This window comes from Adlercreutzia sp. CNCM I-6216 (assembly GCF_977113345.1).
On the sequence record NZ_CDSBIE010000011.1, the window covers coordinates 1 to 57671 of the forward strand.

Annotated in this window: 51 protein-coding genes and 1 riboswitch (1 of these 52 running past the window's edge); of the genes, 45 read left to right on the top strand and 6 right to left on the bottom strand. The window is 65.1% G+C overall.

Annotated features, from left to right (window positions below; translation table 11 throughout):
• Positions 1–319 precede the first annotated feature (319 nt).
• A complete protein-coding gene (gene tgt, locus ACYVRU_RS09615; RefSeq protein ID WP_173113590.1) occupies positions 320–1465 on the bottom strand; it encodes a tRNA guanosine(34) transglycosylase Tgt in 1146 nt (381 codons plus the stop codon).
• A 292-nt stretch (positions 1466–1757) separates the two neighbouring features.
• On the opposite strand from tgt, the gene queA reads away from it, so the two are divergent.
• From queA to ACYVRU_RS09635, 4 genes are all read left to right on the top strand, one after another.
• Positions 1758–2855, top strand: coding sequence for a tRNA preQ1(34) S-adenosylmethionine ribosyltransferase-isomerase QueA (gene queA / locus ACYVRU_RS09620; protein WP_173113587.1), 1098 nt, complete (start codon positions 1758–1760; stop codon positions 2853–2855).
• 476 nt (positions 2856–3331) lie between these two features.
• Positions 3332–4426: a hypothetical protein gene (locus ACYVRU_RS09625; protein ID WP_451918062.1), complete on the top strand. Its 1095-nt coding sequence runs from the start codon at positions 3332–3334 to the stop codon at positions 4424–4426.
• 373 nt (positions 4427–4799) lie between these two features.
• Entirely contained in the window at positions 4800–6440 is a 1641-nt protein-coding gene (locus ACYVRU_RS09630) for an FAD-binding protein (RefSeq protein WP_417003681.1), read from the top strand.
• Positions 6441–6625: 185 nt separating this feature from the next.
• Positions 6626–8050: a helix-turn-helix domain-containing protein gene (locus tag ACYVRU_RS09635; RefSeq protein WP_302683359.1), complete on the top strand. Its 1425-nt coding sequence runs from the start codon at positions 6626–6628 to the stop codon at positions 8048–8050.
• A 91-nt stretch (positions 8051–8141) separates the two neighbouring features.
• Here the strand turns inward: ACYVRU_RS09635 and ACYVRU_RS09640 are convergent, their stop codons facing one another.
• On the bottom strand, positions 8142–8462 hold the full coding sequence (locus ACYVRU_RS09640; protein WP_173113575.1) for a hypothetical protein: 321 nt from the start codon (positions 8460–8462) through the stop codon (positions 8142–8144).
• 283 nt (positions 8463–8745) lie between these two features.
• Here ACYVRU_RS09640 and secD point away from each other — a divergent pair, with 283 nt between their 5' ends.
• The 34 genes from secD to ACYVRU_RS09810 all read left to right on the top strand — a co-directional run bounded on the left by secD (position 8746) and on the right by ACYVRU_RS09810 (position 43158).
• On the top strand, positions 8746–11442 hold the full coding sequence (gene secD, locus ACYVRU_RS09645) for a protein translocase subunit SecD (protein ID WP_417179859.1): 2697 nt from the start codon (positions 8746–8748) through the stop codon (positions 11440–11442).
• 162 nt (positions 11443–11604) lie between these two features.
• Entirely contained in the window at positions 11605–11928 is a 324-nt protein-coding gene (locus ACYVRU_RS09650) for a DUF1292 domain-containing protein (protein WP_114539800.1), read from the top strand.
• 22 nt (positions 11929–11950) lie between these two features.
• On the top strand, positions 11951–12175 hold the full coding sequence (locus ACYVRU_RS09655; protein WP_022739570.1) for a response regulator transcription factor: 225 nt from the start codon (positions 11951–11953) through the stop codon (positions 12173–12175).
• Positions 12176–12251: 76 nt separating this feature from the next.
• The gene (locus tag ACYVRU_RS09660; RefSeq protein WP_302683357.1) at positions 12252–13085 is read left to right on the top strand and encodes a hypothetical protein; all 834 of its coding nucleotides are present in this window, start codon (positions 12252–12254) and stop codon (positions 13083–13085) included.
• A 4-nt stretch (positions 13086–13089) separates the two neighbouring features.
• Entirely contained in the window at positions 13090–14190 is a 1101-nt protein-coding gene (locus tag ACYVRU_RS09665) for a hypothetical protein (RefSeq protein ID WP_302683356.1), read from the top strand.
• 186 nt (positions 14191–14376) lie between these two features.
• The gene (nirJ2, locus tag ACYVRU_RS09670) at positions 14377–15390 is read left to right on the top strand and encodes a putative heme d1 biosynthesis radical SAM protein NirJ2 (protein ID WP_302683355.1); all 1014 of its coding nucleotides are present in this window, start codon (positions 14377–14379) and stop codon (positions 15388–15390) included.
• A gap of 169 nt (positions 15391–15559) precedes the next feature.
• Entirely contained in the window at positions 15560–16576 is a 1017-nt protein-coding gene (locus ACYVRU_RS09675) for an ABC transporter substrate-binding protein (protein ID WP_231699488.1), read from the top strand.
• Between the two features lie 21 nt (positions 16577–16597).
• Positions 16598–17596, top strand: a complete 999-nt coding sequence (locus ACYVRU_RS09680) for a FecCD family ABC transporter permease (RefSeq protein WP_114539795.1) — start codon at positions 16598–16600, stop codon at positions 17594–17596.
• Positions 17589–18485, top strand: coding sequence for an ABC transporter ATP-binding protein (locus ACYVRU_RS09685; protein ID WP_231699487.1), 897 nt, complete (start codon positions 17589–17591; stop codon positions 18483–18485). Before ACYVRU_RS09680 ends, ACYVRU_RS09685 begins: the two co-directional genes overlap by 8 nt.
• Positions 18486–18658: 173 nt before the next feature.
• Positions 18659–18810, top strand: a riboswitch (FMN riboswitch).
• A gap of 156 nt (positions 18811–18966) precedes the next feature.
• The gene (locus tag ACYVRU_RS09690) at positions 18967–19608 is read left to right on the top strand and encodes an ECF transporter S component (protein WP_407925152.1); all 642 of its coding nucleotides are present in this window, start codon (positions 18967–18969) and stop codon (positions 19606–19608) included.
• Complete coding sequence (locus tag ACYVRU_RS09695) at positions 19608–20444, top strand: energy-coupling factor transporter ATPase (RefSeq protein ID WP_173113560.1); 837 nt, start codon at positions 19608–19610, stop codon at positions 20442–20444. Before ACYVRU_RS09690 ends, ACYVRU_RS09695 begins: the two co-directional genes overlap by 1 nt.
• Positions 20420–21418 carry an energy-coupling factor transporter ATPase gene (locus tag ACYVRU_RS09700; protein WP_173113558.1) on the top strand — a complete coding sequence of 333 codons (999 nt, stop codon included), beginning with the start codon at positions 20420–20422 and terminating at the stop codon, positions 21416–21418. Before ACYVRU_RS09695 ends, ACYVRU_RS09700 begins: the two co-directional genes overlap by 25 nt.
• Positions 21411–22220 (top strand): energy-coupling factor transporter transmembrane component T family protein, encoded by an 810-nt coding sequence (locus tag ACYVRU_RS09705; RefSeq protein WP_302683354.1) that lies wholly within the window; start codon positions 21411–21413, stop codon positions 22218–22220. The genes ACYVRU_RS09700 and ACYVRU_RS09705 overlap by 8 nt, the downstream gene beginning before the upstream one ends.
• 171 nt (positions 22221–22391) lie before the next feature.
• Positions 22392–22817, top strand: coding sequence for a pyridoxamine 5'-phosphate oxidase family protein (locus ACYVRU_RS09710; protein ID WP_302683353.1), 426 nt, complete (start codon positions 22392–22394; stop codon positions 22815–22817).
• Positions 22818–22892: 75 nt separating this feature from the next.
• Entirely contained in the window at positions 22893–24323 is a 1431-nt protein-coding gene (locus ACYVRU_RS09715) for an alanine/glycine:cation symporter family protein (RefSeq protein WP_461186064.1), read from the top strand.
• 252 nt (positions 24324–24575) lie between these two features.
• Positions 24576–26006, top strand: a complete 1431-nt coding sequence (locus tag ACYVRU_RS09720; RefSeq protein WP_461186065.1) for an alanine/glycine:cation symporter family protein — start codon at positions 24576–24578, stop codon at positions 26004–26006.
• 207 nt (positions 26007–26213) lie between these two features.
• Positions 26214–27554: an aminoacetone oxidase family FAD-binding enzyme gene (locus tag ACYVRU_RS09725; RefSeq protein ID WP_461186066.1), complete on the top strand. Its 1341-nt coding sequence runs from the start codon at positions 26214–26216 to the stop codon at positions 27552–27554.
• Positions 27551–29374: an NAD(P)/FAD-dependent oxidoreductase gene (locus ACYVRU_RS09730; RefSeq protein WP_461186067.1), complete on the top strand. Its 1824-nt coding sequence runs from the start codon at positions 27551–27553 to the stop codon at positions 29372–29374. The genes ACYVRU_RS09725 and ACYVRU_RS09730 overlap by 4 nt, the downstream gene beginning before the upstream one ends.
• The gene (locus tag ACYVRU_RS09735; protein WP_461186068.1) at positions 29371–30090 is read left to right on the top strand and encodes an L-threonylcarbamoyladenylate synthase; all 720 of its coding nucleotides are present in this window, start codon (positions 29371–29373) and stop codon (positions 30088–30090) included. Before ACYVRU_RS09730 ends, ACYVRU_RS09735 begins: the two co-directional genes overlap by 4 nt.
• Positions 30087–31127 carry an alpha/beta fold hydrolase gene (locus ACYVRU_RS09740; protein ID WP_461186069.1) on the top strand — a complete coding sequence of 347 codons (1041 nt, stop codon included), beginning with the start codon at positions 30087–30089 and terminating at the stop codon, positions 31125–31127. The genes ACYVRU_RS09735 and ACYVRU_RS09740 overlap by 4 nt, the downstream gene beginning before the upstream one ends.
• A complete protein-coding gene (glpK, locus tag ACYVRU_RS09745; RefSeq protein WP_461186070.1) occupies positions 31124–32614 on the top strand; it encodes a glycerol kinase GlpK in 1491 nt (496 codons plus the stop codon). Before ACYVRU_RS09740 ends, glpK begins: the two co-directional genes overlap by 4 nt.
• Positions 32615–32727: 113 nt before the next feature.
• Entirely contained in the window at positions 32728–33162 is a 435-nt protein-coding gene (rpiB, locus tag ACYVRU_RS09750; protein ID WP_461186071.1) for a ribose 5-phosphate isomerase B, read from the top strand.
• Between the two features lie 15 nt (positions 33163–33177).
• The gene (glyA, locus tag ACYVRU_RS09755) at positions 33178–34434 is read left to right on the top strand and encodes a serine hydroxymethyltransferase (RefSeq protein WP_461186072.1); all 1257 of its coding nucleotides are present in this window, start codon (positions 33178–33180) and stop codon (positions 34432–34434) included.
• A 156-nt stretch (positions 34435–34590) separates the two neighbouring features.
• A complete protein-coding gene (gene upp / locus ACYVRU_RS09760; protein WP_114540222.1) occupies positions 34591–35232 on the top strand; it encodes a uracil phosphoribosyltransferase in 642 nt (213 codons plus the stop codon).
• A gap of 170 nt (positions 35233–35402) precedes the next feature.
• Positions 35403–35861 (top strand): deoxycytidylate deaminase, encoded by a 459-nt coding sequence (locus ACYVRU_RS09765; RefSeq protein ID WP_022739595.1) that lies wholly within the window; start codon positions 35403–35405, stop codon positions 35859–35861.
• Positions 35862–36087: 226 nt separating this feature from the next.
• Positions 36088–36372, top strand: a complete 285-nt coding sequence (locus ACYVRU_RS09770) for a hypothetical protein (protein WP_173113510.1) — start codon at positions 36088–36090, stop codon at positions 36370–36372.
• A gap of 13 nt (positions 36373–36385) precedes the next feature.
• Positions 36386–37159 (top strand): F0F1 ATP synthase subunit A, encoded by a 774-nt coding sequence (gene atpB / locus ACYVRU_RS09775; RefSeq protein WP_114540220.1) that lies wholly within the window; start codon positions 36386–36388, stop codon positions 37157–37159.
• A gap of 155 nt (positions 37160–37314) precedes the next feature.
• Positions 37315–37533 carry an ATP synthase F0 subunit C gene (atpE, locus tag ACYVRU_RS09780; protein ID WP_022739598.1) on the top strand — a complete coding sequence of 73 codons (219 nt, stop codon included), beginning with the start codon at positions 37315–37317 and terminating at the stop codon, positions 37531–37533.
• Between the two features lie 55 nt (positions 37534–37588).
• The gene (gene atpF / locus ACYVRU_RS09785; RefSeq protein ID WP_022739599.1) at positions 37589–38200 is read left to right on the top strand and encodes a F0F1 ATP synthase subunit B; all 612 of its coding nucleotides are present in this window, start codon (positions 37589–37591) and stop codon (positions 38198–38200) included.
• Positions 38190–38768 (top strand): ATP synthase F1 subunit delta, encoded by a 579-nt coding sequence (gene atpH, locus ACYVRU_RS09790; RefSeq protein WP_173113506.1) that lies wholly within the window; start codon positions 38190–38192, stop codon positions 38766–38768. The genes atpF and atpH overlap by 11 nt, the downstream gene beginning before the upstream one ends.
• The gene (gene atpA / locus ACYVRU_RS09795; RefSeq protein WP_157012802.1) at positions 38762–40333 is read left to right on the top strand and encodes a F0F1 ATP synthase subunit alpha; all 1572 of its coding nucleotides are present in this window, start codon (positions 38762–38764) and stop codon (positions 40331–40333) included. Before atpH ends, atpA begins: the two co-directional genes overlap by 7 nt.
• A 12-nt stretch (positions 40334–40345) precedes the next feature.
• The gene (gene atpG, locus ACYVRU_RS09800; RefSeq protein WP_173113504.1) at positions 40346–41275 is read left to right on the top strand and encodes an ATP synthase F1 subunit gamma; all 930 of its coding nucleotides are present in this window, start codon (positions 40346–40348) and stop codon (positions 41273–41275) included.
• Positions 41276–42721: a F0F1 ATP synthase subunit beta gene (gene atpD, locus ACYVRU_RS09805; protein WP_114540216.1), complete on the top strand. Its 1446-nt coding sequence runs from the start codon at positions 41276–41278 to the stop codon at positions 42719–42721. It begins immediately after the preceding gene.
• Positions 42721–43158 (top strand): F0F1 ATP synthase subunit epsilon, encoded by a 438-nt coding sequence (locus tag ACYVRU_RS09810; RefSeq protein ID WP_016308487.1) that lies wholly within the window; start codon positions 42721–42723, stop codon positions 43156–43158. The genes atpD and ACYVRU_RS09810 overlap by 1 nt, the downstream gene beginning before the upstream one ends.
• Positions 43159–43389: 231 nt before the next feature.
• Here ACYVRU_RS09810 and ACYVRU_RS09815 read toward each other — a convergent pair whose 3' ends face one another.
• A complete protein-coding gene (locus ACYVRU_RS09815) occupies positions 43390–45060 on the bottom strand; it encodes an FAD-dependent oxidoreductase (protein WP_418380100.1) in 1671 nt (556 codons plus the stop codon).
• Positions 45061–45305: 245 nt separating this feature from the next.
• Between ACYVRU_RS09815 and ACYVRU_RS09820 the strand changes: the two genes are divergently transcribed.
• Positions 45306–46709: a helix-turn-helix transcriptional regulator gene (locus tag ACYVRU_RS09820; RefSeq protein WP_418380101.1), complete on the top strand. Its 1404-nt coding sequence runs from the start codon at positions 45306–45308 to the stop codon at positions 46707–46709.
• A 413-nt stretch (positions 46710–47122) separates the two neighbouring features.
• Here ACYVRU_RS09820 and ACYVRU_RS09825 read toward each other — a convergent pair whose 3' ends face one another.
• From ACYVRU_RS09825 to ACYVRU_RS09835, 3 genes are read right to left on the bottom strand one after another with little or no spacing between them, the layout of a single operon-like run.
• Positions 47123–47332 (bottom strand): DUF3791 domain-containing protein, encoded by a 210-nt coding sequence (locus ACYVRU_RS09825; protein WP_136434487.1) that lies wholly within the window; start codon positions 47330–47332, stop codon positions 47123–47125.
• Positions 47325–47579: a hypothetical protein gene (locus tag ACYVRU_RS09830; protein WP_418380102.1), complete on the bottom strand. Its 255-nt coding sequence runs from the start codon at positions 47577–47579 to the stop codon at positions 47325–47327. Before ACYVRU_RS09830 ends, ACYVRU_RS09825 begins: the two co-directional genes overlap by 8 nt.
• A complete protein-coding gene (locus ACYVRU_RS09835; RefSeq protein WP_461186073.1) occupies positions 47572–48054 on the bottom strand; it encodes a DUF3990 domain-containing protein in 483 nt (160 codons plus the stop codon). Before ACYVRU_RS09835 ends, ACYVRU_RS09830 begins: the two co-directional genes overlap by 8 nt.
• Positions 48055–48425: 371 nt before the next feature.
• On the opposite strand from ACYVRU_RS09835, the gene dnaE reads away from it, so the two are divergent.
• The 6 genes from dnaE to ACYVRU_RS09865 all read left to right on the top strand — a co-directional run.
• A complete protein-coding gene (gene dnaE / locus ACYVRU_RS09840; RefSeq protein ID WP_461186074.1) occupies positions 48426–51884 on the top strand; it encodes a DNA polymerase III subunit alpha in 3459 nt (1152 codons plus the stop codon).
• Positions 51885–52062: 178 nt separating this feature from the next.
• Positions 52063–52893, top strand: coding sequence for a tRNA pseudouridine(38-40) synthase TruA (gene truA, locus ACYVRU_RS09845; protein WP_461186075.1), 831 nt, complete (start codon positions 52063–52065; stop codon positions 52891–52893).
• 59 nt (positions 52894–52952) lie between these two features.
• On the top strand, positions 52953–54074 hold the full coding sequence (locus ACYVRU_RS09850; RefSeq protein WP_114540210.1) for an aldo/keto reductase: 1122 nt from the start codon (positions 52953–52955) through the stop codon (positions 54072–54074).
• A 184-nt stretch (positions 54075–54258) separates the two neighbouring features.
• Positions 54259–55641: a sodium-dependent transporter gene (locus ACYVRU_RS09855; RefSeq protein WP_114540209.1), complete on the top strand. Its 1383-nt coding sequence runs from the start codon at positions 54259–54261 to the stop codon at positions 55639–55641.
• 112 nt (positions 55642–55753) lie between these two features.
• Positions 55754–56827, top strand: a complete 1074-nt coding sequence (ychF, locus tag ACYVRU_RS09860; protein WP_418379539.1) for a redox-regulated ATPase YchF — start codon at positions 55754–55756, stop codon at positions 56825–56827.
• Between the two features lie 86 nt (positions 56828–56913).
• Positions 56914–57671, top strand: partial view of an MFS transporter gene (locus tag ACYVRU_RS09865; protein WP_461186076.1) — the 5' portion only. The gene runs 382 nt beyond the window's last position; the window shows 758 of its 1140 coding nt (coding positions 1–758); it begins with the start codon at positions 56914–56916; its stop codon lies off the right edge, out of view.

Consider the following 57671-nt stretch of genomic DNA (forward strand, 5'->3'; position numbering starts at 1 on the left):
GTTGAATCCATCAATCTCGACAATTGAAGATTCTAGGCGATGGCCGTTCTTCGCGCATTGGGAGAAACGACGCTTACACCAACGTTGGGGACACGATCCTTCTTTGGACGGCAGTCGCGTTGGTAACTTTGCTCCACAGTGTAATCGCACGTCACGAAGCTGTCAGCGCACGGGCCTACTCGTTTACGTTTCGTAGCCACTTGTCAACAAGTTGTAATCTGAATTTTGACGAATCGTCACCACTGCTGCTCCCGGATATGGTATTGACGATGGTCAATAACGTTTGCCGAAGTCAGATGCAGAAAACTTGCGTCGCTTCCTAGTAGTCCGCCGCGGCGTCGCTTTCCATCCACTGCTCGAAGAACTCCTCGTAGGCGTCGGCGAGCACGGCTTCCCGCGCGCGGCGCATGAGATCCAGCAGGAAGTGTAGGTTGTGCACCGACAGCAGGATGGCGCCGAGCATCTCGTTCTGCTTCACGAGGTGCCGGATGTAGGCGCGCGTGTGGTTGCGACAGGTGGGGCAGTCGCAGGCCGGATCGAGCGGCGCGAAGTCGCGGGCGTACTTGGCGTTGCGCATATTCATGCGGCCGGCGCTGGAAAACGCGGTGCCCATGCGGGCCGTGCGGGTGGGCAGCACGCAGTCGAACATGTCGACGCCCTCGCGCACCGCGCGCACGAGCGTGGTGGGGTTGCCCACGCCCATAAGGTAGCGCGGCCGGTCGTCCGGACAGGCCCGGGCCACTTCGCCGAGCGTCTCGAACATGACCTCGTGATCCTCGCCCACGGAATAGCCGCCGATGCCGTAGCCGCCGAAGCGCCGGCCGCCCCCGGCGAGCGACTCCTCTTCGATCTCGCGCAGCCGCCGCACGCTTTCCAAGCGCAAATCCAGGTGCATGCCGCCCTGCACGATGCCGAAGAGCGTCTGGTCGGAGCGCGTATGCGCCGCCAGGCAGCGACGCGCCCAGGCGCTGGAGTAGTCCACGGCGCGCGCCACGAACTCGCGGGTGGCGGGGTAAGGGGCGCACTGGTCCAGCTGCATGGCGATGTCGGCGCCGATGAGCTCCTGGATGCGCATGTTCTCCTCGGGCGTCCAGTGGATCTTGCTGCCGTCGTAGATGGACTGGAACGTGACCCCGTCGTCGGAGAGCTTCACGGTGTCGGCGAGGCTGAACACTTGGAAGCCGCCGGAGTCGGTGAGCATGGGGCCGTCGTAGTTCATGAAGCGGTGGATGCCCCCGGCCTCGGCCACCAGCTCCGCGCCGGGGCGCATGGCCAAGTGGTAGGTGTTCGCGAGCACCACCTGGCTGCCGAGCTCGCGCAGCTGGTCGGTGGTGATCCCCTTCACCGTGGCGGAGGTGCCCACGGGCATGAACATGGGCGTGTGGAAGTCGCCGTGGGCAGTGGTGTAGGTGAGCGCGCGGGCGTGCCCGCTGGTAGCGTCGCATGTGCAATCGAATAGTGCCAAAATCGTTCCTTCTATCCGTGAAATACCGGTAGAGCCGGAGGCCGAGGGGGTGCTCACAGACCTCTGATCGCCCCCCGGAGAACGCGATCGTCAAGAATCAGCTTCCACTTCAGCAGCAGCGATGCCGGGATGGTACCCGCCTATGTGCGTCATCTTCGCTGATTCTTTTATCGCGTTCGGAGGGGGATAAAGCGATCAGCGGGCTGCGAGCACCCCCTCGGCCTCCGGCCCCCGCGAGTTGAGTTGGGTCATGGTAGTATAGCGCCTGCATACATTCAAAGGAGCGCTTTTCATGAGAACCGATGATTTCGACTACAACTTGCCCGAAGAGCTTATCGCTCAGGAGCCGGCGGCCGTGCGCGACGAGTGCCGACTGCTCGTGATGGATCGCGAAAGCGGGGAAGTGGAAGATCGCATCTTTAAGGACATCATCGAGTACCTGCGGCCGGGCGACCTGCTCGTGGCCAACGAGACGCGGGTCATGCCGGCGCGCCTGCTCGGCGCCAAGCGGGGCACGGGCGGGGCGGCCGAGGTATTTTTGCTGCGCGAATGCGGCGGCTCGGAGCCGCGCACGAACCGCGTGGCCTTCTGGGAGGTGCTCGTGCGGCCGGGTAAGCGCCTGAAGCCGGGTGCCGGGGCCGTGGTGGATTTCTCGAACGCTGCAGGCGAGGTGGTGCTTTCCGCCGAGATCATCGACTGGGCCCGCGACGGCCAGCGCGGCGAGCGCGTGGCGCGGCTTTCCACGCCCCTGCCGTCGCTGGACGAGGCCCTGCATGCCGTGGGGCATACGCCGCTGCCGCCCTACATCCGCGACTACGCCGGCGACGAGGAGCTGTACCAGACGGTGTACTCGCGCCGGGAAAGCTCGGCGGCCGCTCCCACGGCCGGGCTGCACTTCACGCCCGAGCTCATCGAGCGTTTGCGCGCGCGCGGCATCGGTTGGGCCACAGTGGAGCTGGAAGTGGGTCTGGACACCTTCCGCGTGGTGGACGAGGACGACCCGGAGAAGCACCACATCCACACCGAGTTCTACACGGTGACCCAGGCCACCGTGGACGCCGTGAACGCGACCCATGCCGCAGGCGGCCGCGTTATCGCCGTGGGCACCACGAGCGTCCGCAGCTTGGAAAGCGCCTGGGATCCCGAGGCCGACGACGGCCGGGGCGCTCTTGTCGCCCGCGATCGCGAGGCCACGAGCCTCTATATCTTGCCGGGCTATGAGTTCCACGTGGTCGATGCCCTCATCACCAACTTCCATGTGCCGCGTTCCACGCTCATGATGCTCGTCTCCGCCTTCAGCACCCGCGAGAACATCCTAGCCGCCTACCAGCACGCCATCGACGAGCGCTACCGCCTCCTCTCCTTCGGCGACGCCATGTTCTTGCATTAAACGCGTTTGCAGCTCGCCTATTCATGTCGAGCGGTTCCCTGTTTCCCTCTGTCTGGCTTGCAAAATGCGGTTTTAGAGACGGCCGTCCTTCGGCGAGGCGACCGCCCTCCTTCGGCGATGTCGCGTTGTGTGCAAACCCGCGGGTCCCTTCCCCCACCACGCGGGGCATCTCGACCTCTTGCTTGCGTTGGCGCGCAAAACTGCGGGCGCTGCTTGCTGAAATGGCTTGAAAATCACGAAACATCGGCGTCGGAGGCGAAAAACGCGTTTCGTTGTAATACGCCACCTGGGAAAACTCTGCGAATCGAGACATCACCGTTCTTTTTGGGGCGCCAACTGCCGATCTTTCGTGTTTTTCAAGCCATTTCAGGCGATTGAAGCGCTGATTTTCTTCTGCATTCCGATCTTTCGTCATTTTCAAGCCATCATGCCAGCTTTGCGCGGAGAAGGTGGCGTATGGGCGACGCGGGGGCTCTGTGCCGGCAGTAGGACGCTCTGCTCGGCAAAAGATGATGCATTTACTTTCAGCAGAGGATATTTCATGTATCGCGTTATTCCGAGAACACGTGGCGAGCAGAGGTCTTAGAATGCCGCGAATGCGGTTGATCCTCTTTGGCATATCGGCTTTCTCCTACTGGCTTTGCGCGCCGTCGGCGCCTGACGCCTCGTGCAAGGTGTCGGCGAAGATCCTGAAGAATTGCGAGCCTGTTCTTGAGGCGCTGCGTCATTTGGGGAGGCTCTTTCCGTTTTTGCCCCGGCCGTATCATGTCTCTACGACGTCTCATGCTAAAAGGCCATTGTCGGAAGCGATCTGCCATCTTGTGGTTCGCATGCCGAAGGGAAAGGATTTCTGCCGCGTGGAAAGCGGCGTGTTCGTCTCCTGTCCCGAGCTCTGCTTCGTGCAGCTTGCGCAGTCGCTTCCTTTTCACGAGCTCGTTCGCGCGGGCAATGTGCTTTGCGGGCGCTTCTACCTCGACGCTGGGAAGGGTGGCGAGCTTGGGCGACGCGAGCCTCTTACCTCGAAGAGGCGCATCGAGGCCTTTATCCGCGCCAACCCTGGAATTAAAGGCGTGAAGGAGGCTCGCCGGGCGCTCCCGTGGGTTACGGAAGGTGCGGCCTCTCCTCCAGAGGCGTTTCTCGCTATGGTGTTCGGGCTGCCTTACCGCTATGGCGGCTTTCAGCTCTCAGACCTTGCGGTAAACCGGCGGTTGCGGCCGAGCCACAAGGCTCAGCAGATAGCACGCCGCACCACGCTCGTCCCTGATATCCTCTTTGCTGATGCTCGCCTTGCGATCGAGTACGACTCAACGGCCGAGCACACCAGCTCTTCGCAGCTGACGAGAGACGCCCAGAAGCGCCTGGCGCTTGAGACGGACGGCTACAAGGTCGTCACCGTGACGGCGGGGCAGATTGGCAGCTCGGGCGAGATGCGGCGCATCGCCGAGCAGTGCTATCGCCGGCGGGGCAAAAGATTTCGCCCCCAAAGCAAGGAATTCGCGAATCAGCAAGCTCTCCTGTTCCGCATGGGTTGGTCGTTGGAGGATTACTGTCTCAAAGAGCAGCCTCGCTAGGTGCTTTTCAAGAAAATAGTTTTCCCAGTTCAGAGTAAAGGATTAGGGAAAAGATTACGAGAATAATCTTTTTCTCGCTCGCTTTCCGATGCGCGATGGCGCGGCGGCGTCCATAGTGGGGATCGTCACGGGGCGCCGAGCCCGCACACCAGTTGAAGGTTGTCGCGGGGTGCCGTACTCGGGCGGCAGCTGGAAGGCTGCCCGAGTGCGAGAGCGGCGGTGAAGGCCGCGGTCGTGGTTCCCCGGACGGCATCTGTCAAGGAGGGCGCGCGGCGCCCGACAAAGCGCAGGGCGCGAAGGAGTGCCCGGCGCAAGGAGAGGCACGAGGGCGCATGAGAGGCGTCCCGCGCAACGGAAAGAGAGGGAGTTCACCATGACCACCACCGTTACTCGTCGCGATCTGTTCAAGTTCGGCGGCCTGGCCGCGCTCGGCGTGGCCGGCGCCAGCACGCTCGCCGGCTGCGGCCAGCCCAAGACCGTCGCCGAGGCCGCCGCCGAGAAGGGCCTGGCCGACACGGGCGCCGCTGCCGGCCCCGCGTTCCTCGCGCCCCAGGAGCCCATCACCGATTTCGCCGAGACCCACGAGTACGACGTCGTCGTGGTCGGCGCCGGCGAGTCGGGCCTGTCCGCCGTGCATACCGCGCTCGAGGCCGGGGCGCGCGTGGCCTGCGTGCAGAACATCAACGCCGCCCAGACCACCGGCAACATGGCCGCCTCCATCGACCTCACCCAGACCGACGAGGCCGCCGTCCAGGCCTGCGTGAGCTTCATCAACTGGAAGAGCGACTACCGCTCCAACCGCGACCTCGTGAACATCTGGGCCCACAATTCCCAGGAGGCGCTGGCCTGGTGGGCCGAGGAGGCGGCGAAGGGCGGCGTGGAAAGCAAGCCCCACGACGCGGTGCTCTCCTACAACGGCTACGACATCCACCTGCACGCCAACACCTACTTCCACGTGGAGGGCAACCACAACGCCGCCGCCACGGTGATCGCCGAGAACCTGGCCGCCGCCGGCGCCGAGTTCTTCTACAACATGCCCTGCAAGCAGCTGGCCACTGACGAGTCCGGCGCGGTCACGGGCGCCATCTGCGAGGATGCCGACGGGGCGCACCACCTGTTCACGGCGACCAAGGGCGTTATTCTGGCCTGCGGCGACTACTCCTCCAACCAGGAGATGCTCGACTACTACGCGCCGGACACTAAGGGCTTCTCGCTGTTCACCGATTTCCGCGACGGCAGCGCTCTGGTGGCCGGCATGAACGCCGGGGCCATCATGACGCCGCACACCCACACCAAGATGATCCACGGCGAGCCGGCGGCCGTGCGCCTGGAGATGCCCTTCCTCTTCGTCGACCAGGAGGGCAACCGCTTCATGGACGAGACCTGCTGCCGCATGGGCTACATGAACAACTTCGTCCGCCCGTACCTGGCGAAGGCCGGCTTCGCGGACTCCACGGCGGCGAAGTTCTTCAGTCTGGTGCCCGCGAACTGGGAGAGTTTCTACGAGGAGTGGAAGGCCGCCAGCCCCTACGACATCTCCCAGTACAACGGCGACAACAAGGTGAACCCCGAGAAGTGGATCACCGCAGACACCATCGAGGGTTTGGCCGAGGCCATGAACGCCTACGCCGCCGAGAACGATTGGAAGCTCACGAACATCGACGCCGCCGCGCTGGCCGACACCGTGGCCCGCTACAACGAGCTGTGCGCCGCCGGCCGCGACGAGGACTTCGGCAAGGCCGCCAAGTACCTCGTGCCCATCGAGGGCGGCCCCTACTACGCCATCCCCCGCGGCTCCAACAAGCTGCCGGCCATCCTGGGCGGCCTCGTGGTCGATAGCAACCACCAGTGCCTGAACGGGGAGTTCGAGCCCATCAGCGGCCTGTACGCCGTGGGCAACGCCTCGGGCCAGTTCTTCGGCGGCGTGGACTACCCCATGGACATCGAGGGGCTCTCCATCGGCCGCGCCATCACCTCGGGCTACTACACCGGTCGCTTGGTGGCGAGCCTGTAGGCCACCTGCCGTTTCGCCCTCCCGTGCCCGGCCGGCGCTCCCTCCCCGTCGGCTGGGCCTTCTGCGTGCGGCCCTTGGCGGCTCTTGCGGCCCCTTGCGGTCTTTGCGGCCCCGATGCCGCAAAGGCCTCGGGAAAGCGCCGACCCGGCCGCCGGCCGGCCCTGTCACCTGCTATAATGGCCGCCATGGGGAACCTGTTGAAGGACATACGGAAGGGGAGGGAAGACCGCTCCCTGTACCTGCGGGGCATTCTGCCCTACCTGTTCGCGCTCGGCTGCGCCCGCGCTTGGGTGACGCTGGCCGTGGCGGCGCCGGCCCTCGCGCTGCCGGCCGCCTTCGATCTGCACGACGTCTTCGACTACGCCTTCTGCCTGGTCTCCATCGCGGCGGCGCTTGCCGCGCGCCGCCTTCTGCCCCTGAACGCCACGGGGCGGATGCGCGCGGCGTCGGCGGCGCTGATGGTCGCGGCGTCGCTGTGCCTCATCGCGGTCGGCACCGGCCTGGTCGCAGGGCCGGCGGACGTCGTCCTCGTGGCCGCGGGCGCGGCGGCGGGAGGCGCGGGCTTCGGCCTCTTCCTGCTTCTGTGGGCCGAAGTCTTAAGCTGCATCTCGCTCATCCGCATTTTCCTGTACACGACGGCCTCCCAGCTGGTGGCCGTCGTCTGCGTGTTCTTCTGCGACGGCCTGGACGATTTGCGCGTGGCCTGCGCTTTGGTGATCTTGCCGCCGGTGGCGCTGCTCTGCCTGCGCCGTGCCTTCTCGGCGCTGCCCGTCGCCGATCGCCCCTCGCCGGTCATTCCGAAGTTCACCTACCCGTGGAAGATCTTCGTGCTTCTGGCCCTGTACTCCTTCGCCTACGGGCTGCGCCAGCACCAGCTGGCGGCCGGCGCCGGTATGCACTCATCGGTCTCGACGGCCATCGTCATGGCGGTGCTGTTCGCAAGCGCCTACTTCTTCTCGAACCGCTTCAACATCGGCACGCTGTACCGCTCGCCGCTCGTGCTTATCGTGTGCGGCTTTCTGCTCGTGCCCGTCGAGGGCGTCTTCGGCACGGCGGTGTCCAGCTACCTCATCTCCATGAGCTACTCGCTCGTGGGCATCATCGTGGCGCTGCTTCTGTACGACATCGCCAAGCGCCTCGGGGTCACGGTCGTCATCTTCGCCGCCATCAAAGGTGCCGAGCAGGTGTTCGTCATCTGGGGCAAGGGGGTCGCCGAGGCCATGGCCGCCGCGGGCATGAACGCCGGCGCCCAGGACGCGGTCATCGCGGTTGCGGTGGTGGCCATGATGCTGGCGGCCACGCTCATCCTGCTGTCCGAGAAGGAGCTGGCGAGCCGCTGGGGCGTGCGCATCCTGGACGCGGGCGGTCTCGTGGAGAAGACCCCGGAAGAGTTGCGGCGCGACGAGCGGGCGGCTGAGCTGGCCGAGCACGCCCGCCTCACCCCGCGGGAGACCGAGATCCTGGTGCTGGTGGCCCAGGGCAAGAACGGCCCGGCCATCATGCAGGAGCTGTTCATCGCCGAGGGCACCCTCAAGGCCCACATGAGCCACATCTACGAGAAGTGCGGCGTCGCGAACCGCCGCGAGCTCGTGGCGCTGTTGGGTGCGTGATAGGGCGTCATCGCCGCAACCTGCCGGCCCTCGGATGGCTTGGAAATCACGAAACATCGGGTTTAGGGGCAAAAGCGCATGTGCTCAGCCTTCAAATGGCTTGGAAATCACGAAACATCGGCGCTAAAAGCGAAAAAGGCGTTTCGTTGTAATACGTCACCTGGGGAAACTTCAGAAAAATGAAGGAAATAGCCTGCCGAGAGGCGCCAATCGCCGATGTTTCGTGATTTCCAAGCCATTTTGGACGATCGTAGGGTTCGTTTCCCTCTGTATTCCGATGTTTCGTGATTTCCAAGCCAATTTCCAAGCCAGATTGATAGCTTGCGGCCTTGAGGCGAAGGCGGGTGTATTCGTTTGGCGCGCTCGTCGCCGGGTGGAGGGGTCTTCTGGCGTTGGAGCACGCTCGTTTCACGGGTTCGCCGCCGAGCGGAGGAGCGTTGTCACGTTGGGGCGCGCCCCTGAGGCTCCCGAGGCGCTCCCGATTATGCCGCATTAGTTGTCGTGATGTCAGAATTGGGCTTTGACCTTCGGTTCATTTATGGCACAATAGGCAAGTTAACGCAAAAGCGCCGCTTCGGGGGAGGCTGGGGCGCTTATCGCGCGAGAAGAACCACCGCGCGAGAAAAGAACGGAAGCGCGCTAAGAGAACCAGGGCGCGCAGGAGAACGGAACGCGAAAGAAGAAGGTCGCATCCCATGGCATTGGAACGCAACGTCAAGAAGAAGCCGGCCCGTACGGCGGATCGCCGCAACGTGTGGCTGCTCATCCTCACCACCCTGCTCATCGTCGTGTCGGTGGTGCTGTTCACTCCGCCCAACGAGAAGATCAACCAGGGCCTGGACATCCAGGGCGGTCTGTCGGTGGTGCTCACGGCGAAGTCCACGGACGGTGCGCCGGTCACCCCCGAGGACATGGAGAAGTCTCGCGCCATCATCGAGAGCCGCGTGAACGCGCTGGGCGCCTCGGAGGCCACGGTGCAGGAACAGGGGAACGACCAGATTCTCGTGCAGATCCCCGGCCTGGCCGACACGGAAGAGGCGCTCGCCACCATCGGGCGCACCGGCTCGCTGGAGTTCGCCCGCCTGGATTCGTTCACCGATGAGGACGTGAAGAACGCCATCGATTCCGGCCAGACCTCCGGCGAGGGCACGGTGACCGACGAGTTCGGCAATGCCTTCCCCTCGGGCCAGGTTGAGCACATGGCCGTGGAGCCGGGCACCTACACGCCCATCGTCACCGGCGCCGACATCACCAACGTCACCATCGGCCGCGAGAGCGAGGGCAGCACCTACTACAGCGTGAACATCACGTTGAACTCCCAGGGCGCCAAGGCCTTCGCCGACGCCTCGCGCGATTTGGTGGCCGACCACGGCAAGATTGTCATCATCTTGGACGGCGAGGTGCAGTCCGCCCCGGCCGTGCAGTCCGAAATCCCCAACGGCGAGGTGTCCATCACCGGCCAGTACTCTTTGGAAGACGCCAAGGCGCTGCAGACCATCCTGGAGTCCGGCTCGCTGCCGGTGTCCTTCGAGTACGCCCAGTCCCAGGTCGTCGGCCCCACCCTCGGCCAGGACGCGCTCGTCTCCGGCGTCGTGGTGGCGCTGATCGGCCTTGCGGTCGTCATGCTGTACCTGCTGTTCTTCTACAAGGGCCTCGGTATCATCACCGCCGCGGCCATGGCCGTGTTCGCCGTGCTCTACCTCGGCATCCTGGCGGCCCTTTCCGCCTTCCACCTGTTCAGTCTGTCGCTGGCGGGCATCGCCGGCATCGTGCTGACCATCGGTATGGCTGCCGACTCCTCCATCCTCACGGTGGAGCGCTTCCGCGAGGAGATCCGCATGGGCCGCTCCGTGAAGGCGGCCTCCATCACCGGCGTGAAGCACGCCATCTTCACCTCCATCGACGCCGACCTCGTGACCATGGTCTCGGCGCTGTGCCTGTTCTTCCTCGCCGCCGCCTCCGTCAAGGGCTTCGGTATGACGCTGGCCTTGGGCATCATCTGCGACATCGCCATGATGCTCATCTTCAAGGCGCCGCTTATCCGCCTGCTCGCGCCGAAGGTCATTGCGAAGCACCCCGGCTTCTGGGGCATTAAGGACTCCATCGACGCGTCGAAGGGTTACGCCGAGCTGGCCGCCGCCGAGGGCGTGCCCGAGGCCGAGGCCGAGACGGCGGCCCAGATGAACGCCGCCGAGACCCGCGTCGTCGCCGAGGGCGAGGGCGAAGAGGGCTCGGTCGCCGTCACCGCCGTGCGCAAGATCAAGGGACGCTTCATCAAGCACGACATCAACTTCCTCGGCTACCGCAAAGTGTTCCTCACCGTGGCCGCCGTGGCCATGGTGGCGTGCCTCGCTATCGTCGGCTTCCGCGGCCTGAACTTCGGCATCGAGTTCGTCGGCGGCACGTCGGTGGCCTTCCACGGCACCGGCGATATCACCACCGAGCAGATGCGCGAGGCCATGAACGACGCCGGCGAGCCTGACGCCGTCATCCAGACCACCGAGACCAACGGCGAGCCCGGCTTCCTCGTGCGCACCACCACCACCTCGGCCGAGGACGCCACGGCCCATGCCAACCAGGTGGCCGAGGCCCTCGGCATGACCTCGAGCGACTTCGAAGTGACCACCATCGGTCCCGACTGGGGCGCGAGCGTCATCCAAAGCTCGCTCATCGCCTTCCTCGTGTCCATCCTGCTCATCATCGTCTACATCGCCATCCGCTTCGAGTACAAGATGGGCGTCATGGCCATCGTCGCGCTGTTCCACGATCTCATCTTGGTGGTGGGCATCTACGCACTGGTGGGTCGGGAAGTGAACCCGAACACCATCGCCGCCCTGCTCACGATTCTCGGCTACTCGCTTTACGACACCGTGGTCGTGTTCCACCGCATCAACGACAACATGAAGGGCGAGGACATCCGCTGCACCTTCATGACCATGGCCAACCACTCCATGAACCAGGTGTTCATCCGCACCATCAACACGACGCTCACCTCGTTCATCCCGGTGTTCGCCATGCTCTTGTTCGGCGGCGAGACGCTGAAGGACTTCGCCTTCGCCATGGCCATCGGCCTCATCGCCGGCTCCTACTCGTCCATCGCCATCGCCTGCCCGCTCTACTGTATGTGGAAGACCCGCGAGCCGAAGTTCGCGAAGCTGCAGAAGAAGTACGGCACGGAAGTGGGCCTGTTCGAGTTCGACCACTCTGCCTCCACCGGCATCGCCCAGGTGCCTCTAGCGCGTCTTGAGGCCAACGCCCGCGCCGAGGCCTACGTGGCCGAGCAGACCGAGGCGACCGGTGAGGCGCCCGACGCCGCGGCGGTGGCGGCGGCCGCCAAGCCCAAACCGGTGAACAACAAGAAAAAGAAGCACCGCCACGGAAGGGCGCAATAGCAGCTCTCCCGGGATCGGGCCACGGGGTACTGCTCAGTCGCGCGTACTGTCCTCGCTCGGCGAAACAGCCCACTGGGCTGTTTCGTTCGCTGCAGAACTCGCTTGGTGAGCAGCACCCCGTGTCCCTCTACGCTCTTCCACGCTTGAGAGAAAGGCGCGAACATGGTTCGTGAAGGTTCGGCTCCTAACTTTTGCCCGCCTACCGAAGAGGGCATCACCATCACGCTCGTCGATGAGAAGGGCGAGCAGGTGGAACTGGAGTTCCTCGGGCTCGTGCTGAAGGGGGAGAGCTCGTTCGGGTTCTTCTTCCCGGTGGACGACGAGCATCCGGCTACCTCTTCTGGCGAAGTGGTGGTCTTGGAAGTGACCGAGGTGGACGCCGACGGCCAGCCCTGCTCCTTCGAGCTGGTGGACGACGAGGTCATCGCCGCCGAGGCCTACGCGGACTTCCAGGAAGCCGCCAAGGACCTCTACGACTTCGCCTAGGGCGCGGCTCGAAGGACGCACGATGATCTTCGTCGCCGACCCTGCCTCCGCGTTCACCTTGCGCGAGCAGCAGATTCTCTATTACATCGCCGGCGGTCTCTCGAACAAGGAGATCGCCGGGCGGCTTTCCCTCTCTGAGCAGACGGTGAAGGCGCACCTGTCCCACATGACCACCAAGTGCGGTCGTGCGAACCGCGCGGCGCTCGTGGCCTACGGCTTCGAAACTGGCCTGCTGCGCCGCCGCTGATTAGCCCGAACGGGGGATGGCGGGAAAGGCGCCCTCGGATAGACTTGAACCCTCAGGCTGGGAGGATAGCGCGCTCATGACCCTGTTCGTCTTCGAAATACTCTGCATCTTGCTCTACGGCGCGGCGAGCGCCTTGGGGGCGTTCGGTCTCAGGCGCGGTCACCGTCGGGCGGCGCGGGCGGCCAAGGGCGTCTATCTGGCCGCCGTGGCGGCGCATTCCGCGGTCATCGGCATGGAGTCGGTAAGCACCGCAGGCACGCTGCTCTCGGGCCCCAACATCGTCATGCTGGCCTCGTGGGTGCTTGCCGTGGTGACGGCGGTGGGGCTGCTCGTCACTCGCCGTGGACTGGCCTTCTCCACCGTCGCCGCGCCGGTGGTGGCGCTTCTGATCCTCGTGTCCCAGTGGCTGCGCATCCTCGACCCCGCGGGTGCCGACAACATGGCCTTCTACCACTGGCCGCTGCTCGTGCCCCATATCGTGCTCGTGTTCGTCGCCCTGGCCTGCTTCGCCACCTCGGCCGTATCGGCTGCGCTCGACTGGTACCAGCGCCGGCTTATGGCGGCCCGCAGCGCCAAGGTGCTCGAGCTGAACACGCCGGCGCTGGATACGCTCGCCCTCATCTCGCGCTTGGCGGGGTTGGTGGGCCTTACGGTGCTCATCGCTGCCATGCTCATCGGGTTCACGCACCTGGTGGCGCTCTATGCGGCCATGGCACAGATCGGCACCGAGGGCAACTTGGGCTATCTGGTGCCGCGCGTGGCGCTCTCCCTGGTGACGACGGCCGTGTGGTCGGCGTTCTGCGCCCTGTCGTTTCTGGCGCCCTGGGCCGCGTCGGCGAGAACCCGCGACGCTTTGGCCATTGCCGGCCTTGCGGCGGCAGTGCTGCTCATCGCGGTGTCGGCGGGGTAGGGCCATGGGTCTGTTCGTTGCGGGCGTGAACCCGCGCCGCCCGGTGTTCCCATCGGCGAGCCAGCATTTGGCCGACGCTGCCGCCCGCCGCGCGCTGCTCGGCGCCGTCTCGGGGCACCGGAGCCTGAGCGAGGGACTCCTCGTGGCCGCGGACGGCCGGCTGGAGCTGTACGCTGTGGCCGACGGGGGCTGCGACGCCTACGATATCGCCGCCGGACTTTTCGGCGCTGTGGCCGAGGGGGAGGTGGCCGGCGCGCTCTATTTCGCCGAGGGGATCGATGCGGCCTCTCACCTGTTCGCCGCCTTGTGCGGCCTGGACGAGTTCGCTCGGGGACCCCGGGAAGGCGCGTCGCTTCCCGGGGAATGCGACGGGCTTGCCGCTGCGGGAGAGCTGTCGCAGCCGGGAGGCCGCGGGGCTCTTGGCGCGCCGGGCTTGCCGGCCGCGCTGCCCGCCTGTTGGGCGCGCGCCCTGTCGGAGGCGCGGAAGGCGGCCACGCTGGGCGATGCCCTGACCCGGCTCGCTGCGGCGGCCTCCGGTCTGTCCAGCGCTTTGTCCGCGGCGGATGCGTCCGCTTCGACGGCGGCGCTGGCCGAGACGGCCGTGGAGCTGGCCCGGCGCGTGTTCGGCCATCTCGAGCGCCGGTGCGTGCTTGCTGCCGGCGCGGGCGATTTCTCGCTGGCCCTCGCCGGCGCGTTCCTCGGCGCCGGCGTAGAGCGCTTCCAGGTGCTCGGCGATGGAGACTGCGAGGAGGCCGCCCGCGTGCTCGGCGCGCCCGTGGCCGACCCCCAGCTGCTCTCGGCGCTGCTCGTCGATGCCGATATCGTCTTGGCGGAAAGCGCTGTGGAAGGCGCCTCGCTCGATCGGCGCCTCATGAAGGGCGTCGTCCGCCTGCGCCGGGGCCGGCCGATGCTGCTCGTCGACGCCAGCGCGGATGGCTTGCTTATCGATCACCGCGTCGCCTCCCTCGATGGCGTCTTCCTCTACACCGTCGCCGATCTGGCCGCCATCACCCGCGACGCCCCTTGGGCGCGCCTGGGCACCGACGACGCCCGCGAGCGCCTTTTTGCCGATGCGGTTCGCACTTTCGCCCTGCAGACGGGTTAAGGTGCGCGTCCTCATCTCCCGCGGCGTCCTTCCAACCTAGCCCGTTCGGGCGATTCCTGCGGAAAGCGCTCTGGGTATCCTTGAAACCACCTTGCGGCCGAACGCGCGGCAAACCTGCCGTCGAGCCTGCGGCACGTGAGCCGTCAGCCTGAGGCCGCGTCCATGCGTGGGAGAGGAGACCCCGACATGATCGTATCGTGGATGACCACGAACCAATGCAACCTGAAGTGCGTCCACTGCTACCAGGACGCCGAGGAGGCCACCGAGCGCGAGCTTACCACCGACGAGGCGAAGAAGATGATCGACGAGATTGCCCGCGCGGGCTTCAAGATCATGATCTTCTCCGGCGGCGAGCCGCTTCTGCGTCCCGACATTTACGAGCTGGTGGCCCATGCGGCCTCCCGCGGCCTGCGCCCGGTGTTCGGCAGCAACGGCACGCTCATCACCGACGAGGTGGCCTGCCGCCTGAAAGAGGCCGGCGCGGCCGCCATGGGCATCTCGGTGGACAGCCTGGACGCCGCCAAGCACGACAAGTTCCGCGGCCTTCCGAACGCCCATGCGCTCACCCTGACCGGCATCGAGGCCTGCAAGCGCGCCGGCCTGCCCTTCCAGCTGCACACCACCGTGGTCGATTGGAACCGCGACGAGGTATGCGCCATCACCGACTTCGCGGAGGAGATCGGCGCTGTGGCCCACTACATCTTCTTCCTGATCCCCGTCGGCCGTGGCGAGTACATCCAGGAGACGAGCCTGGAGGTGCTGGAAAACGAGGCACTTTTGCGCGAGATCATGGAGAAGTCGGCGGAAGTGTCCATTGACGTGAAGCCCACCTGCGCGCCACAGTTCACCCGCGTGGCCAAGCAGCTGGGCGTTGACACGCGCTTCACCCGCGGCTGCCTGGCCGGCCTCACCTACTGCGTCGTGGGCAGCGAGGGGATCGTTCGCCCCTGCGCCTACATGACCGAAGAGGCCGGCGACGTGCGCGAGACGCCCTTCGACGAGATTTGGAAGACGAGCCCAGTGTTCGAGCGCCTGCGCACCCAGGCCTACTCCGGCGCCTGCGGCACCTGCGACTACAAGGACGGCTGCGGCGGCTGCCGCGCCCGGGCCGCCTACTACCACGACGGCGACATCCTGGCCCAGGATGACTACTGCGCCCACGGCCAACAACTCGACGTTCATTCGGCTATTGCCGAATGAACGTCCTGACGCTGCGGTTCCGACAGGCACCTGATCTGGCCCCTTGTTTTGGGCTCGGCGCGGCACGAAGGCCGCTTGGCCCAAAGGCGGGGCCATATCAGGCACCTGTCGCAACCTCGCTGACTTCCTTGGGCGAACCTGTGAGTTTTTGTATAGAAAGGATTTTGTTTTGAAGAAGTTTGTACTGTGCGCTGCCACCGCGGCGCTTGCTCTGGCGCTGGTCGGTTGCGGGCAACAGGGAGCCGAGGCCCCGGCTGTCGACAATGGGCTGGCCCAGGAGCAATCGGACGCCGTGTCCGGGTCCGGCACCGAGGCGGTGCCCGGTCCGGTCACCTTCACCGACGATGCGGGAAACGAGGTCACCGTGGACAACCCGCAGCGGGTCGTGGCCTGCATGGGCAGCTTCGCGAACGCCTGGGAGCTGGCTGGGGGCACGCTCGTGGGCGTCTCCGATGATGCGCTCCAGGCGGCCGGTTGGACCATCCAAAGTCCTGATGTGGCCACGGTGGGGGACTTCACGGCAGTGAACCTCGAGGCTGTCATGGCGCTTGATCCCGACTTCGTCATCATGACGAGCGGCACCGGCGGCCGCGGCGGCGATTCCAGCCAGGCCGACCTGCGCGACGCGCTTGTGGGCGCGGGCATCCCCGTGGCCTACTTCGAGGTGACCACCTTCGACGACTACGAGCGCTTGATGCGCACCTTCACCGACATCACCGGGCGCGCGGACCTCTACGATCAGAACGTGGCGAAGGTGGCCGAGGCTATCGACGCCATCGTGGGCGCGGCGCCGGCCGAGAACCCGCCGACGGCGCTCGTGCTTACCACGTTCTCCGGCGGCACCCGTGTGCAGAACTCCGGTACGCAGACCGGGGCCATGTTGGCCGATCTCGGCGTGAACAACCTCGCCGACGAGAATCGCAGCCTTCTGAAAGATTTCAGCCTGGAAGCGGTCATCGAGATGGATCCCGACTTCATCTTCGTCATCCCCATGGGCAACGACACCGAGGCGGCCATGCGCAACCTCGAGGAGGCCACGGCGGCCAATCCGGCGTGGTCGAGCCTGTCCGCCGTGCAGAACGGCCGCTACATCACCCTGGACCCGACGCTGTACCTCGCAAAGCCCAACGCCCAGTGGGATGCGGCCTACCAGGGGCTCTTCGATAACCTTTACGGGCAGAACTAGCGGCGGAAGATGCCTTGCGCCATGGGTTCTGTCTCCCGCAACATCATCGTCGTGGCCGCGACCGCCATCTTTCTCGCGGCGGCCACGGCGGCGGCGCTCACGCTCGGCGCCTCCTCGGTGAGCCTGCCGGAGTTGGCGGCGTGGCTTGTCGGCGGCGATGTCTCCGATATGGCCCGCAACATCTTGGAGAACGTCCGCGTGCCGCGGGTGCTGGCGGCGCTTCTGGCCGGCGCGGCCCTGGCCACCTCCGGCGCGCTGATCCAGGCGTGCCTGGACAATCCGCTGGCGAGCCCCAACGTCATCGGCGTGAATTCCGGCGCTGGTCTCGCCGTGCTGCTGGCCGCCTCGCTCGTTCCCGGGGCGCTGTGGCTCACGCCGCTGGCGGCCTTTATCGGGGCGCTGGCGACGGCGCTCATCATCTTTGCGCTGTCGCTGGGCACGGGCTTAAGCCGCCTGACCGTGGTGCTCGCCGGCATCGCCATCACCACGGTGTTCGGCGCGGGCATGAACACCATCCTCATCGTGGATCCGGACGCCTACATCGGCTCGTCCACCTTCCTTGTGGGCGGCCTGTCCGGGGTGCTCATGCGCGATCTGGCGTGGCCCGCTGCCTACATCGCTGTGGGCCTGGTGGCGGCGCTGGCGGGGGCGGCGAAGCTGAACATCCTCTCGCTCGGCGACGAGGCCGCCCACAGCCTGGGCGTGAACGTGCGCGCCGTGCGTCTGGGGATGCTCGCCGTGGCCGCGGTGCTTGCCGGTGCGGCCGTGAGCTTCGCGGGGCTTATCGGGTTCGTGGGGCTTGTGGTGCCGCACCTGATGCGCTTCTTCGTCGGCCACGACAACCGCTGGGTGGTGCCGGCCTCGGCCTTGGCCGGGGCGGCCTTCGTTGTGGGCTGCGACCTTCTGGCCCGGGTGCTGTTCGCCCCCTACGAGCTGCCCGTGGGCATCCTTCTGGCCTTCATCGGCGGCCCCTTCTTCATCTACCTCATCCTGAAGAACAAAGGAGGCGGCCTTGACTGAATGCGTTATCCGGGGCGAGAGAACGCCGTCGTGTGCGCGTCCCGCCGACGTTGGGGCGCGCTCGCCGGAGTGCGCCATCCGCTACGAGGGCGTCTCGTTCTCCTACAAGCCGGGTGTCCCCTTCATGGAAGGGCTTTCCGCCGCCATCCCCGCCGGCGCGGTGACGAGCATCGTCGGTCCCAACGGCTGCGGGAAATCGACGCTGGTGAAGTTGGCCGCCGGCCTTTTGCGCCCTGTGGCGGGGCGGGTGGAAGTGGCCGGCCACGACACGGGTGAGCTGGCCTCGCGCGAGCGGGCGCATCTGATGGCCGTGCTGGCCCAGAGCTCGCGCGTGCCTCCCATGACCGTGGAGGCCCTGGTGGCCTGCGGCCGCCATCCCCACCTGGCCTGGGGAGGACGCCTCGGCCCCGACGATCGCGCGGCCGTGGAGGCCGCTATGGAACGGGCCGGCGTCGCGCGCTTTCGCAGCCACGACCTGCGCCAGCTCTCCGGCGGCGAGCGCCAGCGGGCCCATGTGGCCCGCACGCTCGCCCAGGACACCGACCTCATCGTGCTGGACGAGCCCACCACCTATCTGGATATCAGCGCCTGCCACGACCTCATGGCCCTCGTGCGCGACCTGAACCGCCGCGAGGGCAAGACCGTCGCCATGGTCATCCACGATCTGGATCTCGCCCTGCGCTACTCCGATTACCTCGTGGTGATGCAGAAGGGGAGGGTCGTCGATGCGGGCCCCACCGACGAGGTGCTCGCCTCGGGCGCCGTCGGCGACGCCTTCTCCATGGACATCTGCCCCCACGACCGCCCGCGTTTTGCAGAACGCGGCGAGGATTTCGAAGGGCGCGCCGAAACCGAGCGCGGCTACGTGCTGTACCCCCGTCGCCGCTGACGGGCGGCGCGAGGCCCCGGGGCCTCGAGGCCCGAGGCCCGGAGGTCCCGAGGCCCCGAGATCCCGAGGCCCGGAGGTCCCGAGGCATCGGCGGCGTCTATCGACCGCCGCGCGCATCCAATGGCCCCAGGGGTTGCGCGCGCGGCGGCCGTCGCCTACAATGTGCCCCGTGAATTCTGTTTCAGGGCGAGGTGGAAATCCTCACTGGCGGTAAGCACGGCGGCGCCTTAGGCGCTCGGCAAGCCCGCGACCCTGTGCGAGAGCGCAGGCTGACCCGGTGAAAGTCCGGGGCCAACGGTTACAGTCCGGATGGAAGAGGCAGACGTTCGCGTTTCTGGCGCCCCGACCGACAGGGCCGATGCAAACGGAAACGCGACATCATGGAAGCCTGTATGAAAGGAATTCATACAGGCTCGTTTTCTTTTTTGCGAGGGGAAGCGGCTCCGGAAGATACGCCTCGCGAAGAGAAAGAAGGTCCATCATGGCCAACAAACCCACGACCCACCCCGCTGTCGGCTCCTCCACGGTGCGCCCGGCCAAGGCGCCCACGGCCCAGAAGACCATGGCGAACACGAACCGCTGGTCCACCCGCGTGCTCGTGACCATCGCGCTCCTGTGCGCCATCTCGGTGCTCCTGTCCTTCGTCGAGTTCCCGCTGCTGCCCGGCGTGGCATGGCTGTCCTACGACGCCTCCATCATGCCCGCGGCGGTCTGCGGCTTCGCCTTTGGCCCGGCGGCGGGTCTCGCCTGCGGCATCATCTCGGTGGTGGCCCACGGCATCCTCTTCGCCGACTTCACCGGCGCCCTCATGAACCTGCTCGTGGTCATCGGCTTCATCCTGCCCTCGGCGCTCGTGTACAAGAAGATTCACACCCTGAAGGGCGCCATCATCGGTCTGGTGCTCGGCATCGTGTTCGCCGTCATCATGGCCGTGCTTGGCAACCTCGTGGTCACCCCGGCATGGCTCGGCGTGCCGCTCGATGCCGTCGTGGCCATGATCGTGCCCATCCTCATCCCGTTCAACCTGTTGAAGGGCCTTTTGAACGCCATCCTGACGCTTATCGTCTACAAGGCCATCTCGAACCTCATCACCCCGAAGAAAGACCAGGTTAAGGGCCGCTAATGAGCACCGATGTCTTCGTCGACTTCCGCGATGCCGCCTTCACCTACGACGGCGAGGCCTTCGTCTTCCGCCACTTGAACCTGACGGTGCCTCAGGGGCAGTTTCTGTGCCTGCTCGGTGGCAACGGCTCGGGGAAGTCCACCCTGGCCAAGCACATCAACGCGCTGCTTCTGCCCGACGAGGGCGAGGTGGTCGTGTTCGGCTGCGACACCCGCGACGCAGAGCAGACCTACTTCATCCGCTCCAACGCCGGGCTCGTCTTCCAGAACCCCGACGACCAGCTGGTGGCGAGCCTCATCGAGAACGACGTCGCCTTCGGCCCGGAGAACCTCGGTATCCCGAACCCCGAGCTGCGCGAGCGGGTGACCCGAGCGCTCGCCGAGGTGGGCCTGCAGGGCTTCGAGGCCCACGAGACCAATGCGCTTTCCGGCGGCCAGAAACAGCGCGTGGCCATCGCCGGGGTGCTCGCTATGGACCCGGCCATCCTCATCCTGGACGAGGCCACGGCCATGCTCGACCCGCGCGGGCGCGCCGGGCTCATGCGCGTTGTGCGCGAGCTGCACGAGCGCGGCATGACCGTCGTGATGATCACCCACTTCATGGAGGAGGCGGCCGCAGCCGATCGCGTGGTGGTGCTCGACGGCGGCGAGGTTCGCATGGACGGCGCCCCGGAAGAGGTGCTCGTGCGCGCCGACGAGCTGCGCTCGCTTTCCCTGGAGGTGCCCTTCGCCTGCCGCCTTTCGCTCGAGCTGCAGGCCGCGGGCGTTCCCGTTTCCACCTGCATCACCGACGACACCCTGAAGGAGGAGCTATGCGCCTTGCGTTCGAAGATGTGAGCTACTCCTACGAGGGCGGCGAGGCGAAGAAGAGGCGCGGCCGCCGCAAGAAGGACGCCGCCCGCCAGGCCGATTGGGGCAACGCGCCCGATGCCGTGTGGGCCCTGCGCGATGTGACCTTCACGGTGGAGCCGGGGGAGTTCTTCGGCGTCGCGGGGCACACCGGCAGCGGAAAATCCACGCTCATCCAGCATATGAACGGGCTCGTGCATCCCACGTGCGGCCGTGTTCTGGCCGATGGGCGCGACTTGGCGGAGAAGGGCGTCGCCACCGAAGTGCGCCGCCAGGTGGGACTCGTGTTCCAGTATCCCGAGAACCAGCTGTTCGCCAACACCGTCTACGACGACGTAGCCTTCGGGCCGCGCAACATGGGGCTTGGCGCCGAGGAGGTCGACCGCCGCGTGCGGGAGGGCCTGGCCCTGGTGGGGCTGTCTTTCGACGAGCTTGCCGAGCGCAGCCCCTTCGATCTGTCCGGTGGCCAGCAGCGCCGCGTGGCCTTCGCCGGCGTGCTCGCCATGGAGCCGGAGGTGCTCGTGCTCGACGAGCCGGTGGCCGGTCTGGATCCGCTTTCCCGCGAGGAGTTCCTGGGGCTCATCCGCGAGCTGCATGCCGGCGGCCGCACCATCGTCATGGTGTCCCATTCCATGGAGGACTTGGCGGCGCTAAGCGACCGCATCCTCGTGCTGTCCGAGGGGCGCGTGTTCCGCCTGGGGACGCCGGCCGAGGTGTTCGCCGACGCGGCGGCGCTGAAGGCCGTGGGCCTGGGGGCTCCGGCGCCGGAGGCCTTCGCCGCTTCCCTGCGCGAGGCCGGTTTCGAGCTGGGGCGCGACCTCTACGACGAGCGCACCCTGGCCGCCGATATCGCCGCCCAACTTGCGGGCACCCCGGTGGCCGCCGCGCCCGATGCGGCGGTCGGCTTCGCGGCGTTGCGGGCTGCCGACGCCGTCATCGAGGGTGGTGGCGACGATGCCTGATCGCGCCATCATCGGCCAGTACTGGCCCGAGGACTCGCTCGTTCACGCCATGGATCCCCGGGTGAAGTTCATCCTGTCCTTCGTGCTCATGGCGGCGGTGTTCTGCGCGGCGACGCCCTTGTCGCTGGCGGTGGCGGCCCTGTTCGTCGTGGGCTTCTACGCCGCGAGCCGCATCCCGCTGCTCCAGGCCATCCGGGCCATCGGCCCCTTGCTCGTGCTCGTAGTGCTGACGGCGCTCCTGAACGTGCTCTTCGTTCAGGGCGGCCACGTGTACTTCGAGTTCGGCATCATCTGCGTCAGCGAGAAGGGCCTGCAGTCGGCCGTCTTCATCGGCTGTCGCCTGCTGCTTCTGCTCATGGGGATGAGCCTGCTCACCCTGACGACCACGACCCTCGACATCACGGCGGCCTTCGAGCGTCTGATGGCACCGCTTTCGCGCATCGGCGTTCCCGCCCACGAGCTGGGCATGATTCTCGGCATCGCGCTGCGCTTCCTGCCGCAGTTCATGACCGAGCTCGGCATCATCTACCGTGCCCAGAAAAGTCGCGGCGCCCACTTTAGCGCGAACCCCTTCCGCGGCGGCATCCAGTCGCTCACAGCTCTGCTCATCCCGCTGTTCACGAGCGCCTTCCGCCATGCCGAGACCCTAAGCGCCGCCATGGAGGCCCGCTGCTACCACGGTGGCGTCGGCACCACGCGCCTCGACCCGCTGCGCCTCACCTGGCGTGACGCCGTCGGCACCGGCGCCCTTGTCCTCATGATCACCGCCGTCATTGCCACCAACTATGTTCCCTTGTCATAAAGAGTTGAGCAGCGGGAGGTCGGAGGCGGTGGTGCCGCGCGCAGTTCATTCAATGGCATGGGTAGAACGATGCGGCCCTCATCGAGCCCTGCCATTGAATGCTGTTTGAGCACGGCACTTCCGCCTCCGACCTCCCGCGGACAAGCCAGAATTTCAAGAAAGGAACCCGAAATGACCGGAAACGAGCTCATCGTCGACTACCTCACGAGCGTCCCCGCCTGGTACCTCGCCACGGTGGAGGATACCCTGGAGGGCGCCCAGCCCCACGTGCGCCCCTTCAGCTTCGCCGCACTGCAGGACGGCGAGATCCAGTTCTGCACCGCCACCACCAAGGACTGCTACCGCGAAATGCAGGCCAATCCCCGCGTGGAGCTGACCGCCTGGAAGCCCGGCCGCGGTTGGGTCATCCTGCGGGGCCGCGCGAACCTGGAAGACCGCGCCAACGCGACCGTGCGCGAGGAGGGCTTCAAACACATGGTCGCCCTCGGCGAGGACTGGGACGATCCGGATGACCCGCGCCTCACCTTCTTCACCATCGATGACGCCGAGGCGTGGCTGTGCGATATCGACGGCTCCTGGAACCCCATCGAGCTGTAGAGGTCTTGCCCATCACTTTGTTGACATTCGGCGCATTGCGCGCGGAAGGCCCCTCGATGCAGTACAATCGCACCCATGATTGAACTTCTCACAACCATCGACTCTATCGTGTGGGGCCCGGTGATGATCGCGCTTTTGCTCGGCACGCACATCTACCTGACCTTCCGCACGGGGTTCATCCAGCGCAAACTGCCGCAGGCCATCCGCATGTCGGTGCGCCGCGACCCGTCGGGCAAGGGAGACATCTCCAGCTTCGGGGCCCTGGCCACGGCGCTCGCCGCCACCATCGGCACCGGCTCCATCGTCGGCGTGGCGACGGCGCTCCTCGCCGGCGGACCCGGCGCCATCTTCTGGATGTGGATCGCGGGCCTCTTCGGCATCGCCACCAAGTACGTCGAGACCTACGCGGCCGTGAAGTACCGCGTTCGCGATAAGTCCGGCGCCATGCTGGGCGGCGCCATGTTCGTGTGGAAGCGCGCCTTCGCGCGGCCGGACGGTAGCGTGCCGTGGTGGGCGACGCTGGGTGCCGTGTCCTTTGCTGCCTTCGCCGTCATCGCCACCATCGGAACGGGCTCGGCGGTGCAGGCGGCGGCCATCTCCGGCATCGTCACCTCGTCGGTGCCCGCCATTCCGGCCGTGGCCGTGGGCGTTGTGATCGTCGTGGCCGTGGCGGCCGTTATCTTCGGCGGCGTGAACTCTATCGCGCGGGTGTGCGAGTGGCTCGTGCCCATCATGGCCGGCGCCTATGCGCTCGGTTGCCTGGTCATCATGGGCATGAACGCCCCGGTGCTCGGCGAGGCCGTCGGGCTTATTCTGGAATGTGCCTTCACCCCGAAGGCGGCTTTCGGCGGCGCGGTGGGTTCCGGCATGGTGATGGCCCTGCAGTTCGGTTGCGCGCGCGGCCTGTTCTCCAACGAGTCGGGACTGGGCACCGCCCCCATTGTGGCGGCGGCGGCCAAGACGAAGAACCCCGCCGACCAGGCGCTCATCTCCATGACCGGCGCGTTTTGGTCCACGGGCGTCATCTGCCTGCTCACGGGGCTCGTGCTCGTGTCCACCATGATCGTGCACCCCGAGATCGGCGAGGACATCTTGGCCAACCCCTCCATCTTCACCGGGGCCGCCCTCGCGAGCGCCGCCTTCGCCGAGATCCCCGTGTTCGGGACGCCGGTGCTCGTGCTCGGCATGTGCGCCTTCGCCTATTCCACCATCCTCGGCTGGTCCTATTACGGCAACCGCTGCGTGGCCTATCTGTTCGGGCCCCGCGGCATCAAGCCGTACCAGGTGATCTACGTGGCCGTGGCCTTCTTCGGCGCCATCGGGGTGGGGGACGTGGTGTGGACCATCTCGGACATCGGCAACGCGCTGATGGCCATTCCCAACATCATCGTCATTCTGCTGTTGTCGGGCATGATCGCTCGGGAGACCAGGCACTACGTCTACGATGGCCACCTTGACGAGGAGTACGCCGAGCCCGTGCCCCGCGTGGACAAGGCGCAGCTGTAGAAGGTGCCGCCCAGGCCGCTCGCTTCCTCTGGCGGCCCGCACCGCCCGGCCCGGTGCTGCTGCAGCCGCCGCTTACGGGGAATTCTTCCATTGTTAACAAAAGCGCTCAACTTCTCCCTCTATAATGCGGCTACTTTAGCACGTTAAAGTGCGAAGGCCCGATGAGCGCGCGTTGCCTCGCCGGGACCGCCGCGCCGAGCCGCTGGCTTTAAAGTCCCGCCGCACTGCGCTCACTGAGAGGAGAACCGCCACATGGACATGATCGTCGATATCATCAACAGCATCGACGCCTTCGTTTGGGGGCCGCCGATGCTCGTGCTGCTGTTAGGGTCGCACATCTTTTTGACCTTCCGCACCGGCTTCATCCAGCGAAAGCTGCCCACGGCCATCAAGCTGTCGGTGACCAAGGACCCCGACGCTCCCGGCGACATCAGCCAGTTCGGCGCGCTGTGCACGGCGCTGTCGGCCACCATCGGCACCGGCAACATCGTCGGTGTGGGCACGGCCATCATCGCGGGAGGCCCGGGCGCGGTGTTCTGGATGTGGATCACCGGCGTGTTCGGCATCGCCACGAAGTACTCCGAGACCTTTGCCGCCGTGAAGTACCGCGTGAAGGATCACAACGGCGACATGCTCGGCGGCGCCATGTACGCGTGGAAGCGCGGCTTCACCGACAAGGACGGCAACACGCCCTGGTGGGCGCTGCTCGGCGCCGGGGCCTTCGCCCTGTTCGCGGCTATCGCGTCCTTCGGCATCGGGTCGGCCGTGCAGTCCTCCGCCATGACCGAGGTCATCTCCACGAACCTGCCCGGCGTGCCCGCCTGGGGCATCGGGCTTGCCATCGTCATCATGGTGTCGGTCGTCATCTTCGGCGGCGTGAAGGTCATCTCGAATGTGTGCGAGAAGCTCGTGCCCTTCATGGCCATCGCTTACATCTGGGGCTGTGTGGTCATCCTCGGCATGAACTGGGAGCTCGTCTGGCCCGCGTTCTGCCTCATCGTGGAGAGCGCCTTCACCGCCAAGGCGGCCTTCGGCGGCGCGCTCGGGTCCGGTCTCATGCTGGCCCTGCAGTTCGGCTGCGCCCGCGGCCTGTTCTCCAACGAGTCGGGCCTCGGCTCCGCGCCCATCGTGGCCTCGGCGGCCGCGACCCGCAACCCGGCCCGTCAGGCGCTCGTCTCCATGACCGGCACCTTCTGGGACACGGTCATCATCTGCCTGCTCACCGGTCTCGTGCTCGTGTCCACGATGCTCGGCAACGCCGATTTGCAGTCCGAGATCATGGCCGGCAACATCACCGCCGGCGCGGCGCTGTCGTCGGCGGCCTTTGCGAGCATTCCCTACATCGGCACGCCCATTCTCATCTTCGGCATGATTCTGTTCGCCTACTCCACCATCCTGGGCTGGTCCTACTACGGCAACCGCTGCGTCACCTACCTGTTCGGCAAGCGCGCCATCCGTCCCTACCAGGTGCTCTACGTGGTGGTGGCCTTCCTCGGCGCCATCGGCGTGGGCGAGGTGGTCTGGACGGTCTCCGACATCACCAACGCCCTTATGGCCATCCCGAACATCATCATGGTGCTGCTGCTCTCCGGACTCATCGCGAAGGAGACGAAGCATTACGTCTACGAGGGCAACCTCGACGAGCGCGACGAGGCCCCCATCCCGCAGCTGGACAGCAAGTAGGTTCTAGCGACATAGTGTGTCATGAGCGAGCGCCCTGCCATGCGGGGCGCTCGTGCTAGAATGGCCAGGTAGATGAAATAGGAAGGACCGCTAGCGCCAACTAGCGGTCCCGACTAAACGACGGTGCCGCCTGCACTCTACCTCAGGCTGGTCCGTTGGTCGTATTCTAGCATAGATCACAGCGGGAAGCGAGTGAACGGAAGCGGCGTGGGCGAAGCGAAAACGATTGCGATCATAGGCGGCGGGGCCTCCGGGTTGGCGGCAGCCGTGGCGGCTGGCGAGGCCGTGCGAGATGCGGAGGGCGCGGCGCGGGTCGTCGTGTACGAGGCGTCCGACCGGGTGGGGCGCTCCATTCTGGCGACGGGCAACGGGCGGTGCAACTTCTCGAATGCCCGACCCGGCGAGGGAGACTACCGCAACGCCGCATTCGTGAGGCGCGTGCTCTTGGAATTCGAGGGGCAGGCGCACGGGCACGTGCCGTCCCAGGCCAAGACGAGTACCGCCTATCCGAACGGCGTGCTGGGGTTCTTCTCCGATCACGGCCTTATGTGGCGCGAGGAAGGGGAGGGGCGCCTGTACCCGCTGGCGAACAAGGCCGCCTCGGTGCTCGACTGCCTGCGGGCGGCCTGTGCTGCGGCGGGCGTGGAAGAGCGCGTGGAATGCGAGGTCGCGGCCGTGGAGCCGCCGCGCGCCGAAGGGGCTCCGTTCACGCTGCGTCTGACTGACGGGCGCTTCGAGCGGGCCGACGCGGTCATCGTGGCCGTGGGCGGTTCAGTCGCGCGCGGGCTTCTGCCCGAGGGCGTTCCCTTCCGCGAGCCGGAGCCGACGTTGGGGTCGCTGGCGACCGATCCGCGCTGGCCGCGCCGTCTCGACAACATCCGCGTGCGCGGGGCGCTCGAGCTGTGGCGCCCCGATAGCCGCGGGATGGACGGCCGGGCGATGAACGACGGCGGCTATCCGATGGGCACCCACGAGGGCGAGCGCTTGGCGTCCCGCGAGGTGGGCGAGGTGATGTTCCGCAAGTACGGCGTCTCGGGCATCGCCGCCTTCAACCTGAGCCGCCTGGCTGAACCCGGCGACGTGCTCGCCGTGGATTTCGTGCCCTGGGTGCGCCTGTGCGACATGGAGGCGTTCCTTAACCGGCGCCGCAAGATGCTGCGCGCCTCGCTCGGGCACGATGTGACGTGGGACGATATGCTGCGCGGCATGGTGCTCGCGCCGGTGGCTGATGTGCTGTTGGAAGCGGCGGCGCTGGACGGGGCGCGCCCCGTGGCGAAGGGGGAGACGGCCGTCATGGCGCCGGTGCTGAAGGGTCTGCGCCTGCCCATGACGGGGCTCGGCGACGTGCGGCAGTGCCAGGTGCACCGCGGGGGCGTGAGCGTCCGGGCGGTGGACGACCGCACCTGCGAGGTACGCCGCGTGCCGGGGCTCTATGTTGTCGGCGAGGCGCTGGACGTGGATGCGGCGTGCGGTGGCTTCAACCTGCACTGGGCCTGGGCCTCGGGGCTTCTCGCGGGTTGGGCGGCGGCTGGAAGGTTACGTGCATGATTCAGGCTTCCAATGTTCCGGTTTCTCTTGATGCTCTCCTGCCAGAAAACGAATCGCTCTTCCGCCGAGAAATCGCGCGGGCGCTCGGGGTGAAGGGGAGTGCGCTTGTTGAGGTGAAGCTGCTGAAGCGGTCGATCGATGCGCGGAAGAAGTCGAATGTGCACGGGGTCGTGACCGTGGCGGTTGAGTTGGCGGAAGGCGCTGCGCCGCGGTCGGCGAAGGGCGTGGCGGTCAAGGCCTACGAACCTGCTGCGCCTCTTTCGATACCGCGCGTGGAACCGGCCGGACTGCGGCCTGTCGTGGTCGGGGCAGGGCCGGCGGGGCTGTTCTGCGCGCTGTATCTGGCGCGGGCCGGATTGCGTCCGCTGGTAGTGGAGCGGGGTGCTTCCGTGGACGAGCGCGTGGCCGTCGTCGAGGCCTTCAATGCCGGTGCCCCGCTCGATATGTGCACGAACATCCAGTTCGGTGAGGGCGGTGCGGGCACGTTTTCCGACGGCAAGCTGAACACGGGCATCAAATCGCCCCATATCCGCCATGTGCTGGAGACCTTCGTGGAGGCCGGCGCGCCGACGGACATCCTCGTGGACGCCAAGCCCCATATCGGCACCGACCTGCTCGTCGATGTCGTGCGCAACCTGCGTCGGGCCATCGAGGAGGTCGGGGGAGAGGTGCGGTTCCTTACGCGCCTTGATGGGTTGGTGCTTGCGGGCGAGGGCGTTGCCGAATCGGGCGTCGCCGATGCTTCGAAGGGGGCCGGCCGCGAAGATGACGAGCCGCGCATCGCCGCCGTTCGCCTTGTCGACGAGCGCACGGGCGCGGAGGAGGTCTTCGCGACCGATTGCATCGTGCTGGCCTGCGGGCACTCCGCCCGCGACACCTTCCAAATGGTGCGCGAGGCCGGCGCGGCCATGGCCCGCAAGCCCTTCGCCGTAGGTGTGCGCATCGAGCATCCCCAGGCCCTCGTGAACGAGGCCCAGTACGGCCCGGCCGCTGGTCATCCGGCCCTCGGCGCGGCCGACTACAAGCTGGCGGTGAAGACTGCCGACGGCCGGGGTGTCTACAGCTTCTGCATGTGTCCGGGCGGGGAGGTGGTGGCCGCCGCCAGCGAGGAGGGGCTCCTTTGCGTGAACGGTATGAGTCGCCACGCCCGCGCCGGGGCCAACGCCAACGCCGCCCTGCTCGTGGAAGTGCGTCCCGACGACCTGCCCGGCGACGACCCTCTGGAGGGGGTTGCCTTCCAGCGCCAGTTGGAACGGGACGCCTATCTTCTCGGGCGCGGGCTGACGGCCGACGATGCGGAAGGTGCCGACATCTCTTCGGAATCCGGCGGCGCGCCCATGCCGCCCTATACAGCCCCGGCCCAAACGGTCGGCGACTTCCTCGCGCACACCGCCGGCACGCCGAGCGCCACGGTGACGCCCACCTATCCGCGCGGCGTGGCCTGGTGCGACCTACGCGGCTGCCTTCCGTCGTTCGTGGCCGACGCCCTCGCCGAGGCGCTGCCAGCCTTGGGTCGCAAGCTGCACGGTTTCGCCGATGCCGGCGCCGTCATGACCGCCGTGGAGGCCCGCAGCTCGAGTCCCGTGCGCATCGTGCGCGACGACCGTTTCCAGTCGAACATCGCCGGCCTGTACCCCTGCGGCGAGGGCGCGGGCTACGCCGGTGGCATCACGAGCGCCGCCGTGGACGGCCTGCGCGTGGCCGAGGTCATCGTCGCCGCACGACTTTCTGAAGCCGAAGCGCCCGCGTTCCGCAACGAAACCGCATCGGTGCAACCGGTGTCGGGCGAGATCGCTTCTTGCGAGGAGGGGAGCCGATGAGCGATTGCCCGTTCGATGGCGCTTGCCATCTGCTCTCAAAGGAAGAGGCCGTCCGTGCCCTGGCCGCCGGCGATGCCGTCGTCTTCCCGACCGACACTGTTTTCGGCCTGGGCGTCTCCGTGAGCGCGGCCCCAGGTCCGCAGCTCCTCTACGACCTGAAGCGCCGCGACGCGGGCAAGCCCGTGGCGTGGCTCGTGGAAGGCCCCGAGGCGCTGGATGTCTACGGAGAGGACGTTCCCGCCTATGCCCGTCGCCTCGCCGAGGCTTTCTGGCCCGGCGGCCTCACGCTCGTGGTTCGCGCCTCCGATGCTGTTCCCCCCGCCTTCCAATCGCCCGCGGGCACAATCGGCTTGCGCATGCCCGCCAGCGAGGCGGCCCTCGGGCTCATCCGCGCCGCCGGCTGTCCTCTGGCCGTCACCTCGGCCAACCTCTCCGGCGCCTCCGATACGGCCCGCGTCGAAGACCTCGATCGCGCGTTGGTGGCCCGCACGGCCGGCCTCTACCTGCCCGGCGACGCCGTTGCGGCCGCTAGCATTGCCCCCGATCTCGCCGAAGCCGCCCCTTCCGCATCCGCATGCTACGCGACGAGCGATCAACCGGTGCCGTCTCCCGCGTCCGGTACCGCCTCCACCGTGCTAGACTGCACCGGCGAGGCCCCCCGCGTCCTGCGGGCGGGCACGCTTACCCTGGAAGATCTGAAAGGATGTTTGCCATGAGTCGAAACGACGAGGCGGCTGCCCGCGTTGGCGGGGCGGTCGCCGGTACCGCTGGGACGGTCGGCCGCACCGAGTTCACCTTCGACTCCACCGACGGGGAAAGCCAGGTCCGCGCCGTCCTCTGGGTGCCCCTGACCATGGAGCGCACGGATTCGGCCTCCGGCGAGCCCGAGCTCGGCTGCTTCAAGCCGCGCGGTGTCGTGCAGCTCATCCACGGCATGGCCGAGCACATCGACCGCTACGACGACTTCGCCCGCTTCCTCGCCGACGCGGGCTATCTCGTGGCCGGTCACGATCACATCGGCCACGGAGAGACGGCCGGCACGCCTAAGCGCCGCGGCGTGATCGACGCCGAGGGCGGTGCCAACGCCATGATCGAGGACGTGCAAACGCTGCGCCTGCTCGTCTCCCAGCAGGTGGCGCCCGGCACGCCGTACTTCATGTTCGGGCATTCCATGGGCTCGCTCGTGCTGCGCAGCTACCTCCCGCGCTTCGGGCAGGGGCTGGCCGGCGCTGTCATTTGCGGTACGGCCAACGAGGCCACCGCCGTCTCCCGCACCGGCAACCTGGCCGCCCGGGCCATCGCGGCCGTGCGTGGCGACGACTACCGCAGCAGCCTTCTGCACGCGCTGGCCGACGGCGCCTACAGCCGCGCCATCAAGAACGCCCGCACCCCCTTCGACTGGCTCTCCCGCGATCCGGCCGTGGCCGACGCCTTCATGGCCGACGAGCGGGCCGGCTTCATGTTCGGCGCCGGCGCCTACGCCGCCTTAACCGAGCTGGCCTGGCGCGCCAATGCTCCCGCCACCTACCGCGACACGCCCCACGATCTGCCGCTCCTCTTCGTGTCCGGCGATGCCGACCCCGTCGGCAAGTGCGGCAAGGGCGTCGCGAAGGCCGCCGAGTCCATGGAAAAGGCCGGCGCCGAAGATATCACCCTGCGCCTGTTCCCCGCCATGCGCCACGAAATCCTCAATGAACTCGGCAAAGAAGAAGTCTACGATTTCATCCTGGAATGGATCGAGGTCCGTTCATGAAGAAATACGTCATAGCGCTGGATGCGGGCACCACCTCTTCCCGCGCCATGCTCATCGACCGCGCCGGCCGTCCCGTCGCCTCGGTCCAGCGGCCGTTCCCGCAGATCTACCCGCAGCCCGGCTGGGTCGAGCACGACCCGCAAGACATCCTCTCCTCGCAGCTGGGCGCGCTCGCCGAGCTCATCATGTCGTCGAATGTGGACACCGACGAGATCGATTCCATCGGCATTACCAACCAGCGCGAGACCACCATCGTGTGGGACCGCACCACCGGCGAGCCCATCATGAACGCCATCGTCTGGCAGTGCCGCCGCACGGCGCCCATGGTGGAGGCCATCGCGAGCGACCCAGCTACCGCAGCCGAGATCACGGCGCGCACGGGGCTCGTGCCCGATGCCTACTTCTCCGCCAGCAAACTCGCCTGGATCTTAGGCGAGGTGCCCGGCGCCCGCGTTCGCGCCGAGGCGGGGGAGCTCTGCTTCGGCACCGTGGACAGCTGGCTCATTTGGAAGCTCACCGACGGGGCCGTGCACGCCACGGATGTGACCAACGCCAGCCGCACCATGCTCTACAACATCCACGAGAGGCGCTGGGATCCCTTCCTGCTTAAGCTCTTCGGCATCCCCGAGGCCATCCTTCCCGAGGTGCGCCCTTCTTCGGGCAGCTTCGGCGTGACGGCGAACCCGGGGCTTGTCCAGGGCATTCCCATCTGCGGCGTGGCGGGCGACCAGCAGGCGGCGCTCTTCGGCCAGTGCTGCTTCCATGCGGGCCAGGCGAAGAACACCTACGGCACTGGCTGCTTTCTGCTCATGCACACTGGGTACGAGGCCTGTGCGAGCGAGCACGGGCTCGTGACCACGGTGGCCGCCTCGGCTCCCGGTATCCAGGGCATCGAGTACGCGCTCGAGGGCAGCGTGTTCATGGCCGGCGCCCTTATCCAGTGGCTCCGCGACGAGCTCGGCATCATCGACAGCGTCGCCGACACCGACACCATCGCCCGCAGTGTGGCCACAACTGACGGCGTCTTCGTCGTGCCCGCGTTCACGGGCCTGGGCGCTCCTTGGTGGGATGCCGACGCCCGCGGCGCTATTCTCGGCCTCACCCGCGGCGCCGGGCGCGCCCATATCGTGCGGGCGGCCCTGGAGTCGATCGCCTACCAGGTGTGCGACCTCGCCCGTGCCATGGCGGAGGACGCGCACATGCCGCTTTCGGTGTTGAACGTCGATGGGGGAGCGGCGGCCAACGACTTCCTCATGCAGTTCCAAGCCGACATGCTCGGCGCGCCCCTGCGCCGTCCCGACAACGCCGAGACCACCGCTCTCGGCGCTGCCTACCTGGCCGGTCTGGCCACGGGCTTCTGGAAGAGCACCGAGGAGCTGGCGGCCCTGCGCGAAGGGGAGGATCGTTTCCTGCCCACTTTCGACGAGCCGGCGCGCGCCGCCCGCCTCGACGCCTGGCACCAAGCCGTCTCCCGCGTTCGCAGCTAGCGGCTTCGCCCGTCTCTCCCGATTTGGTGCGGAAAGCGTGAGCGAGGGGGCACGGCGGCGGTCGAGCGCCTACAATACGGCCTAAGGCATTCGCGACGGAAAGGAAGTGGCCCATGCGCGTGAGCATCGGAAGCGACCACGCCGGCTTCGAGCAGAAGCAGGCCCTGGTGGATTATCTGGTGGGGAAGGGGTACGACGTCATCGATCGCGGTCCCGACAACGCGGAACGCGTCGATTACCCCGACTATGCGGCCCCCGTGGCCCATGACGTGGCCGACGACGCGGCCGACCGCGGCGTGCTCGTATGCGGAACGGGCATCGGCATGGCCATGGCCGCCGACAAGGTGCCCGGCGTGCGTGCCGCCAACATCATCAACCCCGAGTTCGCCGCCTTGTGCCGCGAGCACAACGACGCGAACGTCATCACCCTTTCCGGGCGCTTTGTGCCGCTCGAGGAGAACGAGCGCATCCTCGACACCTTCTTCGCCACCGATTTCGGCGGCGGCCGCCACGCCGGCCGCGTCGAAAAGATCATGGCTCTCGACTAGCAAAGGAGACAGTAGATGGCTTTGGAATTTCTCACCGCTGAAGATCCGCAGGTGACCGACTGCCTGCGCGCCGAGCTCGCCCGCCAGCGGGGGAGCGTGGAACTCATCGCGTCGGAGAACTTCACCTCCCGCGCCGTCATGGAGGCCGTGGGCAGCGTGCTCACCAATAAATATGCGGAAGGTTATCCCGGCAAGCGCTACTACGGCGGCTGCGAGAAGGTCGACATGGTGGAGGATCTCGCCCGCGACCGCGCCTGTGAGCTGTACGGCGCGAAGTACGCCAACGTCCAGCCCCACTCCGGCGCCAGCGCGAACTTTGGCGCGTACCTGGCCATCATCGAGCCCGGCGACACGGTGCTCGGCATGAGCCTCGATCACGGCGGGCATCTCACCCACGGCAGCCCTGTGAACTTCTCGGGCCTTCTGTACAACATCGTCTCCTACGGTGTGAACCCCGAGACCGAGACCATCGACTACGACGAGCTCGAGCGCATCGCCAAGGAGTGCCGCCCGAAGGTCATCGTCGGCGGCGCCTCGGCCTATCCGCGCTTCATCGATTTCGAGCGCATGGCAGAGATCGCCCATGAGGTGGGCGCCTACCTCATGGTGGACATGGCCCACATCGCGGGCCTCGTGGCCGCCGGGCTGCACCCGAGCCCGGTGCCCCACGCCGACATCGTCACCTCCACGAGCCACAAGACCCTGCGCGGTCCGCGCGGTGGCTTCATTCTCACGAACTCGGACGAGCTGGGGCCTAAGATCAACAAGGCCATCTTCCCCGGCGCTCAGGGCGGCCCGCTCATGCACGTCATCGCCGGCAAGGCCGTGGCCTTCGGCGAGGCGCTGCGCCCCGATTACCGTGTTTATATGGAGCACGTGGTGGAGAACTGCCGCACCCTCGGCGAGGGCATGACCGACGGCGGCCTGCGTCTCGTCTCCGGGGGCACCGACAATCACCTGTGTCTCGTGGATCTCACGGCCTCCGACATCACCGGCAAGGACGCCGAGAAGCTCTTGGAATCCGTGGGCCTTACGGTGAACAAGAACTCCATCCCCAACGAGCAGCGCTCTCCCTTCGTGACGAGCGGCATCCGCGTGGGCTCCGCGGCCGCCACCACCCGCGGCTTCACCGCCGAGGACTTCTACGAGATTGGCCAGCTCATCACGACCACGGTGTTCAACGCCACCGACGACGCCAAGCTCGCCGACGTGCGTCGCCGCGTAGACGCCCTGCTGGAAGCCCATCCCCTGTACCCGGGTTTGGAGTACTAAAAGCAGCAGAGGTTGTGCAGGTGCGGGGGCGGACGGGGCCTCCGCGCGCAGGTTGCGCAGCGACTGGAGCAGTCCAGTGGACTGTTCCACAAAGCGAGCCATTGCTTGAGCACGGAGGCCCCGTCCGCCCCCGCACCGGACGAAAGGAACTAAACTATGGAATGGAACGACCGCGTTGTCGTCCTCGATCATCCCATCGTGCAGCATAAGCTGGCCATCCTGCGCGACAAGCACACCCCTTCCAACGAGTTCCGCGATGTCGTGCGCGAGCTCTCGCTGTTCGAGACCTACGAGGCCACCCGCGACTTGCCGCTCACGAACGTGTTCATCCAAACGCCCATCGCGCCTTTCGATGCCAAGCAGATCACGGGCCGCAAGGTGGCCTTCGTGCCCATTTTGCGCGCCGGCCTCGGCATGGTGGACGGGGCGCTGGAAGTAATCCCCCGGGCCCGTGTGGGGCATCTGGGCATGCAGCGCAACGAGGAGACCCACGAGCCCGAGAGCTATTATGACAAGCTGCCCCGCGACATCGCGAGCCGCCGCGTCTACGTGCTCGATCCCATGCTCGCCACCGGCGGCTCCGCCGAGGCGGCCGTCAAGTACCTGCGCGAGGCGGGCGTGTCGGGCACCATCCGCTTTCTGTGCCTCGTCTCGGCCCCGGAGGGTATCGAGCGTCTGCTCGCCGCCGACGACGACCTCATCATCTACACCTGCGCCATCGACGACGGCCTCAACGAGAACGCCTACATCGTCCCCGGCCTCGGCGACGCCGGCGACCGCATCTTCGGAACCGAGTAATCTGACCGGATTGATTTCGGCAAAGGCTGAGCAGGCACGGGGGATGGCGGGGGTCTCCGCGCGCAGGTTGCGCAGCGAACGGAACAGCCCAGTGGGCTGTTCCGCCGAGCGAGCCATTGCTTGAGCACGGAGACCCCCGCCATCCCCCGCGCCGGACGAAAGGAACAACCATGGCAGAAGATAACCGTCCCAGCTGGGACGAGTACTTCATGAAGATGGCCAACGACGTGGCCACCCGCACCACCTGCCTGCGCCGCGGCGTCGGCGCCGTCATCGTGAAGGATCGCCGCATCCTGGCTACGGGCTACAACGGCGTGCCCACCGGCCTTACCCACTGCAGCGAGACCGGATGTCTGCGTGAGCAGCTGGGCGTGCCGAGCGGCCAGCGTCACGAGATCTGCCGCGGTTTGCACGCCGAGCAGAACGCCATCATCCAAGCGGCCCGCTACGGCATCAACATCGCCGGCGCCACCATCTACGTGAACACGCAGCCCTGCGTCGTGTGCGCCAAGATGCTCATCAATGCCGGCATCACCGAGATCGTCTACCAGAACCCGTATCCCGACGAGCTGTCCCAGGAGCTTTTGGCCGAGTCCGGCATCCTCGTCCGGGAGTACACGGGGGAGTAGATCAGGCAAAAGTCGGTACGCACGGCGAAGGGCGCGCCGAAGGCCTCTGTTTTAGTGCACTTGCACAAATTTTCCCTGCTCAGAAGGGAGAGCCGCCGCCGCGCTCTTTTCACCGCTCACCCAGAAATCGGCCAAATCGCTCAGCTTTTGTAGATGAGCCATTATCATATACGGCGGTTTACATTGGGTATACAAGCGCGCGCAAGCGCCCCGACGGAAGCAGGTTATGGTACTGGCAATAGCACTCGGTGCGGCAGCGGGAATCGTGGGGTTTGCACCCCTCGTGTTCGGTTTGCATCGGGTGAAGCACATGACGGACGCGGGCAATCTGGGGCACATGGGCGTGCTCATGCTGTGCCTGCTCCTCTCGTTTGTCCTCATGTTCGCTTTCGCCATCCTCTGCATCAACGTCAACCGGGATGCCGCGCTGCCCTTTGTCCTGTCGGAAGCCGGTGCCCTGTCCGTCACCGCCATTGTGTTCGGCGTGACGAAACTGGCACGGAAAAGCTAGGAAAGGTTGATACGTGGACGCTCTTTCAACGCTCTCTGAAGAGGTACCTCATCTTCAGGCATCCTTCGATCCCACCGTGGTTTTCGGCGGAGTCACCCAGTACATTTTGTGGATGGTCATCTGCTGGATCATCACGCTGGTGCTGATCCTCGTCGTGGGCCGCAAGCTCACGCTCATCCCGACGAACAAGTTCGTCAACACCGTTGAGTACGGCTACCAGTTCGTGCGCAACGATATGGGCGAGGGCATCATCGGCCACGGCTTCAAGAAGCACGTGCCCTTCCTCGCCACGCTGTTCTTCTTCATCCTCATCTCGAACTTCGTGGGTCTCATCCCCGGCTGCAAGACGCCGACGGGCACCATCTCGGTGACCTGGGCGCTCGCCACCATCTCGTTTATCTACTTCAACGTCTGGGGCATCAAGGCCAAGGGCGGCCTGGGCTACCTGAAGTCCTTCGCCCCGGCGGGCCTGCCGAAGGTCATGGTGCCGATCATCTGGTTTTTGGAGCTCATCTCTACCTGCATCCGCTGGCTCACGCTCGCCGTCCGACTTTACGGCAACATGTTCGCCGGCCACATGGTGCTGGGCATCTTCGCCCTGGCCTCCAGCGTGTTCCTCACCTGCGGCATCCAGGCCATCGACCCGCTGACCGGCGTGCTGTCGCTGCCCTGGTTCCTGCTGCTCATCGCCATGTACGCCCTGGAGACGCTGGTGGCGTTCCTTCAGGCCTACGTGTTCACAGTGCTCTCCGCGGTCTACGTCCAGATCGCCACGAGCGCCCACTAGGAACCGATCCCACGCGCCGCGCCCCGCGCCCGCGCACCCGGGCCGCCAAGGCCCCACCCCCCCATCTGGGTTAAGCCGGCTCCTCCAAAGCCGGAAACCATAATCCGTAAGTGTTTTTGGGAAACAGGCTCAAAAACGACCTAAAGGAGGAAACTGTGGAAACTGTATTCGTCATTGCTGCGCTGAAGCTCGTCGGCTATGGCCTGGCCACCATCGGCCCCGGCCTCGGCATCGGCATCGCCTGCTACGGCTGCTGCGTGGGCACCGCCCGCCAGCCCGAGGTGGGTGGCCGTCTGTTCACGAACTTCATCATCGGTGCCGCTCTGGCCGAGGCCCTGGCCCTCATCGGCTTCGTTCTCGCCTTCATCCTCTAGTTCTAGTCTTTAACCGGTTGTTAGAGCCGTAAAAAGGCTGGAAGGAGGAATGCACGTGAAGACAAGAGCGAACAAAGCAGTTGCGAAGGTCGCCTTCGGCGCCCTGGCGCTCAACGCTGCTTTCCCGGCGCTCGCGTTCGCTGCTGAGGCGGAACAGGAGGGCGGCATCTCCGCCATCCTCCCGGACATGGCGGAGTTCATCCCCATGCTCATCGCCTTCATCATCCTCTGGATCATTCTCGCGAAGTTCGGCTGGCCGATGTTTGCCGGCATGCTGGAGAAGCGCGAGAACACCATCCGCGAGGCCCTGAAGAAGTCTGAGGAAGCTCAGATCGAGAGCGAGCGCGTGCTGGCTGAGTACAACAAGCAGCTGGCCGACGCCAAGGCCCAGTCCGCGCAGATCATCGCCGACGCCCGCTCGGTGGGCGAGGCCGTCAAGGCGGACATCACCGCCCAGGCCCAGACCGAGGCCGCCGACATGATCGCGAAGGCCAAGGCCGCCATCGAGGCCGAGAAGAAGCAGGCCATCTCCGAGCTGCAGGCCACCGTGGCCGACACCTCGGTCGATGTGGCCGCGCGCCTGATCGGCGAGGATCTCACCGAGGGTGAGCACCGCGCCATCATCGAGCGCTACGTCAAAGAGGCGGGTAGTTTCAATGGCAACTAATCGTCTCGTCGTGAAAGAGGAAGTCGCGGTTTACGCATCGGTGCTCTTCGATGCCGCCCATACCGCCGGCGGCCAGGAGGCAGTGCTTGAGGTGCGCGAGCAGATGGGCGAGATCATCCGTCTCATGCGCGCCGATCTGGAGCTGACTCAGAGCCTGTCGAACCCGGACTTCACCCCCGCCCAGCGCAAGGAGCTGGTGGAAGGCGTCTTCGCCGACTGCCATCTGGCGCTGCGCGAGGTGCTCGCGGTCATGGCCGAGCGCGGCCAGGCGGACCTGCTGCCGCGGGTCTATGACGCGTACCGCGAGCTGCTGGGCGACAAGCTGGGCATTTGCGTGGTCGACGTGACCACCGCCGTGCCGCTCGACGACGGACTGCGCCAACTCATTACGGAAAAAGCCGAGGCCGATTTGGGACGGCGCGCGGTGCTGCGCGAGCGCATCGATGCGTCCATCCTGGGCGGCATCATCATGGATGTTGACGGCAACTACATTGACGCGAGCATGATCTCGCAGCTCAATCGCGCCCGCAACGTCCTCAAGGACACAACAGATGGAGGTGAATGCTAGTGACTGAAATCACCGCACAGTCCATCGACGAGGCGCTGAAGAAGCAGCTGGAGCAGCTGAACGTCAGCGTCGAGTCTCGCGAAGTGGGCACGGTCATCCAGGTCGGCGACGGCATTGCGCGCGTCGACGGCCTGCGCGATGCCATGGCCGGCGAGCTGCTCGAGTTCATCGGAGAGGGCGGCAAGACCGTGTACGGCCTGGCCCAGAACCTCGAAGAGGACGAGGTCGGCGCCGTGCTTCTGGGTGACGTCACCGCAATCAAGGAGAACGACCAGGTCCGCACGACCGGCCGTATCGTGGAGGTTCCCGCCGGCAAGGCCATGCTCGGCCGCGTGGTGAACCCGCTGGGCCAGCCCATCGACGGCAAGGGCCCCATCAAGGCCGAGGGCACGCGCCCCGTGGAGTTCAAGGCTCCCGGCGTTATCTCTCGCCAGCCCGTGAACGAGCCGATGCAGACCGGTATTCTGGCCATCGACTCCATGGTGCCGATCGGCCGCGGCCAGCGCGAGCTCATCATCGGCGACCGCCAGACTGGCAAGACGGCTATCGCCATCGACGCCATCATCAACCAAAAAGATCAGGACATGATCTGCATCTACGTCGCCATCGGCCAGAAGGCCTCCACGGTGGCCGGCGTGGTGGAGACCCTCGAGCGCCACGGCGCCATGAAGAACACCATCATCGTGGCCGCCACCGCCTCCGACTCCGCCCCTCTGCAGTACATCGCCCCGATGGCCGGCGCCGCCATGGGCGAGTACTTCGTCTACAACGGCGAGGACGGCAAGCCCGCGGGCCCCGAGAACAAGGGCCGCGCCGTGCTCATCGTCTACGATGACCTGTCCAAGCAGGCCGTGGCCTATCGTCAGATGTCGCTGACCCTGCGCCGCCCGCCGGGACGCGAGGCCTACCCGGGCGACGTGTTCTACCTGCACTCCCGTCTGCTGGAGCGCGCGGTCAAGATGTCCGACGAGAACGGCGGCGGCTCCATGACGGCCCTGCCGATCATCGAGACCCAGGCCGGCGACGTGTCCGCCTACATCCCGACCAACGTGATCTCCATCACCGACGGTCAGATCTTCCTGCAGACCGACCTGTTCTTCCAGGGCCAGCGCCCGGCAGTCGACGTGGGCATCTCGGTGTCCCGCGTGGGCGGCTCCGCGCAGATCAAGGCCATGAAGCAGGTGGCCGGCTCTCTGCGTCTGGACCTCGCCAGCTACCGCGAGCTGCAGGCCTTCACCCAGTTCGGCAGCGATCTGGACAAGGCCACCCAGGACCAGCTGACCCGCGGTTCGCACATGACCGAGCTTCTGAAGCAGGGCCGCTACAACCCGATGCCCGTGGCCGAGCAGGTCATCGCCATCTTCGCCGGCAACCAGGGCTTCCTGGACGACCTGCCGCTGGATGCCGTCGTGCGCTTCCGCACCGAGATGCTCGCCTCCATCCGCGCCTCCAAGCCGGAGATCATCGAGACGATCAACACGGAGAAGAAGCTGACCGACGCGACCGAGACCGCCCTGAAGGAGGCCATCGCCGCCTTCAAGCAGTCCTTCGACGCCGCAGCGTAAGGTAGGTAGACCATGCCCAACCTACATGACATCGAACGGCGAATCAAATCTGTCAACTCGACGAAGCAGATCACGCGCACCATGGAAATGGTCGCCGCTGCCAAGATTCGCCGTGCTTCGGAGCGCGTCGAGAGCGCGCTTCCTTGGGCGGTCGCCATCTCAGACATGCTCATCAGCACGGCAAAGTACGCCCATCTGGACAACGAGCCGCTGCTGCAGGTCCACGACGAGGTGAAGCGGGTGCTCGTCGTAGCCGTCACCTCCGACCGCGGGCTTGCCGGCGGCTTCAACACCAACGTGCTTCGCTATGTGGAGAAGCTCACGAAGGAAAAGCAGCGGGAAGGCGCCGAGGTCGAGGTGGCCGCCTGTGGCAAGAAGGCCATCGGGTACTTCACCTACCGCGGCATCGATCCGGTGTTCTCCTTCGCGGGATACTCGGCCGACCCGGAGTTCTCCCAGGCCGCCGAGTTGTCCGGCTACGTGATGTCTGCCTACGCCGAGGGCAAGCTCGACGAGGTGTTCATCGTGTACAACCACGCGAAGAACGCCGCCGAGCAGACCTTGGTGGAGCAGCAGGTGCTGCCGGTCAAGGAGGAGTCCTACGCGGATCTTCTGGGCCTTACGGCCAAGCAGGAGGACATCTTCAAGTCCTTCCGCGAACGGGACGATTCCGCCATCCCGGGCGACATCGACTTCGAGCCGAGCACGGAGTCGGTCATGTCCTACATGATGAACGCCTACCTGAACAACGCGTTCTACTACGCGATGCTCGATTCCGCAGCGGGCGAACAAGGCGCCCGCCGCAACGCGATGAAATCGGCTACCGACAACGCGAACGAGATGGTCTCCACCCTGGAGCGCGTGTACAACACCGTGCGCCAGGGCGCCATTACCACGGAGATCACCGAGATCGTCGGCGGTGCCGCAGCTTTGGAGGATTAAATGGCTGATAACACTTCTACTGAAGCGGCCAAGGGAGGCGCGACCGGACGCATCGTCCGTATCGTCGGCGCCGTTGTGGATGTGGAGTTCCCGGCAGACGCCATGCCGGCCATCTACAACGCCCTGACCGTGAAGGCACAAACCCCTTCGGGCGAAGTGTCCACCGTGCTCGAGGTGCAGACGCACCTGCCCGGTGACATCGTCCGTACCGTCGCTATGACGTCCACCGACGGCATGGTGCGCGGCCTGGAGGCCACCGACACTGGCTCTCCCATCATGATGCCCGTGGGCCAGGCGACCCTCGGCCGCATCTGGAACGTGCTGGGCGAGCCTGTCGACGGCAAGCCCATGCCCGCCGACGTCGAGTGGCGCCCGATCCATCATCCGGCCCCGCCGTTCGACACCCTGGTCACCTCCACGGAGACCTTCGAGACCGGCATCAAGGTCGTCGACCTCATCGAGCCTTACGTCAAGGGCGGCAAGACGGGCCTGTTCGGCGGCGCCGGCGTGGGCAAGACGGTCTGCATCCAGGAGCTCATCAACAATCTGGCCCAGGAGCACGGTGGCACGTCGGTGTTCACGGGCGTGGGCGAGCGCACCCGCGAGGGTACCGACCTGTACCTGGAGATGACCGACTCCGGCGTTATCGAGAAGACCTGCCTGGTCTACGGCCAGATGAACGAGCCTCCGGGAGCCCGTCTGCGCGTGGGCCTCGCCGGCCTGACCGAGGCGGAGTACTTCCGCGATCAGGGCCAGGACGTGCTGTTGTTCATCGACAACATCTTCCGTTTCACCCAGGCCGGTTCCGAGGTGTCCGCACTTCTCGGCCGTATGCCCTCCGCTGTGGGCTACCAGCCGACGCTGGCCACCGAGATGGGCGACTTGCAGGAGCGCATCTGCTCCACGCAGACCGGCTCCATCACCTCCGTGCAGGCCGTGTACGTGCCCGCCGACGACCTGACCGACCCGGCTCCGGCCACCACGTTCACCCACTTGGACGCCAAGACCGTTCTGTCCCGCTCCATCGCCGAGCTGGGCATCTACCCGGCCGTGGATCCGCTGGAGTCCACCTCCCGAGCGCTGGATCCCGAGATCGTCGGCCAGGAGCACTACGACGTGGCCATGGGCGTGCAGCAGATCCTGCAGCAGTATAAGGACCTGCAGGACATCATCGCCATTCTGGGTATGGACGAGCTGTCCGAGGATCAGAAGCTGACCGTGAACCGCGCCCGTAAGGTGCAGAAGTTCCTGGGCCAGCCGTTCCATGTGGCCGAGGTCTTCACGGGCCTGCCCGGCGTGTACGTCAAGGTCGAGGACACCGTGCGCTCCTTCAAGGAGATCCTCGATGGCAAGTGCGACCACATTCCGGAGCAGTGCTTCGTGAACAAGGGCGCCATCGAGCAGGTCTACGAGGCCTACGACGCCATGCAGAAGGAAGGTAACTAATGGCCGTTATGCGCTGCACGGTGGCCCTTCCGGATCGCGCTCTGTTCCAGGGCGAGGTCTCCTATGCCAGCATTCCCGGCACGGACGGCTACTTCGGTGTGCTGCCCGGCCACGAGCTGGCGGTCTCGCTCAACCGCGAGGGCGGCGTCGTGACGCTGACCGTCGGGGAGAACGAGCAGGACAAGAGGCAGTTCCTGGTCATGGGCGGCGCGACGTCGGTTCTGGACGACCAGGTGACGGTGCTCGCCCGGTTCGGATGCGCCGTGGAGGACATCGACGCCGAGGCCGTGAAGGCCGAGGCCGATGAATGCCGCGCGATTATCGCGGATCTCGGCTCGTCCGACGATCCGCAGGATCAGGCCACCCTCGTCACCAACCAGAAGAAGCTGGAGTGGTGCGAGGCGCAGCTGAAGCACGTGAGCGGAGCCGCAGCCTAGCGAGAGCGCCCCTCGGGGCGCGGCCGCCGGCAAGCGAGCCCGCAAGCATTTGAGCCTGTTTTGAGGGGCGTCCCATCCGGGGCGCCCCTCTTAGTTTGCGGACAGTTCCCGCAGGAAAGCGAGCTATGTTCTCGCGCGTTTTGGAGCGGAAAACTATCTCGCTTCCTATATGACAAGGACGCCCTCGGGGCGTCCTTGGTGGGGAGGGTGGAAGATGGTGTGGGGCTGCCGCTACGCAGATGCGAGGTGTTCGCCAAGAAGCTTGCCGAAGGTGACACAGCGGCCCAGGCTCACGCCGGGTACTGGCGCCTCATTGTAGTCGACACCGAAAAGGCCGCCAGCGGTGTTTCCCACGGCATAAAGGCCGGCGATGGGCGTGCGGTTCTCTCCGAGTACCTGGCTGTTCGCGTCGACATCGAGGCCTCCCACTGAAACGCACATCATGTTTTGCATACGGAGGGCGTAGAAAGGCGGCTCCAGGATGGTGGTCATCAGCTCGGCGCGTTTTCCGAAATCATCGTCTCTTCCTGCCTGAGCCAGCTCGTTATAGCGCCCGATCGTTGCTTTCAGCGAATCAAGAGGCAGGGAGGTTTTCTCGGCGAGCTCCTCCAAGGTATCGGCCGTCTGGAGCGAGCCGTATTCGCTTTCGAAGTCCAGGAAGGCTTCCTCAACCTCAGCGCTCCAAGGCGTGCCGAGTTCTCGAAAATCCTGATCCCAGCTCATTCCGCCCGACACTTCCAGGCTCGCAGGTATCTCGGTGGGCCATTTGGCATCCCAGATGGCCCATGAAGTGCCTTGAGGCTGTTGGGCCTGATTGATGCACATGTTCACTGAGTCGCAGTCCTCATTGCAGTAGCGCTCGCCGAGTTTGTTCACGCGGAGGTAGAAGTAGGGGTAGGTCATAGGCAGCATCATCAATGGCTGACTGCCGAATTGCAGCTTTCCGCCCGCCCAGAGTCCCATTTGATGCCCCAGGCCTTGGCCTGTCGATACATTGGTATAGTCCATGGGATCCGAATACGTATCGAAATCGAATTCGGTCAGCTCTGCCATCATCTCTTCGTTGCCGCCGAAATCGCCTGCGGCAAGTACGACGCCCTTGTTGGCGACGTAGCGCCGGTAGTTCCCCTCGGCGTCTTTTGCGATAACGCTGGAAACCCGCTCCCCGTCCTTCTCGAGCTGCTCGGCGCAAGTTTTGGTGAGGTAGGAGCCCCCAGCACTCTCAATTTCTTCGCGCAGAGCAGAGATGACGTCATTGATTCCGTAGGCACCAGCATCAATGTCGTAGAGAGGTCCATCGGGAAACTCGACCGTGTGAGTGTAGTTATAGTAGGTGTCGCTGTTGCTGCGCATGGCAGCCAAAGTGGGTCGGCAGCCCCAGGCCACGGCTTTCTCGGTAAGCCAATCGATGGCTGGCCCGCTTTCTCGTACGAAGCTCATGATGAGGTCGGTCCTCACGCGATTGGCAGCCATATGCACCCAGTCTCGCACGAGTTGGTAGGTCTGCTGCTCGGAAAGCTCGAGACCGTTGTCCTTGGCGATGGTAGGGTTCACGCAGCCAAAGTCAAGGCCGGTCATGCGAGGTGTTTCGTTCATTTCAAGCACGATGACCGATAGGCCGTTCTCAAGGGCGGAGACGGCGGTGCACACACCGGAAATACCTCCGCCAATAACAACGACGTCGGCGTGCTCGGTGCTAACGATATGCTCTTCGCCTATGGGGTCGGGCGCCGTGCGCCAGCTGGTTGTCGGATTGACGTCGCCTGTGGCGGCTGCATGCGTGCCACTATTGGGTTGTGGCGTGCAGCCACTGAGGCTGATAGCGCCTCCTGCAATGCCAGCGGCGGTCATCAGGCGTAGGAAGTTGCGGCGGCTGACGGGGAGTGGTGCTGAGGTGCTCATAATATTATCCTCCTTAGAAACAATACCTGCGTGCGCCAGCGTTGTTTGCGAGAGACGGGCAGGTGACTGACGGTTTCAGCTTAGGGGGCCTACCTGCGGATGAAACCAGGCAAGATGGGTGAAATAGCCCTGAAAGTCTTCTCATGCAAAACAGGTGAAATCGAGTTATACCAGTTCAGATGAGGGAATGAGCGCGTCATGATCGTGAGTTTTTCTGTACAATGACCGCAACGGAAAGGGACGGTATGACGCGTGACAAAATAGTAGAGGACGCACCGCGGTTGGCATTGGCGTTAGGGTTGGGACTATGCTGGTCGTCAGAGGAGTTGGTGGCCTTCTGCGTCTCGGGTTTGGCGGCTGCTGGCGAGTCGACCTACCTGTACACTGTTTATCTGCCGTTGCTCGCGTTGGCGGGATTGGCATTGGCTATGGCTCCCGGAATTAGTTCATGGGTGCTGAGGCCTGCCACCCGCGTGATAGCGCTTGCTTGTGGCGTGCTTGGCGTGCTGGTATTGGCGCTTTTTCCCGATCGGAGCCTCGCGGTTTTCATAGGCGTTGCGCTGTATGCTTCTGGAGTTGCCGTAGTAAATGTTCTATGGATGCGCGCATTCACGGCGTCGTCTGCCCGGGATATGCGCCGCTCTATTGTAATGACGGCGGTAGCGACAATGCTGTCATTGGTTTTCTGGCAAATTGGGAATGCTGGAGCGCTTCTTGCTGCGGCGGTTCTTTTGGCCTTAAGCATTGGGGCTTATGGCTTATCCTCGGAGAGCCTCGATGAAGGCACCCGTGTATCAGGCGTTACGCTAGCGTCTAGCGGTATGAAAGATGTACGTCGGTGGAGCGCTCCCGTCGGGGTGCTCATTCTCATGGTGGGTTTCGGATTCATCCAGTACACCGCCTACCATTACGGTGCCCCCGAGATCCGCCCTATTTCATGGGAGGTCTTTTCCCATGGGCTTGCCGTCGCGTTGCTCGCCGGGGCGGTGTATGGGCCGCGAGACGGCGAGCAGGCGCTTGGTTTCAAGATTGCGACCACACTCATGTTGTTTTCATTCGTGCTGCTCGCAGTGCTATGGCCGAGCGTGACTCCCTCTGCGGCTCTCGCTGCCGCCACAGAGGGAATGTTGGAATTGGTAATGCTGCTGGCCCTCGTGGAGTATGCGCGCTCTCGCGGCATTCGATCGGTTCGTCCCTTCGGGCTTTATTTGGTGCTGGTGGCGGTTGCCCAGTTGGTGGGCTGCGGACTGGCCGTGCTCGATCATATGCTATTGCCGTCAGCGTCGTATTCCATGGTGGGATTGGCGCTGGTGGCATGCTTCATTGTTACAGCGATATGGCTGCTCAATGACAAGACCATAGCGGCGTTTCTATGGGAAGGATTAGCGCGTGGCGAGGGGGATTCGGTCGGATCGGATCGTCGCCAGACGTTTGACGATCGAGCGCAGGCTGTGGCCGAGGCGTTCGCTCTTACGGCTCGGGAAACAGAGGTTATGGCGCTGTTCGCCAAGGGTCGCAGCTCTTCGTTCATTGCCGAGGAGTTCTGCGTGAGCAACAATACGATTCGCAGCCATATTCTGCATTTATATGCTAAATGCGACGTGCACTCCCGCCAAGAGCTGATTACCCTCATCGATGCGTGGGAATAGGAATCTGCCGTTTGATAGCCGCGGCGTCCATTCTCAGCTCGTCTACCGAGAGACGTTTGCTGACCTGTGCGACACGACGCGCTCTACGACAAGCAAGTTCTAGCGCGCTTGTGCTCTTATGCGGCATCCTCAAGCGGGTCGGAGACCCTTTTGGCGCCCGGCGACAAAAGGGTCTATGTCGATGCAGGTTATGGGATCGTAGTGCCCGCTTACATCCCATGCCACGGTATCGTTGAGAACGGTAAGCGCCTCCTCGAAGAACGAATCGTCTGCCAAGCGCTCGAAAACTCCGCCGCCGGCGATGCTCTCTTTCATGTCAAGCTGTGTGATGCGGCCGTCGGAAAAATAGGCCTATACCGTCTTGTCTGGCCCCGCAGCGGCTTGTATAACGGTGGGGAAGTAGTCAGCAGTGCCTACCAAGCCGGTTCGCCGGTGGCGATGAGGCTGTCGATGTCGCGGAAGGCGTTCTCGATAGCCTCGCTGTGGTACATCTCGTACATGTCGTAGACGAACTCGGTACGACCCTGGGCGTCGAGGGCTGCGAGCACATCCGCCGCTCTCGTATGGCGGCTCTGCGCGTAGCTTTCCAGCAGATAGGTGAAGAACACGAATTCCTTAGGCAATCTCATCACCTCGCAGGTACAGCGAGTTGCGCGGATCTCCGGTGGCTTGCTCGTTCTCCCACATATCGAAAATCGCCAGCGGGCTGAAGTGCCACATCTTCAAATCGTCATCGAGGAGCATCAGGCGGGTTTCCGAGGGGAGGAAGAGCCGGAGCGCCTCGAGGGCGTCAAGCCCCCGACTCTCGGCGATGAGCCGAGAGACCTCAGAATCGAAGTTCTGCATGATGGAGGGCTTCGTCTCAGTCAAGGAGCATCACTTCCTCGCAGGAAAGATAGCGAAGCGCCTTCTCGGTTCCGAATCGGTACTGATCGGAGAGGTTCTGCGGTTTCAGAAGGATGAGGGCCGTCTCACGATCGATTTGATCATTCATGTAATCGTTGATGACGCTCATAGTGCGATCGTTGGCGACGGGCCCTATGACGATGTCATAGAGCGCGCCTTGGTACAAGCCCTTGCGGTTTTCCACGACGAAATCGAGCCACGCCGCATTGGCTCTCTCAAACCGAAGGAGCGAGAGCGACTCAAAGACCGCTTCGTTTATTTCATAAACCGAGACAAGGGCGCTACCGCTTCTCCGGCGCTGCGCTTGCAGCCGAGCCCAGCGTTTCGCCTGATCGAGATTTGACGTCGTGTAGAAGCCGGCGCCAAAATCAAGAGATCGGTTTGTGGTGAGAACACGAGGGCGGCGCACTTCGACATTGCTCCCATGGTAGAGAATCATAGCGTTGGCGCCTCCTTCCGTCTTTTCACCGCACATTGCTAGCTGAGGCACAGCGATACGACAGCATTATACTCGAAGGGCGATTCTGGCTCGACGGTTTATTTCGGGGGTGTCGGTCATCCTCTTGATGAAATCGCCCTTGTTGCAATCCATGCAAAACCCACCATTTGTTCGCACGTCCGGGGCGTGTGGGCTGGTATCATGGCACCCGAGAAAACTGACGGAACTTGAGAGCGGCCGCGCGGGGTCGCGCGAGCGCTTCGGCGCTTGCGGCGAGTACCCTTCTCGGCCCAGCATGACACGATACGCGCGCATAACCCATCACAACCGAACTCCGTGCGCCGAGACCCGACTGAAGGGGCGGACACCCTATGGCATTCGTACACTTGCACAACCACACCGAGTACTCGCTGCTCGACGGGCTCACCCATATCAAGGACATGGTGCGCCGCGCCGCCGAGCTGGACATGCCAGCGGTGGCCGTCACCGACCACGGCGTCATGTCCGGCATGGTGGAGCTCTCCGATGCCTGCGACGCCATCGAGAAGGAGACGGGCAAGCGCGTGAAGCCCATCTTCGGCTGCGAGGTGTACTTCACTCCCGACGAGTCACTGCGCAAGGACGTGAAGCCGAAGCTGTACCACCTGCTGCTTCTGGCGAAGAACAACGAGGGCTACCACAACCTGCTGAAACTCGTCAGCGAGTCCCACGTGGACAACTTCTACTACAAGCCGCGCACCACCTTCTCCATGCTGCAGAAGTACGGCCACGGCATCATCGGCTCGTCGGCCTGCATCGCCGGCGTTATCCCGAAGCTGCTCGACGAGCGCCGTTTCGACGACGCCGTGGAATGGGCCCGTAAGTTCGCCAGCTGCTTCGATGAGGGCGACTTCTACATCGAGCTGCAGAACCAGGGCATCCGCACCGACGCCGGCTTCACCCAGACCGAGCTGAACCACGAGCTCACCCGCGTGGCGAAGGCCGCGGGCTTAAAGACCATCGCCACCAATGACTTCCACTACCTGCTGAAGGAAGACGCCGAGGCCCAGGACATCATGCTGTGCATCGGCACCGGAAGCACGGTCAACCAGACGAACCGCATGAAGTTCGAGAACGACCAGTTCTACATGAAGACCGAAGAGGAAATGCGCGAGGCCATGAAGGACTTCCCCGAGGCCTGCGACAACACCGTGGAAGTGGCGGCGAAGTGCGACGTCACCCTGGAGCGCGAGCCCATCCTGCCGAAGTTCCCCCTGCCCGAGGGTGAGACCGAGGAATCGTGGTTCCGCAAGCGCGTGCAAGAGGGCTTGGAAAAGCGCTACGGGACCCCGGTGCCCGAGCGCGAGCAGAAGCAGGCCGATTACGAGATGGGCATCATCATCCAGCAGGGCTTCCCGGCCTACTTCCTCATCGTGCAGGAGTACATCGAATGGGCGCGCAGCCAGGGCATCGGCGTGGGCCCGGGCCGCGGCTCGGCCGCCGGCGCCATCGTGGCCTACGCTATGGGCATCACCGACCTTGACCCCATGCCCAACGGCCTCATGTTCGAGCGATTCCTCTCGCCCGAGCGCGTGGAGATGCCCGATATCGACGTCGACTTCGAGCAGGGCCGCCGCGAAGAAGTCATCAACCACATCAAGGACGTCTACGGCGAGGATCACGTCTCCCAGGTGATCACCTTCGGCACGCTGCAGGCCAAAAACGCCGTGCGCGACTCGGCCCGCGTGCTGGACTATCCCTACGGGGTGGGCGACCGCATCTGCAAGATGATCGGCGACGAGCTGGGCATCACCATCGACAAGGCGCTGGAGACCAATCCCGACCTGAAGAAGGCCTACGATACCGAAGAGGACGTCAAGCGCATCATCGACGCCGCGAAGTCCATCGAGGGCCACGTGCGCGGCGAGGGCGTGCACGCCTGCGCCACCATCATCTGCCGCGACCCCATGAGCGATCACGTGCCCATGAAGCGCGACACCAAGGGCGGCGGCATCATCACCCAGTACGACGGCCACTACACGCCGGACCTGGGCCTTTTGAAGATGGACTTTCTGGGCCTGCGCACCTTGGACGTGCTTTCCATCGCCTGCCGCAACATCGAGGAGCGCACCGGCGTGAAGATCGTCCCGGAGGAAATTCCCACCGATGACGAGAAGGCCTTCCGCCTCATGCAGTCCGGCAACATGGACGGCCTGTTTCAGGTGGAGGGCGCCCTGTACGTGAGCCTGTTCAAGCGCCTGCCTCCCAAGCAGTTCTCCGATGTCGTCGCCTCCATCGCCCTGAACCGCCCGGGCCCGCTGGAGTCCGGCATGGTGGAGGACTACATCAAGGCAGCGAAGAACCCGGCCGCCGTGCACTACTACGACGACCGCCTGCGGCCCATTCTGGAAGAGACCCACGGCACCATGGTCTACCAAGAGCAGATCATGCAGATCTCCATGGCCATGTCCGGTTTCTCCGCCGGCAAGTCCGACAAGCTGCGCAAGGCCATGGGCAAGAAGAAGCTCGACATCATGCGCCAGCTGCAGGCCGACTGGGACGAGGGCGCCGTGGCCAACGGCTACCCGCTCGAGATTGCCCAGCAGATCTGGGCCGACGCCGAGAAGTTCGCGAAGTACGCCTTCAACAAGTCGCACTCGGCCGCCTACGCCATCCTCGTGATGCGCACGGCCTACCTGAAGGCGCACTACCCGAACGATTTCATGGCCGCCGTGCTCACCAGTTACATGGGCAACACCGACCGCCTCATCCGCTACATCGCCAGCTGCAACAAGAACGGCACGCCGGTGCTGCCGCCGGACATCAACGCCTCTCGCGCTGAGTTCACCCCGGTCGAGGGTGGCATCCGCTTCGGTTTGGTGGGCGTGCGCGGCGTGGGCAAGAACGTCGCCGACGAGATCATCGCCGAGCGCGAGGCCAACGGCCCGTTCACCTCACTGCACGATTTCGTGAACCGGCTCGACGCGAAGTGCTACAACCGTAAGACGCTCGAAGCCCTCATCAAGGGCGGTGCCTTCGACTCCACCGGCTACACCCGCAAGCAGCTCATGTTCTTCGTGGAGGAGACGCCGCTGCTCGAAGGCGCGGCCAAGCGCCAGAAGGACCGCGACGCCGGCCAGGTGTCGATGTTCGACATGTTCGCCGACGACGCCGACTCCGGCTTCCAGGAGGACGTGCCCGAACCCGACGGCGTGGAATGGGACAAGCGCACCAAGCTCGCCTACGAGAAGGAGATCATGAAGATCTACGTGAGCGAGCACCCGCTGGCCCCCTTCGAGGGGACGCTACGCCGCCTGTCTCGCTACGACATGGGCATGCTCTCCGAGCAGACCAAGGAGATTAAGAACGGCGTGTTCGTGGGCATGATCTCGAATGTGGCGACGAAGCTCACGAAGCGCGGCACGAAGATGGCCACGTTCACGCTGGAGGACACCACCGGCTCCATCGAGTGCATCTGCTTCAAGTACGACGACTTCGCCGAGGTCATCCAGGAGGACGTCATCGCGAAGATCAAGGGCAAGTTCGAGAGCGGCGACCGTGGCAACCAGATCATGGCCTTCGAACTGGAGGCGCTGGAGCTTAACGAGGAGGACGCGCGGCCGAGCCATCTGGAGCTGCGGGTGCCCTCGCGCTCCTTCGACCAGAACCGTTCGGCGCATCTGAGCCGCATCCTGAGCTCGTACCCGGGCCGCGACGGCGTGGTGCTCTTCGTCCAGCAAGCCGACGGCCGCCGCTTCCGCGCCGAGCTGCCGGTGTCGGTGGACGCCCAGTCCACGGTGCTGAAAGCGGAGATCCGCGACCTCTTCGGGCCGGAAGCTATGATCGCCTAGTCGTTCCGTGCGCCCTGACGGGACGCACGGACTGCTCGACGCTGCGAGGCTCTGGTGCATTTCATATTCACCCTTGTTTTGGGCTCGGCGTTGGCGAAGCCAACTTGGCCCAAAGGCGGGCGAATCTGAAACGCGCCAGAGCCTCTCGCTGACTTTACGAACGAAAAGTGAGTAGTAAATGAGTGAAGTGATTTGGAAGGAATTGCATAGACCGAGTTTGGAAGAGCGGGCGGGCGCATGCGAGCGGGAGCTCACGTTCTCGGCGACGGTGGCCTATGACGGGGCGCCGTTTGCGGGGTTTGCGAAGCAGCCGGGGCAGCTCACCGTGCAGGGGGAGTTGGAGCAGGCGCTGTCGCTCTTGTTCCGACGACCGGTGGACGTGGTCTGCGCCGGGCGCACCGATGCCGGCGTGCACGCTCGCGGGCAGGTGGTCTCCTTCGACATCGATGGATGCGAGCTGCGCGACCGCACGCCCTACAACCTGCGGCGCTCGCTGAACGCGCTCACCTGCGAGGGGATCGTGGTGCGCGCGGTGGAGGAGCGGCCGCGGGGCTTCTCGGCCCGCTTCGATGCCCAGTGGCGCGAGTACAAGTACTTCCTCGCCACAGGGGATACGCCGCCGGTATTCACCGATCGCACCGCCTGGTACGTGGGCCCGAACTTGGACATCGCCGCCATGGAACGGAGCGCCTTGCACCTCATTGGCGAGCACGACTTCAAGAGCTTCTGCATGGCCGCCTCGGCCGTCGGCAAGCCGACTTGCCGCAACGTGGAGGAGATTTCCATCGCCTCCGAGGAGATTCTGGGCGAGCCGCACCGTGTCGTCACCGTGCGGGGCAACGCCTTCCTCCATTCCATGGTGCGCACCATCGTGGGCACGCTCGTCATGGTGGGCCGCGGCCAGCGCGACGCCGACTGGGTCGCCGAGGTGCTTGCCGCCCGCGACCGCCAGGCCGCCGGCGAAAACGCCCCCGCCTGCGGCCTCATCTTCTGGTCGGTAGGGTACTAACCTGCTATGATAAGCGCATCGGTAATTTTTGCGCGTGCGCACAAGAAAAGGGGAGTGCCATGGAGACTGTAGGGAAGTTGGCTCCGCTCGGGTTCGGGTTCATGCGGCTGCCGCTTAAGGACGCAGATGATCCCACGTCCATCGACATTGACAAGGTCTGCGAGCTGGTGGACATCTTCATGGACGCCGGGTTCACCTATTTCGACTCGGCCCGCGGCTACCACGGCTGCAAGTCGGAGTGGGCCCTTCGCAAGGCCCTTGTGGAGCGCTACCCGCGCGACTCGTTCACCATCGCCACGAAGCTGCCGGCGTGGCTTGCGAAGGACGCCGACGAGGCCCGCGCCATGTTCGACACCTCCCTTGAGGAGTGCGGCATCGACTACTTCGACTATTACCTGCTGCACAACCTGGGCGAGACCCTCACGCCGCCCTTCGACGAGTACGGCCTGTGGGAGTTCTGCGCCGAGAAGAAGGCCGAGGGGAAGATCAAGAAGTTCGGCTTCTCTATCCACGACAACGCCGAGGAGCTTGAGCGCGTGCTGGACGCCCACCCCGAGGTGGACTTCGTGCAGCTGCAGATCAACTACGTGGACTGGGAGAGCGATATCATCCAGTCGCGCAAATGCTATGAGGTATGCCAGGAGCGCGGGCTGCCCGTGGTCATCATGGAGCCGGTGAAGGGCGGCACGCTGGTGAAGCTGCCCGATTCGGTGGCCGATATCCTGCGCGCGGCCGAGCCCGGCGCCCCGCTCGCCTCCTGGGCGCTTCGCTTCGCCGGCTCGCTGCCGAACGTGATCGCCGTGCTCTCGGGCATGAACACGCCGGAAATGGTGGCCGAGAACGCCGCCATCATGCGCGGCGGCGTGCCGCTCACGCCGGCCGAGTACGAGGTGATCGACGCGGCTCGGGCGGCCTTGGAGTCGCTGCCCGGCGTGCCCTGCACCGACTGCCGCTACTGCGTGAAGGGCTGCCCGGAGGGCGTGCACATCAACAACATCATGCAGTCGCTCAACATCTATGACCAGATGGGCGACGCCTACCGCGCCCAGGAGAACTACGACTGGAACACCGGCGACGGGAAGGCGAGCGCGTGCATCCAGTGCGGCGCCTGCGAGAGCGTCTGCCCCCAGCATATCGAAATCGTGAGCCAGCTTGAGCGCGCGGTGAAGCTGTTCGAGTAGCACCCCGCACCCTCGCCCCCAGCGCCCCGCGCTCTCCGTTTCTCGGAAACACGGGGTGTTCAGGTCAATTTCACGCTATAATCACACAGTTTCAACGGGCGGCTGCACCGTGCGCGATGCAGCCGCCCGTTCCTTAAAGGTAGGCGAGGGCGCGCGGGCGCCTTGGAAATGGGAAAGGAAGACTATGGCAGGAGAGATTAAGAAGCAGCGCGCTTCCTGGTCGGGGAAGTGGGCGTTTATTTTGGCCGCGGCCGCCTCGGCGGTGGGCCTGGGGAACATGTGGCGCTTCCCCTATCTGGCGGCGAAGTACGGCGGGGGCACCTTCCTGCTCACCTACGTGGTGCTCGTGTTCACCTTCGGCGTGTCGCTCCTGCTGCTGGAGACGGCGCTCGGCCGCAAGACGGGCCAGTCCGCCATCGGTGCCTTCAAGGCCTTCGGCAAGAAGTACGCCTTCATCGGCATTCTGGCCTCGGCGGTGCCCTTCATCATCACGCCCTACTACTGCATCATCGGCGGCTGGGTGACGAAGTACACGGCGGCCTACCTGGTGAACGGACCGGAGGCCTTAGCCGACGGCGGCGACTTCTTCACCGGCTTCATCACCTCCAACGCCGAGAGCTACATCTGGATGCTCGTGTTCATGGCCATCGTGTTCGTCATCGTGGGCCTGGGCGTGAAGGGCGGCATCGAGAAGGCGAACCTGTTCATGATGCCTGCGCTCATCATCATGGCCGTCGCCATCGCCATTTACACGCTCACCATGCCGGGTGCCGTGGAGGGCGCGCTGTACTACCTCACGCCGGACTTCAGCAAGTTCTCGCCGGAGCTCGTGATCGGCGCCTTGGGGCAGATGTTCTACAGCCTGTCGCTGGCCATGGGCATCATGATCACCTACGGCTCCTACATGCGCAAGCAGGATAGCCTCACCTCATCGGTTGTGCGCATCGGCGGCTTCGATTTGGGCGTTTCCTTCATCGCCGGCCTGCTCATCGTGTCCGCGGCCTTCGTGGCCATGGGCTCCGGCGACGCGGTGGCCGCCAAGGCGGGTCCCTCGCTCATGTTCGTGACGCTGCCGACGGTGTTCGTCGACATGGGCGGCATGGCCACCATCATCGGCTTTTTGTTCTTCCTGCTGGTGCTGTTCGCCGCGCTGACGAGCGCCATCTCGCTCGTGGAGACGCTCGTCTCCATTGTGCACGACGGCCTTCAGTGCACGCGCGCCAAGGCCCTCGGCATCGTCATCGCGTTCGTGGTCATCGCCGGCGCTATCATCAACGCGGGCTACAACGGGCTGTCGTTCATCGAGCCGCTCGGGGCCGGTTCCTCGATCCTCGATTTCGCCGACTTCATCTCCAACTCGGTGCTCATGCCCATCGTGGCGCTGCTCACCTGCGTGTTCGTCGGCTGGATCGTGAAGCCCAAGACCATCATCGACGAGGTGCGTGTCTCCGCCCCGTTCAAGGCCGCGCCGGCTTGGACGATCATGATCAAGTACATCGCCCCGGTGCTCGTGATCATCATCCTGGTGGCCTACGTGGCCGCCCAGTTCGGCTTCTTTTCCATGTAAACCGCGCTGGTCAACGAGATTTACATGGCGAAGGGCGTCCTTGTGGGCGCTCTTCGTTGTTTTGCGGTAGGATAGTCAACTACTGAAACATTAGTTAGATCGAAGGATTTTCATGGCTCTCTCAATCGGTATCGTGGGGCTGCCGAATGTCGGCAAGTCCACGCTGTTCACGGCGATGACCAACAAGGGCGGTCTGGCTGCCAACTACCCGTTCGCCACCATCGAGCCCAACGTGGGCATCGTGCCGGTGCCCGACGACCGCCTGCAGGCGCTGGCCGAGATCGACCATCCGGCGAAGATCGTGCCCGCCACGGTGGAGTTCGTCGATATCGCGGGCCTCGTGGCCGGAGCGAGCCAGGGGGAGGGTCTCGGCAACCAGTTCCTCGCGAACATCCGCGAGACCGACGCCATCGCGGAAGTGGTGCGCTTCTTCGGTGACCCGGATGTGACCCACGTGGCTGGCAAGGTGGATCCGCTCTCCGATGTGGACACCATCAAGACCGAGCTCATCCTGGCCGACATCGCCACGGTGGAGAAGGCCATCCCGCGTCTGGAGAAGGAGGCCAAGCGCGACAAGGCCGGTATCGCGAAGCTGGAGACGGCGAAGAAGGTGCTCGCGGGCCTGAACGAGGGCCATCGCGCCCGCACGCTGGGGCTGACTGAGGACGAAGTCGCGGCCATCTACGAGCTGCACCTGCTTACCATGAAGCCGATGCTCTACATCGCGAACGTGGACGAGGACGCCGTGGACGCCGAGCTGCCCGAGATCGACGGCTGCACCCCGGTGCCGATTTCTGCGAAGGTGGAGGCCGATATCGCCGAGCTGGCCGAGATGGATCCGGACGAGGCCAAGGAGTACATGGAAGCGCTGGGGCTCACCGACAGCGGTCTGGCGCGGCTCATCCGCGAGGCCTACCACCTGCTCGGCCTGCAGAGCTACTTCACGAGCGGCGAGACCGAGACCCGCGCCTGGACCATCCCCGTGGGCGCGAAGGCTCCCCAGGCCGCCGGCGTCATCCACACCGACTTCGAGCGCGGCTTCATCAAGGCCGAGACGGCCTCCTTCGAGGACTACGTGGCCTTGGGTGGCGAGAAGGGCTGCCGCGACGCGGGGAAGTTGCGTCAAGAGGGCAAGGACTACGTCGTCCAGGACGGCGACGTCATGCACTTCAAGTTCAACGTGTAATACGTCGCATTCTGGAAAAGATGCAGGCTGATACCGAACAACGGAAAGGGCGCGACTCCGTTTGGAGTGCGCCCTTTGTCATTCTGATGGCGGTAAACTTCTTCCAGTCCATGGCGGCGTTCATGGCCAATGCCACGTTGCCGGTGTTCGCCGACTCGCTGGGGGCGACGGCCTCGATGGTGGGCGTCGTCGTGAGCTCGTTCACGCTGTCGGCGCTGCTCGTGCGGCCCTTCGCCGGCCCCGCCTTCGACAGCTTCTCGCGCAAGCGGCTCCTGCTTATCGCTCAGGGTATCATCTGCCTGTCTTTTTTCGCCTACGGGTTCGTCGATTCCCTGGGCGTGCTCATCGCCATTCGGCTCTTCCACGGCGTGGGCATCGGGTGCAGCGGGCCTCTGGCGATGTCGCTTGTGTCCGAGTACCTGCCGGCGGCGAAGTTCGCCAGCGGCATCAGCATCTACGCGCTGGCGCAGTCCTTCGCCCAGGTCATCGGGCCGGCGACGGGCCTGTACCTGGTGGATGCTGTAGGATTCTCGGCAGCGTACTTCCTGGCTGCGGCGCTTCTGGTGGTGGCCATGGGCGGCATCTTCGCCATCCGCGAGCCTTATCGCGAGCGCTTGCCCTACCAGCTGAAACTCTCCCGCATGTTCGCGCGCGAGGCCGTGGGCAAGGCGGCCGCCCTCATGCTCATCGCCGTGTCGTTCTCGTGCATGGGATCCTATGTGGTGCTCTACGGCTACGGGCGCGGCGTGGCGGATATGGGGCTGTTCTTCGTGGTGTACGCGCTGTGCCTGGTGGTGACGCGCCCGGCTTTGGGCGGCCTTGCCGATAGGGCGGGAACGCCCCG

What these genes read in the sequence shown, in the direction of transcription:
- queA (WP_173113587.1), top strand. Translation starts at nt 1,758, where the DNA reads ATGAGAACCGATGATTTCGACTACAACTTGCCCGAAGAGCTTATCGCT.
- ACYVRU_RS09630 (WP_417003681.1), top strand. Translation starts at nt 4,800, where the DNA reads ATGACCACCACCGTTACTCGTCGCGATCTGTTCAAGTTCGGCGGCCTG.
- ACYVRU_RS09635 (WP_302683359.1), top strand. Translation starts at nt 6,626, where the DNA reads ATGGGGAACCTGTTGAAGGACATACGGAAGGGGAGGGAAGACCGCTCC.
- secD (WP_417179859.1), top strand. Translation starts at nt 8,746, where the DNA reads ATGGCATTGGAACGCAACGTCAAGAAGAAGCCGGCCCGTACGGCGGAT.
- ACYVRU_RS09650 (WP_114539800.1), top strand. Translation starts at nt 11,605, where the DNA reads ATGGTTCGTGAAGGTTCGGCTCCTAACTTTTGCCCGCCTACCGAAGAG.
- ACYVRU_RS09655 (WP_022739570.1), top strand. Translation starts at nt 11,951, where the DNA reads ATGATCTTCGTCGCCGACCCTGCCTCCGCGTTCACCTTGCGCGAGCAG.
- ACYVRU_RS09660 (WP_302683357.1), top strand. Translation starts at nt 12,252, where the DNA reads ATGACCCTGTTCGTCTTCGAAATACTCTGCATCTTGCTCTACGGCGCG.
- ACYVRU_RS09665 (WP_302683356.1), top strand. Translation starts at nt 13,090, where the DNA reads ATGGGTCTGTTCGTTGCGGGCGTGAACCCGCGCCGCCCGGTGTTCCCA.
- nirJ2 (WP_302683355.1), top strand. Translation starts at nt 14,377, where the DNA reads ATGATCGTATCGTGGATGACCACGAACCAATGCAACCTGAAGTGCGTC.
- ACYVRU_RS09680 (WP_114539795.1), top strand. Translation starts at nt 16,598, where the DNA reads ATGGGTTCTGTCTCCCGCAACATCATCGTCGTGGCCGCGACCGCCATC.
- ACYVRU_RS09690 (WP_407925152.1), top strand. Translation starts at nt 18,967, where the DNA reads ATGGCCAACAAACCCACGACCCACCCCGCTGTCGGCTCCTCCACGGTG.
- ACYVRU_RS09695 (WP_173113560.1), top strand. Translation starts at nt 19,608, where the DNA reads ATGAGCACCGATGTCTTCGTCGACTTCCGCGATGCCGCCTTCACCTAC.
- ACYVRU_RS09700 (WP_173113558.1), top strand. Translation starts at nt 20,420, where the DNA reads ATGCGCCTTGCGTTCGAAGATGTGAGCTACTCCTACGAGGGCGGCGAG.
- ACYVRU_RS09705 (WP_302683354.1), top strand. Translation starts at nt 21,411, where the DNA reads ATGCCTGATCGCGCCATCATCGGCCAGTACTGGCCCGAGGACTCGCTC.
- ACYVRU_RS09710 (WP_302683353.1), top strand. Translation starts at nt 22,392, where the DNA reads ATGACCGGAAACGAGCTCATCGTCGACTACCTCACGAGCGTCCCCGCC.
- ACYVRU_RS09715 (WP_461186064.1), top strand. Translation starts at nt 22,893, where the DNA reads ATGATTGAACTTCTCACAACCATCGACTCTATCGTGTGGGGCCCGGTG.
- ACYVRU_RS09720 (WP_461186065.1), top strand. Translation starts at nt 24,576, where the DNA reads ATGGACATGATCGTCGATATCATCAACAGCATCGACGCCTTCGTTTGG.
- ACYVRU_RS09730 (WP_461186067.1), top strand. Translation starts at nt 27,551, where the DNA reads ATGATTCAGGCTTCCAATGTTCCGGTTTCTCTTGATGCTCTCCTGCCA.
- ACYVRU_RS09735 (WP_461186068.1), top strand. Translation starts at nt 29,371, where the DNA reads ATGAGCGATTGCCCGTTCGATGGCGCTTGCCATCTGCTCTCAAAGGAA.
- ACYVRU_RS09740 (WP_461186069.1), top strand. Translation starts at nt 30,087, where the DNA reads ATGAGTCGAAACGACGAGGCGGCTGCCCGCGTTGGCGGGGCGGTCGCC.
- glpK (WP_461186070.1), top strand. Translation starts at nt 31,124, where the DNA reads ATGAAGAAATACGTCATAGCGCTGGATGCGGGCACCACCTCTTCCCGC.
- rpiB (WP_461186071.1), top strand. Translation starts at nt 32,728, where the DNA reads ATGCGCGTGAGCATCGGAAGCGACCACGCCGGCTTCGAGCAGAAGCAG.
- glyA (WP_461186072.1), top strand. Translation starts at nt 33,178, where the DNA reads ATGGCTTTGGAATTTCTCACCGCTGAAGATCCGCAGGTGACCGACTGC.
- upp (WP_114540222.1), top strand. Translation starts at nt 34,591, where the DNA reads ATGGAATGGAACGACCGCGTTGTCGTCCTCGATCATCCCATCGTGCAG.
- ACYVRU_RS09765 (WP_022739595.1), top strand. Translation starts at nt 35,403, where the DNA reads ATGGCAGAAGATAACCGTCCCAGCTGGGACGAGTACTTCATGAAGATG.
- ACYVRU_RS09770 (WP_173113510.1), top strand. Translation starts at nt 36,088, where the DNA reads ATGGTACTGGCAATAGCACTCGGTGCGGCAGCGGGAATCGTGGGGTTT.
- atpH (WP_173113506.1), top strand. Translation starts at nt 38,190, where the DNA reads ATGGCAACTAATCGTCTCGTCGTGAAAGAGGAAGTCGCGGTTTACGCA.
- atpA (WP_157012802.1), top strand. Translation starts at nt 38,762, where the DNA reads ATGCTAGTGACTGAAATCACCGCACAGTCCATCGACGAGGCGCTGAAG.
- atpG (WP_173113504.1), top strand. Translation starts at nt 40,346, where the DNA reads ATGCCCAACCTACATGACATCGAACGGCGAATCAAATCTGTCAACTCG.
- atpD (WP_114540216.1), top strand. Translation starts at nt 41,276, where the DNA reads ATGGCTGATAACACTTCTACTGAAGCGGCCAAGGGAGGCGCGACCGGA.
- ACYVRU_RS09810 (WP_016308487.1), top strand. Translation starts at nt 42,721, where the DNA reads ATGGCCGTTATGCGCTGCACGGTGGCCCTTCCGGATCGCGCTCTGTTC.
- ACYVRU_RS09815 (WP_418380100.1), bottom strand. Translation starts at nt 45,060, where the DNA reads ATGAGCACCTCAGCACCACTCCCCGTCAGCCGCCGCAACTTCCTACGC.
- ACYVRU_RS09820 (WP_418380101.1), top strand. Translation starts at nt 45,306, where the DNA reads ATGACGCGTGACAAAATAGTAGAGGACGCACCGCGGTTGGCATTGGCG.
- ACYVRU_RS09835 (WP_461186073.1), bottom strand. Translation starts at nt 48,054, where the DNA reads ATGATTCTCTACCATGGGAGCAATGTCGAAGTGCGCCGCCCTCGTGTT.
- dnaE (WP_461186074.1), top strand. Translation starts at nt 48,426, where the DNA reads ATGGCATTCGTACACTTGCACAACCACACCGAGTACTCGCTGCTCGAC.
- truA (WP_461186075.1), top strand. Translation starts at nt 52,063, where the DNA reads ATGAGTGAAGTGATTTGGAAGGAATTGCATAGACCGAGTTTGGAAGAG.
- ACYVRU_RS09850 (WP_114540210.1), top strand. Translation starts at nt 52,953, where the DNA reads ATGGAGACTGTAGGGAAGTTGGCTCCGCTCGGGTTCGGGTTCATGCGG.
- ACYVRU_RS09855 (WP_114540209.1), top strand. Translation starts at nt 54,259, where the DNA reads ATGGCAGGAGAGATTAAGAAGCAGCGCGCTTCCTGGTCGGGGAAGTGG.
- ychF (WP_418379539.1), top strand. Translation starts at nt 55,754, where the DNA reads ATGGCTCTCTCAATCGGTATCGTGGGGCTGCCGAATGTCGGCAAGTCC.